The 57,671-nt window shown below is 43.2% G+C and carries 54 protein-coding genes, 1 riboswitch and 1 other annotated feature (2 of these 56 only partly in view); of the genes, 38 read left to right on the plus strand and 16 right to left on the minus strand.

What is annotated here, in order from left to right:
- The 6 genes in view from B1K71_RS07365 to B1K71_RS07390 are tightly spaced (at most 20 nt apart) and all read left to right on the plus strand, a layout consistent with a single transcriptional unit that may run on beyond the window.
- Window positions 1-1,066 carry the 3' portion of a carbohydrate ABC transporter permease gene (locus tag B1K71_RS07365; RefSeq protein ID WP_077325553.1) on the plus strand. 257 nt of this gene lie to the left of the window's left edge, so only the last 1,066 of its 1,323 coding nucleotides appear in the window; the start codon falls outside the window, past its left edge; the stop codon is at window positions 1,064-1,066.
- 11 nt (window positions 1,067-1,077) lie between these two features.
- Window positions 1,078-1,905, plus strand: a complete 828-nt coding sequence (locus B1K71_RS07370; protein WP_077325555.1) for a carbohydrate ABC transporter permease — start codon at window positions 1,078-1,080, stop codon at window positions 1,903-1,905.
- Between the two features lie 19 nt (window positions 1,906-1,924).
- Window positions 1,925-2,647 carry a ThuA domain-containing protein gene (locus B1K71_RS07375; RefSeq protein WP_077325557.1) on the plus strand — a complete coding sequence of 241 codons (723 nt, stop codon included), beginning with the start codon at window positions 1,925-1,927 and terminating at the stop codon, window positions 2,645-2,647.
- Window positions 2,648-2,666: 19 nt separating this feature from the next.
- Window positions 2,667-3,695: a Gfo/Idh/MocA family protein gene (locus tag B1K71_RS07380; protein ID WP_077325559.1), complete on the plus strand. Its 1,029-nt coding sequence runs from the start codon at window positions 2,667-2,669 to the stop codon at window positions 3,693-3,695.
- Between the two features lie 15 nt (window positions 3,696-3,710).
- The gene (locus B1K71_RS07385) at window positions 3,711-4,739 is read left to right on the plus strand and encodes a Gfo/Idh/MocA family protein (RefSeq protein ID WP_077325561.1); all 1,029 of its coding nucleotides are present in this window, start codon (window positions 3,711-3,713) and stop codon (window positions 4,737-4,739) included.
- A 20-nt stretch (window positions 4,740-4,759) separates the two neighbouring features.
- The gene (locus B1K71_RS07390; protein WP_077325563.1) at window positions 4,760-5,728 is read left to right on the plus strand and encodes a sugar phosphate isomerase/epimerase family protein; all 969 of its coding nucleotides are present in this window, start codon (window positions 4,760-4,762) and stop codon (window positions 5,726-5,728) included.
- Window positions 5,729-5,779: 51 nt separating this feature from the next.
- Here the strand turns inward: B1K71_RS07390 and B1K71_RS07395 are convergent, their stop codons facing one another.
- Window positions 5,780-6,592, minus strand: coding sequence for an SDR family oxidoreductase (locus B1K71_RS07395; RefSeq protein ID WP_077325565.1), 813 nt, complete (start codon window positions 6,590-6,592; stop codon window positions 5,780-5,782).
- A 261-nt stretch (window positions 6,593-6,853) separates the two neighbouring features.
- On the minus strand, window positions 6,854-7,708 hold the full coding sequence (locus B1K71_RS07400) for a MurR/RpiR family transcriptional regulator (protein WP_077325567.1): 855 nt from the start codon (window positions 7,706-7,708) through the stop codon (window positions 6,854-6,856).
- A gap of 134 nt (window positions 7,709-7,842) precedes the next feature.
- Between B1K71_RS07400 and gnd the strand changes: the two genes are divergently transcribed.
- The 6 genes from gnd to B1K71_RS07430 are packed head-to-tail and all read left to right on the plus strand — an operon-like array spanning window position 7,843 to window position 14,533.
- Entirely contained in the window at window positions 7,843-8,739 is an 897-nt protein-coding gene (gnd, locus tag B1K71_RS07405) for a phosphogluconate dehydrogenase (NAD(+)-dependent, decarboxylating) (RefSeq protein ID WP_077325569.1), read from the plus strand.
- 32 nt (window positions 8,740-8,771) lie between these two features.
- Window positions 8,772-10,322: a gluconokinase gene (gene gntK, locus B1K71_RS07410; RefSeq protein WP_077325571.1), complete on the plus strand. Its 1,551-nt coding sequence runs from the start codon at window positions 8,772-8,774 to the stop codon at window positions 10,320-10,322.
- A 51-nt stretch (window positions 10,323-10,373) separates the two neighbouring features.
- Window positions 10,374-11,327, plus strand: a complete 954-nt coding sequence (locus tag B1K71_RS07415; RefSeq protein WP_077325573.1) for a sugar kinase — start codon at window positions 10,374-10,376, stop codon at window positions 11,325-11,327.
- 11 nt (window positions 11,328-11,338) lie between these two features.
- Entirely contained in the window at window positions 11,339-11,971 is a 633-nt protein-coding gene (locus tag B1K71_RS07420) for a bifunctional 4-hydroxy-2-oxoglutarate aldolase/2-dehydro-3-deoxy-phosphogluconate aldolase (RefSeq protein ID WP_077325575.1), read from the plus strand.
- Between the two features lie 2 nt (window positions 11,972-11,973).
- Window positions 11,974-13,122: a galactonate dehydratase gene (gene dgoD / locus B1K71_RS07425; RefSeq protein ID WP_077325577.1), complete on the plus strand. Its 1,149-nt coding sequence runs from the start codon at window positions 11,974-11,976 to the stop codon at window positions 13,120-13,122.
- 52 nt (window positions 13,123-13,174) lie between these two features.
- Window positions 13,175-14,533, plus strand: coding sequence for a GntP family permease (locus B1K71_RS07430; RefSeq protein WP_077325579.1), 1,359 nt, complete (start codon window positions 13,175-13,177; stop codon window positions 14,531-14,533).
- Between the two features lie 217 nt (window positions 14,534-14,750).
- Here the strand turns inward: B1K71_RS07430 and B1K71_RS07435 are convergent, their stop codons facing one another.
- The 4 genes from B1K71_RS07435 to B1K71_RS07450 all read right to left on the minus strand — a co-directional run bounded on the left by B1K71_RS07435 (window position 14,751) and on the right by B1K71_RS07450 (window position 18,675).
- Entirely contained in the window at window positions 14,751-15,368 is a 618-nt protein-coding gene (locus B1K71_RS07435) for an NUDIX hydrolase (protein WP_077325581.1), read from the minus strand.
- Between the two features lie 37 nt (window positions 15,369-15,405).
- On the minus strand, window positions 15,406-16,266 hold the full coding sequence (locus B1K71_RS07440) for an SAM hydrolase/SAM-dependent halogenase family protein (RefSeq protein ID WP_077325583.1): 861 nt from the start codon (window positions 16,264-16,266) through the stop codon (window positions 15,406-15,408).
- 64 nt (window positions 16,267-16,330) lie between these two features.
- Window positions 16,331-16,604: a binding site (T-box leader), on the minus strand.
- Between the two features lie 93 nt (window positions 16,605-16,697).
- On the minus strand, window positions 16,698-17,438 hold the full coding sequence (locus B1K71_RS07445; RefSeq protein WP_077325584.1) for a ZIP family metal transporter: 741 nt from the start codon (window positions 17,436-17,438) through the stop codon (window positions 16,698-16,700).
- Window positions 17,439-17,694: 256 nt separating this feature from the next.
- On the minus strand, window positions 17,695-18,675 hold the full coding sequence (locus tag B1K71_RS07450; RefSeq protein ID WP_077325585.1) for a M28 family peptidase: 981 nt from the start codon (window positions 18,673-18,675) through the stop codon (window positions 17,695-17,697).
- A gap of 243 nt (window positions 18,676-18,918) precedes the next feature.
- On the opposite strand from B1K71_RS07450, the gene B1K71_RS07455 reads away from it, so the two are divergent.
- Window positions 18,919-19,458: a GNAT family N-acetyltransferase gene (locus tag B1K71_RS07455; protein WP_077325586.1), complete on the plus strand. Its 540-nt coding sequence runs from the start codon at window positions 18,919-18,921 to the stop codon at window positions 19,456-19,458.
- Between the two features lie 442 nt (window positions 19,459-19,900).
- Here B1K71_RS07455 and B1K71_RS07460 read toward each other — a convergent pair whose 3' ends face one another.
- Together B1K71_RS07460 and B1K71_RS07465 are read right to left on the minus strand one after the other, a co-directional pair.
- Window positions 19,901-20,593: an amino acid ABC transporter permease gene (locus tag B1K71_RS07460; protein WP_077325587.1), complete on the minus strand. Its 693-nt coding sequence runs from the start codon at window positions 20,591-20,593 to the stop codon at window positions 19,901-19,903.
- Window positions 20,594-20,600: 7 nt separating this feature from the next.
- Window positions 20,601-21,455, minus strand: coding sequence for a transporter substrate-binding domain-containing protein (locus tag B1K71_RS07465; protein WP_077325588.1), 855 nt, complete (start codon window positions 21,453-21,455; stop codon window positions 20,601-20,603).
- A 171-nt stretch (window positions 21,456-21,626) separates the two neighbouring features.
- On the opposite strand from B1K71_RS07465, the gene B1K71_RS07470 reads away from it, so the two are divergent.
- The 3 genes from B1K71_RS07470 to B1K71_RS07480 all read left to right on the plus strand — a co-directional run bounded on the left by B1K71_RS07470 (window position 21,627) and on the right by B1K71_RS07480 (window position 23,619).
- The gene (locus tag B1K71_RS07470) at window positions 21,627-22,151 is read left to right on the plus strand and encodes a hypothetical protein (RefSeq protein WP_077325589.1); all 525 of its coding nucleotides are present in this window, start codon (window positions 21,627-21,629) and stop codon (window positions 22,149-22,151) included.
- Between the two features lie 60 nt (window positions 22,152-22,211).
- On the plus strand, window positions 22,212-22,790 hold the full coding sequence (locus B1K71_RS07475) for a cupin domain-containing protein (RefSeq protein WP_077325590.1): 579 nt from the start codon (window positions 22,212-22,214) through the stop codon (window positions 22,788-22,790).
- Window positions 22,791-22,887: 97 nt separating this feature from the next.
- Window positions 22,888-23,619, plus strand: coding sequence for a class I SAM-dependent methyltransferase (locus tag B1K71_RS07480; RefSeq protein ID WP_077325591.1), 732 nt, complete (start codon window positions 22,888-22,890; stop codon window positions 23,617-23,619).
- A gap of 100 nt (window positions 23,620-23,719) precedes the next feature.
- Here B1K71_RS07480 and B1K71_RS07485 read toward each other — a convergent pair whose 3' ends face one another.
- Both B1K71_RS07485 and B1K71_RS07490 read right to left on the minus strand, forming a co-directional pair.
- Window positions 23,720-24,838, minus strand: coding sequence for an aminopeptidase (locus B1K71_RS07485; RefSeq protein WP_077325592.1), 1,119 nt, complete (start codon window positions 24,836-24,838; stop codon window positions 23,720-23,722).
- A 302-nt stretch (window positions 24,839-25,140) separates the two neighbouring features.
- Window positions 25,141-26,481 carry a Na+/H+ antiporter NhaC family protein gene (locus B1K71_RS07490; protein ID WP_077325593.1) on the minus strand — a complete coding sequence of 447 codons (1,341 nt, stop codon included), beginning with the start codon at window positions 26,479-26,481 and terminating at the stop codon, window positions 25,141-25,143.
- Between the two features lie 138 nt (window positions 26,482-26,619).
- Window positions 26,620-26,733, minus strand: a riboswitch (SAM riboswitch).
- Window positions 26,734-26,815: 82 nt separating this feature from the next.
- On the opposite strand from B1K71_RS07490, the gene B1K71_RS07495 reads away from it, so the two are divergent.
- The 7 genes from B1K71_RS07495 (at window position 26,816) to B1K71_RS07525 (ending at window position 31,264) form a co-directional block, all read left to right on the plus strand.
- On the plus strand, window positions 26,816-27,433 hold the full coding sequence (locus B1K71_RS07495; protein WP_077325594.1) for a DUF3267 domain-containing protein: 618 nt from the start codon (window positions 26,816-26,818) through the stop codon (window positions 27,431-27,433).
- Between the two features lie 189 nt (window positions 27,434-27,622).
- Entirely contained in the window at window positions 27,623-28,372 is a 750-nt protein-coding gene (locus B1K71_RS07500) for a GNAT family N-acetyltransferase (protein ID WP_077325595.1), read from the plus strand.
- Window positions 28,373-28,436: 64 nt separating this feature from the next.
- Window positions 28,437-28,682 carry a hypothetical protein gene (locus tag B1K71_RS07505; RefSeq protein WP_077325596.1) on the plus strand — a complete coding sequence of 82 codons (246 nt, stop codon included), beginning with the start codon at window positions 28,437-28,439 and terminating at the stop codon, window positions 28,680-28,682.
- An 87-nt stretch (window positions 28,683-28,769) separates the two neighbouring features.
- The gene (locus tag B1K71_RS07510) at window positions 28,770-29,918 is read left to right on the plus strand and encodes an FAD-dependent monooxygenase (RefSeq protein WP_175631862.1); all 1,149 of its coding nucleotides are present in this window, start codon (window positions 28,770-28,772) and stop codon (window positions 29,916-29,918) included.
- A 9-nt stretch (window positions 29,919-29,927) separates the two neighbouring features.
- On the plus strand, window positions 29,928-30,113 hold the full coding sequence (locus B1K71_RS07515) for a M23 family metallopeptidase (RefSeq protein ID WP_077325598.1): 186 nt from the start codon (window positions 29,928-29,930) through the stop codon (window positions 30,111-30,113).
- A gap of 75 nt (window positions 30,114-30,188) precedes the next feature.
- Window positions 30,189-30,785: a bifunctional transcriptional activator/DNA repair enzyme AdaA gene (locus tag B1K71_RS07520; protein ID WP_077325599.1), complete on the plus strand. Its 597-nt coding sequence runs from the start codon at window positions 30,189-30,191 to the stop codon at window positions 30,783-30,785.
- A complete protein-coding gene (locus tag B1K71_RS07525; RefSeq protein WP_217697235.1) occupies window positions 30,782-31,264 on the plus strand; it encodes a methylated-DNA--[protein]-cysteine S-methyltransferase in 483 nt (160 codons plus the stop codon). Before B1K71_RS07520 ends, B1K71_RS07525 begins: the two co-directional genes overlap by 4 nt.
- A gap of 33 nt (window positions 31,265-31,297) precedes the next feature.
- Here B1K71_RS07525 and B1K71_RS07530 read toward each other — a convergent pair whose 3' ends face one another.
- The 3 genes from B1K71_RS07530 to B1K71_RS07540 form a co-directional block, all read right to left on the minus strand.
- A complete protein-coding gene (locus B1K71_RS07530; RefSeq protein ID WP_245799203.1) occupies window positions 31,298-32,782 on the minus strand; it encodes an MFS transporter in 1,485 nt (494 codons plus the stop codon).
- 266 nt (window positions 32,783-33,048) lie between these two features.
- The gene (locus B1K71_RS07535) at window positions 33,049-34,968 is read right to left on the minus strand and encodes a vWA domain-containing protein (protein WP_077325601.1); all 1,920 of its coding nucleotides are present in this window, start codon (window positions 34,966-34,968) and stop codon (window positions 33,049-33,051) included.
- 34 nt (window positions 34,969-35,002) lie between these two features.
- Window positions 35,003-35,875, minus strand: coding sequence for an ATP-binding protein (locus B1K71_RS07540; protein ID WP_077325602.1), 873 nt, complete (start codon window positions 35,873-35,875; stop codon window positions 35,003-35,005).
- A gap of 179 nt (window positions 35,876-36,054) precedes the next feature.
- Here B1K71_RS07540 and B1K71_RS07545 point away from each other — a divergent pair, with 179 nt between their 5' ends.
- Both B1K71_RS07545 and B1K71_RS07550 read left to right on the plus strand, forming a co-directional pair.
- Window positions 36,055-36,510 (plus strand): SgcJ/EcaC family oxidoreductase, encoded by a 456-nt coding sequence (locus B1K71_RS07545; RefSeq protein WP_245799205.1) that lies wholly within the window; start codon window positions 36,055-36,057, stop codon window positions 36,508-36,510.
- 121 nt (window positions 36,511-36,631) lie between these two features.
- Entirely contained in the window at window positions 36,632-38,305 is a 1,674-nt protein-coding gene (locus tag B1K71_RS07550; protein ID WP_077330113.1) for an ABC1 kinase family protein, read from the plus strand.
- A gap of 557 nt (window positions 38,306-38,862) precedes the next feature.
- Here B1K71_RS07550 and B1K71_RS07560 read toward each other — a convergent pair.
- Window positions 38,863-40,008, minus strand: a complete 1,146-nt coding sequence (locus B1K71_RS07560) for an IscS subfamily cysteine desulfurase (protein ID WP_077325606.1) — start codon at window positions 40,006-40,008, stop codon at window positions 38,863-38,865.
- 110 nt (window positions 40,009-40,118) lie between these two features.
- On the opposite strand from B1K71_RS07560, the gene nadB reads away from it, so the two are divergent.
- The 7 genes from nadB (at window position 40,119) to B1K71_RS07595 (ending at window position 48,867) form a co-directional block, all read left to right on the plus strand.
- On the plus strand, window positions 40,119-41,669 hold the full coding sequence (nadB, locus tag B1K71_RS07565; RefSeq protein WP_077325608.1) for an L-aspartate oxidase: 1,551 nt from the start codon (window positions 40,119-40,121) through the stop codon (window positions 41,667-41,669).
- A 21-nt stretch (window positions 41,670-41,690) separates the two neighbouring features.
- The gene (gene nadA / locus B1K71_RS07570) at window positions 41,691-42,800 is read left to right on the plus strand and encodes a quinolinate synthase NadA (RefSeq protein ID WP_077325610.1); all 1,110 of its coding nucleotides are present in this window, start codon (window positions 41,691-41,693) and stop codon (window positions 42,798-42,800) included.
- Window positions 42,801-42,845: 45 nt separating this feature from the next.
- Window positions 42,846-43,679 carry a carboxylating nicotinate-nucleotide diphosphorylase gene (gene nadC / locus B1K71_RS07575; RefSeq protein WP_077325612.1) on the plus strand — a complete coding sequence of 278 codons (834 nt, stop codon included), beginning with the start codon at window positions 42,846-42,848 and terminating at the stop codon, window positions 43,677-43,679.
- Between the two features lie 84 nt (window positions 43,680-43,763).
- Window positions 43,764-44,546 carry an ABC transporter substrate-binding protein gene (locus B1K71_RS07580; RefSeq protein WP_077325614.1) on the plus strand — a complete coding sequence of 261 codons (783 nt, stop codon included), beginning with the start codon at window positions 43,764-43,766 and terminating at the stop codon, window positions 44,544-44,546.
- Window positions 44,547-44,943: 397 nt separating this feature from the next.
- A complete protein-coding gene (locus B1K71_RS07585; protein ID WP_077325616.1) occupies window positions 44,944-46,149 on the plus strand; it encodes an MFS transporter in 1,206 nt (401 codons plus the stop codon).
- A gap of 454 nt (window positions 46,150-46,603) precedes the next feature.
- Window positions 46,604-48,298 (plus strand): peptide ABC transporter substrate-binding protein, encoded by a 1,695-nt coding sequence (locus tag B1K71_RS07590; protein ID WP_077325618.1) that lies wholly within the window; start codon window positions 46,604-46,606, stop codon window positions 48,296-48,298.
- 143 nt (window positions 48,299-48,441) lie between these two features.
- Entirely contained in the window at window positions 48,442-48,867 is a 426-nt protein-coding gene (locus tag B1K71_RS07595; protein ID WP_139343314.1) for a VOC family protein, read from the plus strand.
- Between the two features lie 104 nt (window positions 48,868-48,971).
- Here the strand turns inward: B1K71_RS07595 and B1K71_RS07600 are convergent, their stop codons facing one another.
- The gene (locus B1K71_RS07600; protein ID WP_175631863.1) at window positions 48,972-49,349 is read right to left on the minus strand and encodes an SLAP domain-containing protein; all 378 of its coding nucleotides are present in this window, start codon (window positions 49,347-49,349) and stop codon (window positions 48,972-48,974) included.
- Between the two features lie 230 nt (window positions 49,350-49,579).
- Between B1K71_RS07600 and B1K71_RS07605 the strand changes: the two genes are divergently transcribed.
- The 5 genes from B1K71_RS07605 to B1K71_RS07625 all read left to right on the plus strand — a co-directional run bounded on the left by B1K71_RS07605 (window position 49,580) and on the right by B1K71_RS07625 (window position 53,387).
- The gene (locus B1K71_RS07605; protein ID WP_077330117.1) at window positions 49,580-49,855 is read left to right on the plus strand and encodes a hypothetical protein; all 276 of its coding nucleotides are present in this window, start codon (window positions 49,580-49,582) and stop codon (window positions 49,853-49,855) included.
- Window positions 49,856-50,003: 148 nt separating this feature from the next.
- On the plus strand, window positions 50,004-50,888 hold the full coding sequence (locus tag B1K71_RS07610) for a DUF4097 family beta strand repeat-containing protein (RefSeq protein ID WP_077325622.1): 885 nt from the start codon (window positions 50,004-50,006) through the stop codon (window positions 50,886-50,888).
- 131 nt (window positions 50,889-51,019) lie between these two features.
- Window positions 51,020-51,898: a cytochrome c oxidase assembly protein gene (locus B1K71_RS07615; protein ID WP_077325624.1), complete on the plus strand. Its 879-nt coding sequence runs from the start codon at window positions 51,020-51,022 to the stop codon at window positions 51,896-51,898.
- Window positions 51,899-52,021: 123 nt separating this feature from the next.
- Window positions 52,022-52,717, plus strand: coding sequence for an aspartate/glutamate racemase family protein (locus B1K71_RS07620; RefSeq protein WP_077325626.1), 696 nt, complete (start codon window positions 52,022-52,024; stop codon window positions 52,715-52,717).
- A gap of 58 nt (window positions 52,718-52,775) precedes the next feature.
- Complete coding sequence (locus B1K71_RS07625; RefSeq protein ID WP_077325627.1) at window positions 52,776-53,387, plus strand: YdcF family protein; 612 nt, start codon at window positions 52,776-52,778, stop codon at window positions 53,385-53,387.
- Window positions 53,388-53,480: 93 nt separating this feature from the next.
- Here the strand turns inward: B1K71_RS07625 and B1K71_RS07630 are convergent, their stop codons facing one another.
- Window positions 53,481-54,368: a TetR/AcrR family transcriptional regulator gene (locus B1K71_RS07630; RefSeq protein ID WP_077325628.1), complete on the minus strand. Its 888-nt coding sequence runs from the start codon at window positions 54,366-54,368 to the stop codon at window positions 53,481-53,483.
- Window positions 54,369-54,566: 198 nt separating this feature from the next.
- On the opposite strand from B1K71_RS07630, the gene B1K71_RS07635 reads away from it, so the two are divergent.
- A protein-coding gene (locus tag B1K71_RS07635; RefSeq protein WP_077325629.1) for an efflux RND transporter permease subunit crosses the window boundary here: on the plus strand, window positions 54,567-57,671 show its 5' portion. 21 nt of this gene lie beyond the right edge of the window; only the first 3,105 of its 3,126 coding nucleotides appear in the window; it begins with the start codon at window positions 54,567-54,569; its stop codon lies off the right edge, out of view.

The following is a 57,671-nucleotide window of genomic DNA, read 5'->3' on the forward strand; positions in this document are numbered from 1 at the left end:
AATACAACAAACGGATGGCGCCGCGAAAGAAAAACTGGCAGGCATTCACGAAAATTTACTGGAACTTGATTCAAAAATTCGCGACGATGCCGGGGATGTGTATGGCAAAGTCAACAAAATGCTGAATAACTTTAAAACACCGCCATCGGATTTAAGCATGGTGGAAATCAGTGATGATACTGCTAAAAAATTTAAAGGGACGATTCAAGAAGTTAATGAAGACCTAAAAGAACTTGATGAAAAAGGCGTGCTGTCAAATGGGAAGGAACTGACAGGGCTCGCATCCGGTATGACAGGGGTGATTATCGAACCGAATTTTATCGGATTTGATCACTATGCGGATCTGCTGCAAAACGGCCGAATGTGGGCATCTCTCGGGAACACATTTGTTTTTACCATTATTTCGGTATTTTTTGAGTTTGTGCTCGGCTTAGCTGTTGCGCTGCTTGTTAACAAAGCATTTTTCGGGCGCGGCCTGATACGGGCAACTGTTCTGATTCCATGGGCAATTCCGACTGCAGTATCTGCGATGATGTGGAAATTCCTGTACGACGGTCAGAATGGTGTGATTGCCAAATTTTTTACGGATATCGGTTTGGTAGATTCCATGGGTTCACTGCTGTCAACTGAAATTGGCGGGATGTTTTCTGTCATTCTGTCTGATGTGTGGAAAACAACGCCGTACATTGCACTGCTTCTGTTGGGCGGCTTACAGGTGATTCCAAAAACACTCTATGAAGCAGCATCCATTGACGGTGCGGGAAAATGGAAACAGTTTATTACGATCACGCTTCCAATGCTGAAACTGAGTATTTTAGTAGCACTGCTGTTCCGCACACTGGATGCGTTCCGGGTATTTGATTTGATTTACGTATTAACCGGTGGAGGACCGGCCAATGCTACTGAAACCATTTCCATTCTTGCGTATCAGGTGATGTTCTCTCAATTACAATTCGGAGCAGGTTCGGCAATCGCGGTTATCGTGTTTATCTGTGTAGCGATCATCTCAATGATCTTTGTGAAATTGCTCGGATCTGATTTACTGCCGGAAGGGTCTAAAAAGTAGGGGGGTTGAAGATGGAGAAAAAAGCAGGACCAGTATTTTATATCCTAATGGCAATCTTTGTTTTTGTTGTCATGTTTCCGTTTATATGGGTGTTTTTAAGCTCGATTAAACCTCCTTCAGCCTTGTTCGGTGAAAAAGCGTTTGATTGGTTTACAGATAATCCGTCGTTGAAAAGCTATAAATCTGTCTTTTTCGATCACCCATTTTTAACGTACATGAAAAACAGTTTCATTGTTTCATCGATAACGACTATTTATACGGTGTTTACTGCTTCATTTGCGGCATATGCGATTGCACGTCTGGAATTTCGGGGAAAAACTGTTATTCTCGGATTGGTGCTTTCGGTTTCTATGTTTCCGCAAATCGCAACATTGTCACCGATTTATATGATTTTAAAGAATCTGGGTCTGACGAACAGCTATCTGGGGTTGATTATCCCGTATACGACTATCACATTGCCCTTGTCTATTTGGATCATGGTTACGTTTTTCCGGAAAATCCCCCATGATTTGGAAGAGTCTGCGAAAATCGATGGTGCATCATTAATGCAGACGTATTGGCGGATTATTTTTCCGCTTGCAGTTCCGGGGATTTTTACGACCGCGATATTGGTGTTTGTGGCGGCATGGAATGAGTATTTGTTTGCACTGGCGATTAACACGTCAGAAGCATATAAAACGGTTCCGGTTGGGATTTCCATGTTCCAGGGGCAGTATTCAATCCCGTGGGCGGAAATTTGCGCTGCAACCGTTGTTGTAACCATTCCGCTCGTTGTGATGGTGCTTATTTTCCAAAAACGCATTGTATCCGGACTGACATCCGGTTCAGTAAAAGAATAGATGACAGGAGGAGTTGGACATGAACATAACGGTATGGAATGAAAATCGGCATGAACAGAAAAATCCCGATGTTCAAAAGGCATATCCGGATGGAATTCATGGGGCGATTGCCGGGATGCTGAAGCATTATGGTTTTGATGCAAAAACTGCCACACTTGATGAGCCGGAACATGGCTTGACAGATGACGTGCTGGAAAATACGGATGTGCTTATGTGGTGGGGTCATATTGCGCATGATGAAGTTGATGATGCGGTGGTTGAAAAAGTGAAACAGCGTGTACTGGATGGCATGGGGCTGATCGTCCTTCATTCCGGACACCTTTCTAAAATTTTCAGATCACTGATGGGGACATCATGTGACTTGAAATGGCGGGAAGCGGATGAACGGGAGCGGATTTGGGTTTGTAACCCGGGACACCCGATTGCAGAAGGTGTTGGCGAATATTTGGAGCTTTCCAAAGAGGAAATGTACGGGGAGCATTTTGATATTCCAGCTCCGGATGAACTGGTGTTTATCAGCTGGTTTGAAGGCGGGGAGGTTTTCCGCAGCGGGTGTACGTTCCGGCGCGGCAATGGAAAAATATTTTATTTCCGGCCGGGACATGAAACCTACCCGACATACCATAATCCGGAAATCCAGCGGGTACTGGTGAATGCGGTTAAATGGGCAGGACCATCGGAAAATCCGAAACCGGTGTATGGCAATGCCAAGCCGCTTGAAAAAATTTCAGTGAAAGAATGAAGGAAGGGAGACAGGAATAATGGGGAAGTTAAACATAGCAGTAGTTGGTTGTGGAAGTATCGCACGAAATCGTCATTTGCCGGAATATGCGGCAGAAAAAGATGTGGAAATCCGGGCGGTTTGTGATGTGGTGGAAGACCGTGCAAAAGAAATGGCAGCTTTGTACAACGCGACGCCGTATGTGGATTATCATGACATGTTTCGGGATGCAGAAATCGATGCGGTCAGTGTCTGTACACCAAATGCACTGCATGCGCCGATATCTGTTGCCGCGCTTAAGCAGGGGAAACATGTCCTTTGCGAAAAGCCAATGGCAACGTCCAGCGAAGAAGCGGCCGGTATGATTGAAGCTGCACAGGAAAATGGGAAAAAACTGATGATCGGGCATAATCAGCGCTTTGTTTCATCCCATCAGAAGGCAAAGGAACTGATTGCCAGTGGTAAAGCGGGAAAGATATACAGCTTTCGAACAACTTTTGGCCATGGCGGCCCGGAAGGCTGGAGTGCTGATGGGAAAGACAGCTGGTTTTTTAAGAAGGAATTAGCATTCATCGGTGCGATGGGGGACCTTGGTGTCCATAAGTCCGATCTGATCCGCTTTTTACTGGATGAGGAGATTGCGGAAGTTGGTGCACTGGTGGAAACAGCGGCGAAGGAAAATATCGATGTTGACGATAATGCCGTTTGTATATTAAAAACGAAAAGCGGTATTGTTGGCACATTGACGGCAAGCTGGTCATACGTTTCCGCGGAGGATAATTCCACAATTATTTACGGGGAAAATGCGATTCTGAGACTGGAAGATGACCCGGTGAACTCCCTGATTGTCCAGTATAAGAACGGGGAAACGGTCAAATATGAACTTGGCCAAATCCAGTCAAATGATGAAGGCGGACAAACGACATCACATGTCATTGACCAATTCGTTTCCGCCATTTTACAGGATAAGCCGGTGGCAGTCAGCGGTGAGGAAGGGAAAAAGTCGCTCGAAGTTATTTTGGCTGCCCTGCAATCGAGTGAGTCGAAACAGCTGGTCGAATTGAACTGAAGGTGGTAGCAGGCTATGGGAAAATTGCGAATCGGAATAATTGGTGCAGGCGGGATTGCTGAGGGAAGGCACCTGCCTGCTTTTCAGACAATGCAAGATAGGGTTACATTACAGGCTGTGCACGATATCAATGAAGTGCGGGCCAGGCAGGTTGCGGAGCTTTACTCGATTCCGGATGTTTTTGGAGACTACGGGGAAATGTTTCGGCATGTGGATGCGGTCGTTATTTGCACTCCGAACAAATTTCATTCGGAAATCGCGATTGCAGCACTGAAGCGTGGTGTTCATGTGTTTTGTGAAAAACCGATGGCGATAACCGCTGCTGAGTGTCGTGATATGATCGAAGCAGCTGACAAAGCAGGGAAGGTGCTGACAATCGGGTATCATTATCGGTTTATGCAGGAATCCCGCGCCGCAAAAGCAATTGTAGATGCTGGAGATATCGGTGAACCAATCGTTGCTCGGGTAAAAGCGTTACGAAGAAGAAAAGTACCTGGATGGGGAGTATTTACCAATAAGGAACTCCAGGGCGGCGGCAGTCTGATTGATTATGGCTGTCACTTTCTTGATTTGGCATTGTGGCTGATGGGCAATCCTGATCCAATTGAGATTTCAGGTACAACGTATAATCATTTAAGCAAAACACCGGGACTTGTGAATGAGTGGGGGAACGTTAATCATGCCACGTTTGATGTGGATGATCATGCAACAGCATATATCAAATTTGCCAATGGCAGTTCATTATTATTTGAAACGTCCTGGGCAGCTAATGTCAAGGAAGATATCGAATCGGTCAGCATTTCCGGAACAAGCGGCGGCCTTGATCTTTTTCCGCTTGAAGTAAACCAGGAAAAAAACGGGATGCTGTTAAACAGTGAACCCTACTGGCTTCCGGGCAAGGCCGACCCGGGAATTCCCCAGGCAAAGGCATTTGTAAACAGCTGTCTGGGACTTGATGATGTGCTTGTAAAACCGGAAGAAGCATTGCAAGTTTCCACTATAATCGAATCTATTTATGAAAGCAGTTTCGTGAAGAAAAAATAAAGGCAAGGGGATGTGAAACAATGAAATTAGGTGTATTTACAGTATTATTTTCAGATAAGTCATTTACCGAAATGCTGGACTATGTGCAGGAATCAGGGCTGGATGCGGTGGAAATCGGCACAGGCGGAAACCCGGGAAATGCACACTGTGATCTGAATGGGTTACTGGAAAGTGAAGATAAACGGCAGGAATACATGGATGAAGTGACAAGACGCGGATTATCCATCAGTGCGTTCAGTTGTCATGCTAACCCGATCTCACCGGATCCAGTCTACGCGAAAGAGTCTGATGAAACGTTCCGGAAAACGGTCCGACTCGCTGAAATGATGAATGTGCCTGTTGTGAATTGTTTTTCCGGAACCGCCGGGGATCATGAACACGCTAAATATCCCAACTGGCCTGTGGCACCATGGCCAACAGAGTACAGTAATATTTTTGAGTGGCAGTGGGAAGAAAAATTGATTCCGTATTGGAAAGATGCCGGAAAATATGCAGAAGAGCATGATGTGAAAATTGGCCTGGAATTGCATGGAGGCTTTCTTGTTCACACACCACACACAATGCTGAAACTTCGTGAGGCAACATCACCGGCCGTCGGTGCTAACTTGGACCCAAGCCATTTATGGTGGCAGGGGATTGATCCGGTTGGAGCTATTAAAATTTTAGGAAAAGCTGGTGCATTGCACCATTTCCATGCGAAAGATACGTATATTGACCAGGACAATGTGAATATGTACGGACTGCTGGATATGCAGCCATACAGCCAGGTACAAACCCGGGCATGGACATTCCGGTCTGTTGGATGCGGCCACGGTGTACAGGAGTGGACCGATATGATCAGCGCCCTACGCACGTATGGCTATGATCATGCAGTCAGTATTGAGCACGAAGATCCGTTAATGTCGGTTGAAGAGGGATTCCAAACGGCTGTTAAAAATTTGAAACCGATTATCATTCGGGACAAGCCTGTTGATATGTGGTGGGCGTAAAGAAAAGGAGTGCCAGCCTAGGCTGGCACTCCTTTTGATTTTTTAACTGTACTATGGACGCCATCTGGCGAATCCGCCTTCTGAATTAATGATTTGTCCGGTAATCCAGGATGCCTCGTCGGTCAGGAGCCACGTTATCAATTTTGCTGGATCTTCCGGTTTGCCGAATCGTCCAAAAGGAAATTGCGGCTCCATTTTCTTCCACGATTCGTTATCCAGATAACCTGTATTTACAGGGCCTGGATTGACTGCATTGACAGTAATATTTTGATCTGCAAGCTGATCAGCAATCGTCATCGTAATATCTGCTAGTGCCCCTTTTGATGCTGCATAAGCGACCTCACCCGGCATTGGACCTAATCGTTGCCCGGAAGTCATAAAAATAATTCTTCCTCTGCCTGTTGTAGAATCGTGCTGCCTAGCGAAATATTGTGCTAAAAGCAGTGTCGATCGGGTATTAATTGCCCAATGCTTATCCAATTTTTCTGCAGTCAGTTCCCCAAGTGTACCATCACTTCCGCTAAGCGCATGATTACAAATTAAAGCGTCAATATGGCCACATGCATTACTAACCTTTTCCATCAATTGTTGAGGTAACAAAGGGTCTGCGAAATCGCCGCTGATGTCATGCAAAAATGCGCCATCGATAAGTTCCGATTTAATGCCTTCGATTACAGATTGTAAATCATCTGCACCCCATGGCTGCTCCTTATCATGCGGCTGGTAATGGTGGATGACGATTGATGCGCCCCATGCTGCTGCCTGACGTGCAGTCGCATATCCAATTCCTTGCTTTCGACTGACACCTGTTATGAGTACAATTCTTCCTTCCAGTGGATACTGTTCACGTGATAATTTGTACATAAATGGACAGGACCTCCTTTTGTAAAACTTTCATCGCTTGTGAAGTGATACCGCATAGCACGTTTTCCACACGAGTTATCAACCTACCCCCAGTTGGAATCGACCATCACAGGTGGATTATCAACCAACAAGGGGAAGTTATCAACCTTCGAATGCCAGGAATCAACCTTCAAATGCGGGTAATCAACCATTCCGGAAAATGATCCGATACAAGCAGAAAGATTGCTTTGACTTTAACAGGGATATCTGCCTTTACAAACTTTAGAGCCGTTTTAAACTGATACCGCGGCGCATGTTTTGCAGTGCTTGCTGTCCAGCTTCATTGTTGGCAATCATGATGTTTGTGTAAAGTGCGTCAATGATGGTTAGCTGCCCAAGACGTGATGAAAGTGCTTCGGATCGGAAGTCGGTTTCTTCGGCGACAGTGTACAGGCTGATGTCCGCCTCTTTTGTAAGCGGTGATTTGGCAAAGTTGGTAACGGCAATTGTTTGGACATTGTTTTCTTTTAAAACTTGCAGGATATCCAGCAAATCCTTCGTTGATCCGCTGTGCGAGATCAGGATGGCCAGATCGTTGCTTGTCAGTTGGGATGCGGCCATTATCTGCATGTGCGAATCGATGTTGGCGTTGACGTTTATCCCGCTCCGGATAAATTTATGATAGGCATCCAGTGCAACAACAGCTGACCCGCCACTTCCGAAAAACTGCACCTGTCCAGCTTTGAGAATAGCTTCCACCGCATTCTCGATGACATCTTCGTCCTGAATATGGAGTGTGTCCTCGATAGTTTTAATGTTGGAGCGGAAAACTTTTTCCGTCACTGTTCCAATGCTGTCTTCTTCATTTATTTTCTCGTGAATATCTTTAATAGGAGTGACAACCTCCGCCGCCAATGCAATTTTCATTGCCTGGAATCCTTTGAATCCAATACGCTGACAGAAGCGAAAGACCGTTGATTCCGCCACACCCAAATGTTCCGATACCTGATTAATCGTATGGTGAATGATATTTTGGGGATTCTCTAAAATAAAGTCTGCAATCGCTTTTTCTTTATCACTGAACTTTCCGTAATTGCTTCGTATGCTGGCAAGGCAGTGTTCATTATTGTTTACCATAAGATATTCTCCTTATTTTTTGGCTCTTATTCTATTATAAAGGAATTTTATTTTTTTCAAAACATTGCATATGGAATTTTTTTTGATATAATGAACAAAACACGGAAAATCATTTCACGAATTAGGAGGACATCATGGAGATAGGAATGATAGGTCTAGGTAAAATGGGTCTTAATTTAACGTTAAATCTGCTGGATCATCAGCATAAGGTGGTTGGCTTTGATAAAGATAACGAAGCGGCCGCAAGCAGTGTTAATGAAAATTTCAAGTTTGCATCATCACTTTCGGAACTTGTAGAAAGTTTGCCCGTACCACGAAAAATCTGGCTGATGGTACCTGCCGGAGAAGTCACATCAGCAGTCATTGATGAAATTATGCCGTTGCTGGATAAAGGCGATATTCTGATTGACGGCGGAAATTCAAACTACAAAGACACAATGAAGCGGGCAGAAAAATTAGCTGAACAGGAAATTTATTTCTTTGATTGCGGTACAAGCGGCGGTGTTTCCGGTGCCAGGGAAGGTGCTTGTACGATGATCGGCGGCGATGCGGATAAATTTAAGGAAATTGAGCCGCTGTTCCGCGATGTCTCAATCGAAAATGGCTACTTATACACCGGAAAATGCGGGAGCGGTCACTTTCTCAAAATGGTCCATAATGGTATGGAATATGGCATGATGCAGGCAATTGCGGAAGGGTTCGACATCCTGGAGAAAAGTCAATTTGCGTATGACTATGAAAAGGTTGCCAAGGTGTTTAACCACGGTTCGGTTATTCGCTCATGGCTGATGGAACTGATGGAAATTGCCTTTTCGAAAGATGCTAATCTTGATGACATCCGTGGAGTGATGAATTCATCCGGTGAAGGCAAGTGGACGGTGGAAACGGCGCTGGATCTGGAGACGGCAGCACCGGTTATTGCGCTCTCACTTATGATGCGCTACCGCTCGCAGGAAGATGACACATTTTCCGGAAAAGTTGTTGCCGCACTGCGCAATGAATTCGGCGGCCATGACGTGGTGAAAAAATAAGTACTGGCAAGCAAAGTATAGGAGGAAGACCGATGAAGCAGCAAGACCTTTATCTCGGTGTGGATATTGGAACAACAAGTACAAAAGCAGTTATGTACCGGAAAAACGGGGAAGTGGAAGCAACACATACGATTAACTATCCGCTTTATACGCCGGATACGCTCGTTGCTGAACAGGATCCGGAAGAGATTTTCAATGCGGTGCTTGGCGTAATCAGAGAGACCGTCCGGAAAGGAAAGCTTTTGGATGGCAAGCTTCGGCTTATTTCATTCAGTTCGGCGATGCACAGCCTGATAGCTGTTGGGGAAAACGATGAACTGCTTACGAACAGCATCACCTGGGCGGATACACGGGCGGCTGATTATGCCCATAAAATTAAAGAGGAGCATGACGGACATCAAATTTATTTACGGACCGGCACCCCGATTCATCCGATGTCACCATTGGCAAAACTAGTCTGGATGAAGTCAGAGAAGCCGGAGATTTTTAACAAGACTCGGAAATTTATTTCGATAAAAGAATATGTTTTTCATAAACTTTTTGGTAACTATGTGGTCGACTTTTCCATTGCGTCTGCCACTGGATTGTTTAATCTTGAAACACTGGACTGGGACGAAGGAGCACTTGAACTTACTGCCATCAGCCGGGAACAGCTTTCAGATATTGTTCCGACGACAGAAAAATTGACTGGCGTGAAAGATGAACATCGTACATATATGGGTATTGATGCGGATGTTCCATTTATCATTGGTGCAAGCGATGGAGTTCTGTCAAACCTTGGCGTGAATGCGATTGACGAAGGTGTTATCGCTGTCACGATTGGAACCAGCGGCGCAATCCGGACCGTATACAATGAACCGAAAACTGATCCAAAGGGAAGAATCTTCTGCTATGCCCTTACGGAAAATCATTGGGTAATCGGAGGACCAGTAAATAATGGCGGCATTATTTTGAGATGGCTTCGGGATGAATTCGCTGCGTCCGAAGTGGAAACAGCCAAACGATTGTCGATTGATCCGTATGATGTGCTGACGAAAATCGCTTCCGGAGTCAATGCAGGATCAGACGGACTAATTTTTCATCCTTATCTAAAAGGAGAGCGTGCACCAATTTGGAATGCTAATGCCCGCGGGTCGTTTTTCGGACTAAGCATCCATCATAAGAAAGAGCATATGGTACGCGCGGTTCTGGAAGGTACACTTTACAACCTGTACTCGGTGCTGCTTGCACTTGAGGAACTGACAGGAGAGCCGAAGAGCATTCAGGCGACTGGCGGTTTTGCCCGGTCGGAAACGTGGCGGCAGATGATGGCGGATATTTTTGATAAACCCGTTATCGTTCCGGAAAGTTTTGAAAGTTCCTGCCTGGGTGCTGTTGTACTCGGTATGTATGCGACAGAAGAAATTGAAGACTTTCGTATTGTTTCAGAAATGGTCGGTGAGACAAACACACATTATCCGGAAGAAGAAACGACCACTGTATATCGTGAACTGCTGCCGATTTATATTCGGCTTTCCCGGATGCTTACCGATGAATATGAGAGCATTGCGGCATTTCAGCGGGAACATCTAAAGCAGGAATAATGATTTCTAACTTTGATTTAGGTTTTAAACCGGATGAAAGGGATGGTGTAAGTGGATGTTGTAACACTTGGTGAAACGATGGTGCTTTTCACACCGGAAACGCCTGGTCCAATGCGGTATACCAATCGTTATTCAATCCGCGTGGCGGGAGCTGAGTCAAATGTCGCGATTGGTCTTTCCCGGCTTGGGTTTCAGGCCGGGTGGATAAGCCGGCTTGGTGATGATGAGTTCGGCAAAAAAATCCAGTCGTTTATCCGTGGTGAAGGCGTTGATGTAAGTCAGACAATACTGGAAGCTGACGGAGACACCGGGCTTTTTTTCAAAGAAAAGCTCGCCCCGAATGAATGGCGGGTTAAATATTACCGGAAAAATTCTGCCGCAAGCATGATGAGACCGGAAGATGTGGATGAATCCTATATTGCCAGCGCAAAGTTTTTACACGTGACGGGGATTACACCGGCATTGAGTGAGGGCTGCTATGAAACCGTTTTAACTGCAATAGAATATGCGAAAAAGCATCATGTCATTGTGGTATTTGATCCGAATTTAAGGCGAAAACTTTGGCCGGAGGAAAAGGCAAGGAACGTATTGCTTGAACTCGCTTCGAAAGCGGATATCGTACTTCCGGGAATTGACGAAGCAAAATTTCTGTTTGGCAGCGGGACACCGGAACAATTGACGGAAAGGTTCCGGGATAACGGTGCAACCGTAGTCGTCATGAAACTGGGCAGTGAAGGCGCATATTTTTGGGACGATGACATGGGAGGCTATGTAGCGGGATTTAGCGTGCCGGAAGTGGTCGATCCTGTCGGTGCCGGGGATGGATTTTCGGCCGGTTTTTTATCAGGACTGCTGGATGGTTTGAATTTGCACGACTCTGTAGAGCGGGCCAATGCTGTCGGTGCGATGGTAACGCTGGTGCCCGGTGATGTTGAAGGATTGCCGGAGAAAGGTCGCCTAATGGACTTCATGCAGAGCCGTGAACAAGGAGATGTCGAACGATAAGGAGGATTTCGATGAATACATTGCAACAGATTTTAGATTATAAACTGGTGGCAGTTGTCCGGGGAGCATATCCCGATGATGTCATGCCGATTGCAGAAGCGCTTTATGATGGGGGCATACGCATCATGGAAATTACAATGGATACACCGCGTGTGGAGACTGTAATCGGTGAATTAAACAGCGCGTTTAATGGGGAAATGGTGGTTGGTGCAGGAACTGTATTGGATCCGGAATCTGCAAAAACTGCCATCATGGCGGGTGCTAAATTCATTTTTTCCCCGACGGTAAACAGCGAAACGATAAAAATGACGAAGCGGTATGGGGTTGTCAGTATTCCGGGAGCAATGACTCCGACGGAAATTTTAACGGCATATGAACATGGCGCAGATCTGATTAAAGTCTTTCCGGCTGGTGTGATGGGGCCGGGCTATCTCAAAGATGTACACGGGCCGATGCCGTATGTTCCGTTAATGCCGACAGGTGGCGTGAATGTATCAAATGTCCGGGAATATTTTGAAAAAGGTGCTGTTGCCGCTGGACTTGGAAGTGCACTTGTTAAAACAGCTTCACCGCTTGCAAATGATGATTTGCAGGCGATAACGGAAAAAGCGAAACAATTTATCGATGCGATTGAAGGTGTATAACAATGAAGATTACCGATTATAAATTGTACCAGATCGAACCGCGCTGGCTGTTTCTGAAAATTGAAACAGATGAAGGGATCAGTGGCTGGGGTGAGCCGATTGTGGAAGGTCGGGCACATACAGTTGGTGCCGGGGTGACAGAGCTTATGGAATATCTGATTGGAAAGGATCCGCGCAACATTGAGGATCATTTCCAGGTGTTGTATCGAGGTGGATTTTATCGGGGCGGCCCGATCTTGATGAGTGCTATTTCAGGAATTGAACAGGCGTTGTGGGATATAAAAGGCAAGTACTATAACATGCCGGTATATGAGATGCTTGGCGGAGCGGTCCGTGATAACATTCAGGTCTATTCGTGGATTGGCGGTGACCGGCCACAGGATGTCGGTGCTGCTGCAAAGGAAAAAGCGGATGCCGGTTTTACCGCCATCAAAATGAACGGCACTGAGGAAATGAATTATATCGACAGCTACTCCAAAGTCGATGCTGCCGTGGAAAGGGTGTCAGCGATTCGAGAGGCAGTCGGCAATGACTTTGGCATTGGGATTGATTTTCATGGCAGGGTGCATAAGGCAATGGCGAAAATTCTTGTAAAGGAATTGGAGCCATATCGTCCGATGTTCATCGAGGAACCGGTACTTGCGGAAAATCTGGAAGCATTTCGGGATATAGCGAGCCACACAACAACACCGATTGCAGCCGGGGAGCGCAATTATACACGCTGGGGTTTCAAACAAATGCTGACGGATGGTGTGGTTGATATCATCCAGCCGGATTTGTCACATACAGGCGGCATTTTGGAAGCAAAAAAAATTGCTGCCATGGCGGAAACATTTGATGTGGCAGTTGCGCCGCATGCACCGCTTGGCCCAATCAACCTTGCAGCATCACTTCAGGTTGATGCATGTACACCAAACTGTATCATTCAGGAACAAAGCCTTGGCATTCACTACAATCAGGGGAGCGATCTTTTGGATTACCTGGTGAATCCAACTATTTTTGAATATGAAAATGGATCTGTAATGAAACCTAAGGGGGTGGGACTTGGCATAGAAATTGATGAAGAACGGGTTATTGAAGCGTCCAGGAGAGGTCATCAATGGAAGAATCCGATTTGGCGGCATTCCGATGGCACGGTTGCCGAATGGTGATTACAGGAAGTGTTGGAAAAGAAAAATTAATTCATAAAGAGGGGGAGAAGACATGTCCACAACAGGACTGATTTTGCTCGCGGTATTTGGAGTTGCACTCTTGTTGTTCCTTGTTATAAGGACAAAATTGCAGGCATTTATTGCACTGCTTGTTGTCAGTTACATTATTGGGTTATTATCCGGTATGAGTCCGGAGAAAGTTTTGCAGGCAGTCAGTGATGGAATGGGGGGAACGGTCGCTGAAATCGCCGTTATTATCGGTGTCGGCGCGATGTTTGGTGAAGTATTAAAAGTATCCGGCGGTGCCGAGCGTCTGGCCATGACACTCATGGACAAATTTGGTGAAAAGCGCGTAAACTGGGCACTGATGCTGACCGGGTTTATCATTTCCATTCCGGTATTTCTGGATGTTGCATTTGTTATTTTAGTACCTATTTTATACAGTTTAGCACAGAAAACGAAAAAGTCATTGCTGTTCTTTGCCATTCCGCTATTGGCCGGTCTTGCAGTTACACACAGTTTTGTACCGCCGACTCCAGGACCAATTGCAGTGGCATCACTCTTGGATGCTAACCTCGGATGGGTGATCCTGTTTGGTTTGATTGCAGGTATTCCGGCTGCAATTATTGCCGGTCCGGTTTTTGGAACATACATTTCGAAAAAAGTTCATGTGGAAGTTCCGAAAGAAATGATGATGAATATGGCGGAAGAAGCACGCGGTAAAGAATATGAAAAAGAATTGCCGAGTTTCGGAATGATCGCATCACTGATTCTTTTGCCATTGTTCCTGATATTATTGAACACCTTTACAAGCGCGACATTGGCAGAAGGAAGTGCACTCCGGTCTGCGCTGACGTTTGTCGGTAATCCGGGCGTTGCGTTGACCATAACAGCTTTGCTGACATTTTATCTGCTTGGAACGCGGCGCGGTTATTCAAAGGAAGAAATTCAGGAGATTGCCACGAAATCACTGGAACCGGCTGGTATCATTATCTTAATTACCGGTGCTGGTGGTGTCTTCGGTCAGGTGCTCGTTGAAACCGGAATTGGGGATATTATTGCCGATACGATGACAAACCTGAACATCCCGATTCTCGTGTTTGCATTTCTTGTTGCGTCTGCTGTCCGTATTGCACAGGGCTCCGCAACCGTTGCAATGGTAACTGCAGCAAGTTTGATCACACCCGTTATCAACACACTGGGGCTTGAGGGTCCAATTCTCGCATTGCTAGTTATTACTGTCGCATCAGGTGCTACCATTGCATCACACGTAAACGATTCGGGTTTCTGGCTGGTGAACCGATTCCTTGGTTTGTCCGAGAAAGATACGCTGAAATCGTGGACTGTAATGGAAACAATCATTGCATTCGTCGGATTCGGCATGTCGCTGATTGTAAGTATGTTTATATAAATAAGTAAGGCAGGGTGCGGTCGCGGCATCCTGCCTTACTAGATAAAAGCGAGGTAAAATGGGAAGTGCCGGAAAGTTTAAAATTTGCCGGAATCTACGCGAAATGTGCCGGAAAAATTCTATAATCACCGGAAAAAGTCCAAAACTGCCGGATTATCCACTGAATTCACCGAAATAGCATTAGGGCAAATTTGTACGTCGGTGGCAAATTTCAAAATTAATCCAAATATCCAGGCTCATCCGTTTTATGCAAATGCCTGAATGCTAAATTGATTTGTGATTCCGTGTTTCTCCCTATCGACAACGGAGGGAGGTCATCTTCGCTGAAGAACCCGACCGCACTCGTTTCTATACTTTCAGATGCCTCGCCGCCGATGATTTCGCACTGAATCAAAATTTTGTACACATGATAAGGAGAAGGCGGATGGGGATGACATTTTTTATCAAGAACGCCGATTAATTTTACAGGCTGTACATCAAAACCTGCTTCTTCTTTTACCTCTTTTACAGCGACTTCACTTGGTGTTAGTCCGATATCCCCCCAGCCGCCGGGCAATGCCCAGGCGCCATCACTTTTTTCCTGCACCATTAAAAGTTTACCGTCACGAAATACAACCGATCGGATATCTGCTTTAGGGGTGGCATACCCGGTCTCATTTGCAAAAAGTTCCTTTATAATGGATTGATCGGTATATGTGTGATGCACCATTATTTCCACACTAAGCTGCTGCAGAGCTTCATATCTTTCCATGTCAAAATCATTATTGGCGTAGGCTTTTCCTGCTTGGGCAATTGATTGGATCTGTTTCGCCCATTCCAGCCATTTCGGCTCCATCTTTTCTCACCACCTAATCAAAATAGATAATTCTCCATCAATTGTACATGATTTTTGGTGCGCGGCGAATCGTTATTTTCCAGTTCATCCCTGCTTCGATATGATATGCTTTGGCAAATGAGCCTTGATTAATTGCAACCCCGAGCTTATCAAGTGAATTCACATAGATGAGCGGCTCGCCGAGATGACTGTCCGCAAACGAGCGGCCGAATGTCATGATATTTTTATAGACTTGGCGGGTGTTGTTGGCGATCGTAACTTCAAACGAATCACCATATTTAAAATTGGCTTCCTTAAATAAATCATGTTCAATATTTGTCCAGAGGTTGCCGAAGCGAACATCGTGGATATCAATGTTTCCGTGGACAATTCCATGTTCATCCAAAAAGGATTGGTAATGATCGATTTCAATGGTTTCATCAATGTTTAATTCCGGACCGACTTCCTCAAAACTGATAATGCCGCTTGCCAGCCGTGCACCGGTATATGCATAAACATCACGTCCATGGAATGTATAGGAATCGCCTGATTTTGGCAGGCGATTGACTTTTTCATCAATTTCCCGTATTGCTGTGATGCCAATGTTTTGTTTTATGTGTGTCAATGTGCCGTTGTCCGGTGTAACGATATATTTGTGATCAGCAGTTTTTACGACAACGCTTAATCGATTGGTCCCAACGCCTGGATCCACGACTGAAACAAATACGGTATCTTCCGGCCAATACGATATGGTCTGATACAGCCGGTAAGATCCTTCCCATATATTAAATTGCGGGATGTCATGTGTCAGATCGAATATTCGCAGCTCCGGAGCAACCGATAAAGCCACACCATACATGGCGCTTACCGCACCATCACTCAAGCCGAAATCTGTCTGCAGCACTAAATTTTTATTCATTGTCGATTCCTCCATATCAATAATTTTGTACATGAAAAACCACGCCCATATCGAAATTAAATTCGGCAAGGACGTGGTTGAATATACGCGGTACCACCTTACTTTACTGTATGCTCACACATACAGCCTCCATAAGTACGCCAGTCTTGTTTGACTTTGGATACTTTGGCAGTTATAACGAGTGCCAACACTCGCCGGAACCTATTAAGATCGGGATGATCTGTTCAGCACGAAACTCAGGGGCCATTGTTCAAACAGGTATTTTTGCTTCTTTTCAGCTACTGAAGCTCTCTGTGGAAAAATAGCCGTATTTTACTTTTCCCCGTCAACGTCTTTAATCATTATTTTCAAGCATTATATCCCAATAAAATGTAAAATGCAAGTGGATTTGTGAAATGGAAAAGACTTTGGACTGTAATTTGCGTCCATTGTTACAAACTGCCAATTAACAACGTAACAAATACACCAATTGCTGTAATGAAACCTACTGCCGGTCCACCTTCCTTAAATGCTTCCGGCATCATGGTGGAAGCGACCATAGCAATTATTCCACCGCCTGCAAAAGCACTGATGATTGCCTGAATACTGTCACTTGCATGGTCCAGAAGTGCATATCCTGCCAGAGAACTAAGTGCTGAAAATACGATTACAGCACCCCACATCGTAAAAACTTTTGCGCGGGAATAGCCGTCCTTCTTAAGACCGACAGTACTTGACAGACCTTCCGGAAAATTACTGATAAAGATTGCAGCAACAAGTGAGAAGCCAACCGCATGTCCGCCAATCAGGCTAACCCCGATCATAGCTGATTCAGGAATGGCATCCATGATCGTTCCAATGAAAATCGCGATTCCGGACCCGCCATTTCCGGATTCCTGTTCATTTCTGCCTTCTGAGTGCTTTCGCTTGTGGCCGCCGTTTGTTGATACGACAATATCAAAAATTGTAAAAATAAGCGCGCCTCCAATAAAACCGATTGCCGCTTCGGTAAAGCCTGCTTTTTCGACAGCCTCTCCAAGCAATTCATAGGTAGTCGCAGCTATTAATGCTCCTACACCAAGCGCCATTATGTAACCAATGATTCTTTTTTTTACATTAAAAAAAAGTACAGCTAACGCTCCAAGCAGCGAGGCTGAACCGGCAATTCCACCCCACATGATTGCAGTCCACACATGGATGACCTCCTTTGAAAACGAATTTTGCATCTATGTATGGTATACCCGATCTGGCTGAAATTAAAAGGCAGCGATATGAATTGCTGCAATGCCTACAATATTCTATCAGGAAAATCTGACGCTCTATCAGGAACTTTCATGGTTCTATCAGGAATTTTTAAGTTTCTATCAGAAATTATCGGCATTCTATCAGCAAACGCAAAAAAGCCTGAACACGCGTGCTGCAAGTTCACGTGTTCAGGTCTTGTCATGTTTACAGTTGTGGTTCTTCGTAATAGTAGTCAACCGGGACAGGTGCTACTTCAGATCGCTCCAATGCAGGTGTATCTTTTCGGGTGATTTGGAAGACTGCAGCACCAACTGTGTCAGCTACATCCTTCAATTTCTTCTTGCTGATATGCTCGATAACATCGTCTTCTGTATGGTACCACGGTTCCAATGGTGTATGAATGAACAATGCAGCTGGAATGCCCAGGTTATGGAATGGAACATGATCGCTTCGTCCCAGTTCGCTGTATGGGACTAGGTCAGCGACACGTGAACCTGCAGCAGCACCCAAATCTGTCACTGTATTTTTGTTTCCATCGGCAGTAAACATAACAAGATCTCCTGAATCCTTACTCCCGACCATATCCATTTGGAACATGGCTGCTGTTCGTTCAGCATCTTCCTCGGACATTGCTTCAGCATACTTTCGAGATCCCCATAAGCCGTACTCTTCTGCGCCAAATGCGATGAACTTGATTTCGGTGTCTGTTGGTGTATTGGCGTAAACACGGGCAAGTTCAAGTAATGTTCCTGTTCCGGATGCATCATCATTTGCGCCTTGTCCCCATGGAACGGAGTCATGGTGTGATCCAATTATGACCTGCTGGCCTGTATTATGGTTTTTCATCGGTTCCTTTACAGCTATAACATTGTGTGATGTTATTTCCTCACCGGAATATGTCTCAAATGTAAATTCCTGCACGCGAACATCATCATATCCATAGCTTTCAAATTGATCGACAAGATACGCAATTGTTTGCTGTTCACCCTCAGTACCAGCACCACGGGATCCGATTACCTCGGATAGATGGTATATGTGATTGTAAATATTATCCACTTTTATTCGCTTCGCAATCTGGTTATCAAACGCTTGATCCGATCCTCTGTTTTGCGGTGAAGCAAATACCGCAGTTGACATAAGTAATAGCATGATGGCTGCTAAACTGACTGCTCGTACAAATTGCATTGAATCCTCTCCTTTTTTGTTTACTTAACTATTCGTCAAATTGGATCACAATTCCTTTATATTTGACAAAAATAGGAATTTCGTAGGTGGTGAGGAGGTTCCTGACAAAAAATCCCGGCCAAAAGTTTCATAAGTGCAGTTTTTAATAGTTAAACATGCTATCATACAATAAATGAGGCGAATCGCATTTACAAAAGGAATCTGAAAAACAGATAGATTAATAGAATACGAAGGAGAGATTGGATGTTTACGATGAAAGTTAATGAAAATGTATCCGTTAAATTACTTGAAAAGGAGGATGCGAAAGCGTTATTTACACTTGTGGATGCGTCACGAAAATACTTAAGGGAATGGCTCCCATGGGTTGACAGTGTGGAGCGGGAGGAGGATTATGTTCCGATTATTGAAACATGGCTAAAACAATTTTCCGCCCATAACGGTTTTCAGGCGGGTGTTTTATACAAAGGGAATCTGGCCGGTATGGTTGGCTTTCATGCAATTGACTGGTCCAACAGAAAAACAACAATCGGTTATTGGCTGGCGGAGAATTACCAGGGATACGGAATTATGACAGTTGCAGTAAAAGCGCTCATTGACCAAGCTTTTAACGGGTATGGACTTAATCGTGTGGAAATTCACTGTGGCGTTGGAAATGAAAAAAGCAAAGCAATTCCTGAACGAATTGGCATGAAGCGGGAAGGGATTATGCGGGATGCCGAGTATTTGTACGATCATTTTCATGATTGTGTATTATACAGTATTCTTTCAAGCGAATGGGAATAATTTCGCCAGAGGAACGAAAGGCCCGTAAACGTTATATTGATGCCTGCACATCGAATTTAAGCAGCTTCCGGGAATGACGCATTTCCGGGAAGCTTTTTTTACACGCCAAGTTTTCTAATTTATATAAAAAATGTGTGTTAAGTACAAACAAAAGGGTTTACAAGTTGGTTTAGTTTTAGTACAATTCTAAAAATAACAAATTTGCCAATGCGGGGAGGTTTATGGAAATTAGTTTAAAATTTAGTACTGGAAGACATTAAAATTAATTCTAAGGAGAGTGAATATGAAAACAGCATTAATTTGGACAATATTCGCAGGAGTTGTATCAACCGTGGCATATAAGATGTTGCACGTTCAGGCAAAAGAGCGCTGGAGGTACACATCGTGGATATAAAAAGATGAAAAAAGCCTAAATCATGAATCGATTTAGGCTGAAAACTTCTTATGCATATTTGCTGTATCTTGCTTCCAGACGATCCTGCAAATGGGAAATAAGCATGCAAATCGGCCAGTAAATCAGTGCGACCAGAATATACATTGTCAATGAATCAAATGTACGGCCGGCGACAATTTGGGCTTTTTGGAATAGTTCCGGGACCGTGATAACAGCGGCCAGCGAGGTAGCTTTTACAATGTCCAAAAAAACATTTGCCAGTGGGGGAATTGCCGTTCTGACTGCCTGTGGCAAAATAATCTTGAACAATGTCTGCCAATAGCTCATATTTAATGCTTTTGCCGATTCCCATTGTCCGGATCCAATACTATTCAGTGATGAACGATTAATCTCAGCAATGTATGCAGCACTGTTTAGACCGAATGCCAGGATTGCAGCAAGGATCGCCGATAATTTTATTCCTACCATCGGCAATCCGGCATATAAAATAAATAAAAATACTAATATTGGTGTACCCCGCATGAATGATATGTACATTCGTGCCGGCCAGCGCCAAAAAATCTGTTCAGAACCTCTTGCCAAGGCAAGAAAAAATCCTATGGCAAGCCCTAACCCCATTCCAAAAAGGGAGACGATTAACGTTGCCGGTAATCCTTCCAGTACAAAAGGCAGGCTGCGCCAGGCAAGCTGCCAGTCAAATAAATTTCCCAGTTGTACTTCATCTATTTCTAAACCAAACATAATAGCCTTACTCTATTCCTTCGATTTCTCTAATTTTCGCATCTGGTTTTTTGGAAACATCCGCACCGGCGAAAAACTTTTTGGAAAGCTTTGTCAGTGTTCCATCCTTATGCATGTCAGCAAGAGCTTCATTGATTTTTTTCTCCAATGTTGGGGCATCTTTAGGCATTACAACATTTACCGTTGTTGGATGAAATTTTAAGTCTGGATGAATCTTGATATCCAATTCCGGAAATGCGGACAGGGCAAGCTTTTGCAAATAATAATCATTTATAATAACATCGGTTCGGCCATTTGCGACATCCCGCAAATAAACATCATTGGTTGCATTGCCGTATGTTTTAACTGTTGCACCAAATTTTCGGGCGATGTCACTGTATACAGTTGTTGCAGCACCACCTGCTTTTTTACCTTTTAGATCTTCCAATGTGTTAATACCGGATAAATTATTGGAACGCACAATCATTGTTGAATACGAATGTTTGAATGGTTCACTGAAGGTAAATTTCTTTCTGCTTTCTTCCCTTGGTCCTGCGGTAATGACGTCGATTCGCCCGGATTTTAGTGATGCAAGCATCGCATCAAAGGCCATCGTTTCGAATTTGATATCCAGGTTCAAACGTTTTGCAACTTCCCGCATCACTTCAACATTATATCCGGTTAGCTTGTCCGAACCTTCCGGATAATAGGAGGCTGGATATAGGGTTCCTGCAGTTCCATAGACAATTTCACCCGATTCCTGAATTTCTGCCCATTTCCCGTCCGCCTTTTTCGAATCACTGCTTTTTTCTGAATCTCCGCATGCACTTAACACTAGTAATAATGAGATAACCAATAATGATGCCAATATTTTTCGTTTCATCTGTGATGTACCCTCCAGTTCATATTGTTGTTATATGTAAAAACCTTTTATGATTGTAACAGAGGGGCTAATTAGTTTCAATTTTTCCGGGTTCTGTTATATAAAATTTATCGTAACTGTTTGACCGGTAAGATATGGATGCTCAAATCTGATAGCAGGGAGGGAAATCACTTGAAAAAGCGTTGGACAATAAGTGGAATTGGTTTCGTGATAATTCTTATGGTCGTTATCTATGTGAATTTCGGACTGCCATGGAATTATTTTGAAGCGAGGGAAGCCTTTCAGCAGCATTTATCGTCATATAAAGAAGAGATGGAAATTGATAAGGTACATTATGATTTTTTACATGGTGGATACCATGGGGAAGCACATCTGAAAAATAACCCCGATTTTCAATTTTACATTGGACAAAATCAGCGTACCGGTCAAATAGAAGATGGCTATGCATATCAGCGATTACGGGAGCGTGCCAACAAAATCGTTAATGCAATTGTGAATCGGTACCTCCCAACTCGTCTGAAGCCCGGACCGGAAGTTGAAATAACCAATTTTGAACAAAAAGCCCTCGAAATCAATATAGTTACCGAAGCAGCAGTTGATAATCAGGTTAAGAAAAAAATTAAACAGGCTATTATTCAAAGCGGTTTTAAGCCGGACCAGCTTATGTTTGCGGTGAAGAGGAGGGGAAGGGACTAAACACACTGCCCAGATATCATACATAGGATAATCTGATAAACCAGTGAAAGGAAGAGGTATATGTATTATTTTCCTGATATGCAGCCATATCATTATTCTCACCCGTATGCTATGCCGGTCTGTAACTGTGAAAGGCAGTATGCTTATTGGATGGATCCTTATTACGAGATGGAGGCAAGTTATTATGGTTACTTAAACCATCCTTCTGCAAACGATGAAGCGCGCATTCGCTTAAAGGATCATGGAAGAGAACCGTATGTAGTCGATATTGAGGAGGCCGCTAAGAAAAATAAAAACTTCCGTACGACACTGTGGACTGGGGATCATCTGCAGTTAACAGTGATGCGTATTGAAATTGGTGAAGATATCGGGCTGGAAATGCACCCGGATGTTGATCAGTTTTTGCGTATTGAAGAAGGGCAGGCTGTTGTTCGCATGGGGGATGCGCAAGATCATTTGTATTTGGAAGAAAAGATTGATGACGATAATGCAGTTGTTGTACCAGCCGGCACATGGCATAATATTATCAATATCGGTCGGCGGCCGCTAAAACTCTACACTATCTACGCTCCACCCGAGCATCCATTTGGCACCGTTCATAAAACCAAGGCCGATGCAATTGCGGCTGAGGAAGGATAGAAAGGACAGCGCGCTCTGAATAAAAGCGCGCTTTTACATATACAGGAACTTTGAAGCAATTATATAATGAACATATCGTGTAAGGGGATGAAAAAGGATGAAACAAAATAAATACGATGATGTGAGGTTTTTTTCCGCGTATGAGCGGATGCCGCGATCAATTGACGGGCTTGAAGGTGCGGGGGAGTGGCCGGTATTGAAATCACTACTGCCGGAATTTCGGAAAAAGCAGGTTCTGGATTTGGGATGCGGATTCGGCTGGCATTGCCGGTATGCCCGCGAGCAACAGGCAAGTTCTGTGACAGGAGTGGATATTTCGGAAAAGATGCTGGAGCGGGCGCGCGAAAAAACGAGGGATCCTGAGGTGCACTATATCCATTCTTCTATCGAGGACATCCGTTTTGATGCTGCAACGTTCGATATTGTGATAAGTTCATTGGCGTTTCACTATATCCAATCATTTAAGGGAATTGCCGATAAAGTCTACGGTTTGTTAAAGCCTGGCGGAGATTTTGTTTTTTCGGTGGAACATCCTATATTTACTTCACGAAACGAGCAGGATTGGTGTTATGATCAACAAGGTGATCGTCTGCACTGGCCGGTTGATCATTATCAGTCAGAAGGAATACGGCATACTTCATTTTTGTCGGAGAATGTTTTGAAGTATCATCGTACTTTTTCAAGCTATGTTAATGCGCTGATCAGTGCCGGGTTTGGAATTAAGTCTATAAAGGAACCTGCCCCAACGGAAGAAATGTTAAGGACAAACCCGAACATGAAAGATGAAGACCGGAGACCGATGTTTTTGATTATTGCGGCAAACAAATAAGGAGGCCGGGACATATTAGAATCGTGTGATCCAAAAGACGAACAATAGGGAATTTCAATGTAAAACACTTTTGTCCCAGCCTCTGTAAGATTGGAATAAACTAGTCATTTAATAGGTTTTCGGGATTCAATCCTTCAAGCTCCGGTAATACAAAGCGTCCGTCTTTTCTAATTAAAACATCATCAAAGTAAATTTCACCGCCGCCATATTCGGGTGTTTGGATTAATACCATATCCCAATGAATTTGGGATTCGTTGCCGTTATTTGCGTTATCATATGCTTTGCCGGGAGTGAAATGGATACTGCCGGCAATTTTTTCATCGAATAAAATATCTCCCATTGGTTTGGTGATTTTTGGGTTTAATCCGATTGCAAATTCACCAATGTAGAGAGCCCCTTCATCAGTATCAAAAATTTGTTTGATTTTATCTGGCTGATCGGAAGTTGCCTCAACAATCTTTCCATTTTCAAAGGTAAGCGTAACATCTTTATAAGTTGTGCCAAAATATGGGCAAGGTGTATTATAGCTGATTTTGCCGTTTACGGAATCTCGAACCGGTGCTGTATAAATTTCCCCGTCAGGCACATTCCTGTGACCTGCACATGGAACTGCCGGAATATCTTTTATTGAGAATGATAAATTCGTGCCGGGAGAAACAATTTTCACACGGTCGGTTTCTTCCATTAATTTAACAAGTGGGGTCATTTTTTCAGCCATCTTTTGATAATCGACGTTTGTTGTTACATCAAACAAATACGATTCAAATCCCTTTGTGCTCTTGCCTGCCTTTTGTGCATTAGCAGGGGTTGGATGCTTAAACAAAACCCAGCGAAGATTATTGGTCATATAATTATTGGAAGGTTTAAGCGCTTCCATTAAACTTCCGAGTTGCTCGGGAGGTATATCGGAGAATTCCGCATCATTATCCTCTCCTTCAATGGCAATTACGGCATCAATGTCCCGGTATCGTTGCATATGCCAGTCGTTCATGGTACTTATTTGTTCAACAGTTGCATTTTCGATCAGTGCCTTCATTACTTCGTTGTCATTTAGTTCCACATATGGATAAGCCCCCACACGATATGCCTCTTCCACCAGGGTAATGGCAAGATCTTTCGCACCAGCGTAAGCCGCGATAAGTACCTTTTCTTCTTTCTTAAGCCCCAATGAATGGTTGATTAATAGTTTTGCCGCTTTCCTTAAATTTTCCTCTTTCACAATATAAAACCTCCCAGTATTTGTATTTATAGTATAACAATAGCCTATTTGATGTCTTTACCAAATACCATGGAGGCTGATTTTATCTCCAACTTAAGGCTGAATTCCGATGAAATGTAAAAGGACCAGGTAATTAAGCCTGATTTGTTGTATTGAAGCGAATCTTCGGGAGAAAGAGGTGCAGTTTTGAAAAATATAGCCCAAATAAAGTTTCTTGAAACCTTAACAGGAAAAAATCGTAACTGTGTATACAGCTGTCATCAAAAACTAAAGGACCAAGCATACTAGCTTGGCCCGTCAATTTATGCTTCTTTTGTATTTTGATTTTTGCCTGTGTCTGTTTTGACGCCGGTGGAAAATCGCGGGTAACCAGCAACAATTGCAATTACACCGGCTATTCCGAGCAATACCGGATAGATGCAGTATGGCATGATGGAAACAGGGGAGATGGATGCAACACCGGCAACCGCGAGCAATTGTGCACCATACGGTAAAATCCCCTGAAATGCACTTGCAAAAATATCCAGAACACTAGCTGATCGTCGCGGGTCGACACCGAACCGTTCTGAAATCTGTTTGACTAGCGGACCAACACTGATAATAGAGATTGTGTTGTTGGCTGTTGATACATCAAAGGCGCTGACAAGTCCGGCAATTCCTGCTTCGGCACCTTTTCGTGTTTTAATTCGATTGCTGATAGCATGAAGCATGAAGTCAATTCCGCCGTTTACACGGATTAGTTCGACTAAACCTCCTAGTAAAATCGATAACAGGGATAGTTCCTGCATGCCGGCCATGCCGTCGCCAAGCAAGTTCAGGAATCCCATGCCGTCGAATTTACCGTAAAACAGTCCAATGATTCCGGCGAAAATGGTACCGCCGATTAAGACATAGATGACATTGACACCGGCAATCGCAAATACAAGTACGGCAAGATATGGCAATACTTTTATCAGGTCATATGGGTGATTTCCGCTGACCCCGCCGCTTGCATCAAGTGTCATTACTCCGAAAATTACAGCTGTTACAATTGCAGCGGGAAGTGCGATATAAACGTTCACCTTAAATTTATCACTCATTTTAACAGCCTGTGTTCGAACCGCCGCAATGGTCGTATCGGAAATCATCGACAAGTTATCACCGAACATGGCACCACTGATAATTGCACCCATAATCAAGGCAGTACTCATACCGGTCTGATCAGCAAGTCCGGCACCGATTGGGGCAAGCGCAACGACCGTGCCGACGGATGTCCCCATTGAAATGGATATAAAGCAGCCGATTATAAACAACCCGACAATTAACAGGTTTTCCGGTAAGAAAGTTAAACCGAGATTAACGGTTGATTCAACTGCTCCAACACCCTCAGCGACAGCAGCAAATGCACCGGCAAGCAGGTAAATTATGACCATCAGCATAATGTTGGGATGACCTGCACCTTTTGTCAGGTGGTCAAGTTTATCTTTAAACGCCATTTTCCGGTTCATAAACAGTGCGAATAAAACGGCAATGAATACTGCAACAAGTACGGGCAGTTTATAAAAGTCGCCATTTATAAGACCGGATCCGATAAATAACAGTAAAAAAATGATAAAAGGCAGTAACGCAAAAGGATTTCCTTTATTAATTTTTGTTGTGTTCATTCCAATCTCCCCCTTGATGAATGTAAGTGTGTTAGGAATTCTGGGGTTATTGCTATCATGTCGATTCAACATCTGGACTGTGCAATAAAACCTGTACAAAAACAAAAAACCTTCCGTCTTGGAAGGAGATTATAGAATATCTTATCTTCCAAAACGCATATATAGCGGTTTGCTGGAATTGGCACCTTGCAGTTATTTGCGCAGGTTGCCGGGCTTCACAGGGCCAGATCCCTCAGCCACTCTGGATAAGTGGTGTATTTAATTGGATGATAGTCAGTTTAGTACAATTCATGAAATGTGTCAATCGTAATATGTTGAAAATGGGGGGAGTGTCATGAAGGTACGGAATAAATTGCCGAAGATGAATGAAGCTGTACATGTGGAACTGATTCAAAATGGCTGGAAGGAAATGAAAGTACCCCAAAGTTTGACAGTGGCTATTCTTTTATCAATTCCGTTTATGATACTGAATGGAATTGCAGCCCTTTGGATGATAAATCTTTTTTCCGGTATTACATTAAATGAATTTGGTATGACAACGCAGCAGGATTCATTAACAATTACCGTTAACCTGGGAATTATACTCTTAATATTCTTATTGGTCTTCATCCATGAATTACTCCATTTGATTTTCATACCAAACTTTCTCAGATCCGAAAACACGACGATTGGACTCACACTATTTGGCGGGTATGTAGCAACGGAAGAAGTGATTACAAAATCGAGGTACATCATTATTACTGTTGCTCCTTTTATTATTATTTCCATGCTATTACCAATGGTGCTGGGAATAATTGGAGCACTAACACCATCCATGAAGCTTCTGATATTCGTTAACGCTATGGCATCGTCAGTTGATATCCTGAATCTCATGTTCATATTAATCAACATTCCAAGGAAAGCCATCATAACAAATAACGGGACAAAAACTTATTGGAAACGAAGTAATTAACTGTGATTTAAAGCCCGATAAAAGAAAAAATTGAAATTGATAGTTCAGATTAATGCCGGGGTGGTTATTTTTTCTGTGGATGTTATGCTTTATGTTAGATGAATTTTTAGAAAGCCGTGTTACTCTTCAAAGGCCAAGTAACGCGGCTGTACTGGTTTATATATGTGAAATTCAGGAGGAAAATAAAGTATGGATAATTATACGGTAAACACAGTTAAAGCACGTCCGGAATTAGTAGATGAATTCGATAAATTACATGGATTGGGCTGGGTAAAGTATATGAGCCAGGATCCCGTTGGTGTAACGTATTGGAGAAAATTATTTTCCTGCTTTCCCGAATTTCAATATCTTTTGTTCAATAAAGAATCACACCCTGTGGCGTGCGGTAATGCTATTCCATTTGATTGGGATGGTAGTGATGCGACTCTGCCGTCCGGTTGGGATGGTGTTTTTGAGAAAGGAATGACAGATTACAAATATCATAAATCCCCAAATTCGCTTTCAGCTCTGGCGATTGTCATTCACCCGGATTTCAGGGGGAAGGGGCTGAGTGGATTGATGGTCAGGGAAATGAAGGCTTTGGCTGTTGAACATAATCTGGATAAAATGGTCGCCCCTGTCAGGCCATCCTCAAAATCCAAGTATCCGCTAATACCTATGGATGAATACATTACTTGGTTGAGGGAAGATGCTACACCGTTTGATCCCTGGATTAGGACGCATTATAAATCCGGCGCTTCGATTATTAAAGTGGCGGAAAGGTCGATGGTTATTCCTGCTTCTGTTAAAAAATGGGAAGATTGGACAGGTTTGAAACTGCCCGCTTCAGGAAGATATGTCATAAAAGATGGCTTAGTACCGTTGAATGTCGATATTGCGGCTGATAAAGGTGTTTATATTGAGCCAAATGTTTGGATGCGACATTATTTGGATTACTAGCATAGATTACATCCCTTGAAACGTTTGCTGCTGTAATTCGTATCAATAATAAGAGGTGAAAGGTTTGAAAAAGTATTTCGTGTTTATCGTAAACTTTATCGTGTTGTATGGTTTGTTTCAAATTGTATCAGGCTTGGTTTTGACGTCATTATATAACCCTATGATTGGTACTCATCAGGAAACAGATTTTGGCAAATCCTTCATTCCATTCTTGTCCATGCTGCTTATCGCAACACTTTCTTACCTTGTATCGCAAAAAATAGGTCGAAATGTTTTTCAAAATGATACCGAACCGCATCCCGATAAATGAAACGGAGATGTGGTTTTTTAAAATTATAAGTTTGCAGTTTCCGTTATAGGTTATATGCTGTAAGAGAGAATGAAGGGCGGAGTGGTTATGAAATATGATTTTATAATTGCAGGCGGCGGGATCGCCGGGCTGACAGCGGCAATCATGTTGCAGCGGGAAGGTTTTCTGGTGACGGTTCTGGAGAAGACGGACGTATTAAAGGAAGTGGGTGCAGGACTCGGTTTAGGTGCTAATGCGTGGACAGTACTAAACCGGTTGGGAGTGATGGATGATCTTGAATCTGCGTCCCATTTATTGAATAAGATTGAATTTCTGGATCACAACGGAGATAAACTGAATACCATCGATATTTCAAAGCTCAATGAGCAATATGGGGTTGCTTATTTCACTGTTCACCGGGCAAAGCTGCAAATAGCGCTCGCTCATCATTTGAACGAAGGTACACTTCAACTTGGTAAACGAATTGTGAATGTGTCACAAAACATGGACACGATTACTGTGTTTTTGGACGATGGGTCGACTATGCAGGGGAATGGACTGATTGCAGCAGACGGAATTCATTCAACAGTGCGAAAAAGTCTGGTTCATAATGTGAAGCTGCGGTATGCCGGATATACGTGCTGGCGTGCAGTAGTTGATGCTCCTGCAGATATGTACAAACCGGGGATTTTCACCGAAACATGGGGTGCTAACGGACGAATGGGCATTGTACCGCTCGCAAATCAAAAACTGTATTGGTTTGCCTGTGTGAACAGTTCATTTCAAAATAATGAAATGGCTCGTTTTACAACTGCAGATTTGGCCCATCGTTTTCATAACTATCATTTTCCGGTTTCAGAACTTATGAGCATAACAAAAAATGAAAACGTGATCCAGAATGATGTTTTGGATGTGAAACCGCTAAGTCGATTTGCTTACCATCTTGTTCTGCTGATTGGGGATGCTGCGCATGCAACGACACCGAATATGGGACAGGGGGCAAGTCAGGGAATTGAGGATGTATTTGCATTACGGCGGGCGCTGAAAAATGAACCAACCGTCCAAAAAGCCTTTGTCTCCTTTGAGCGGAACCGTCTTCAAAAAACAGCTGCAATGGTTCACCGTTCATGGCGGGTTGGAAAGGCTGCACAAATGGATAGGAATCCGTATATTTCCATTCGAAACACAGTCATGCGCATGACTCCTGCCGCAATGCTGGAAGGGTCATTGAAATATCCATTTCGTATGTATTATTGATTTGTTAACATGCAAAAAGGAAGTGTTATGGTCGACAAAGGAGACAAAGTCCAAACAGGAAAGCGAATCGGACTTGTTGGTAATTCAGGCAATACATCGGAACCGCATGTACATATACATGCAGAAAAAGACGGAAAAGGTGTACCAATTGAATTTAATGGAAGCTTTCCTGTCCGGAACAGTTTGATTTGGTGAAAATTAAACCGCAACAACGAAGAAGAAATTTTTACAACAGGATGATATCGTAACCGTAAAAGGAGGTTGTCGGATATGAAAACGATTAACGGTATGTTTGCAGATGAGTTATGGAATGCATTGGTTTCTTGCAACCCGGATTATGATGGAACGTTCCTCTATGCCATTCATACAACAGGGATATTTTGCCGGCCATCTTGCAGATCCAAGACACCCAATTCTGAAAATGTATCCTTTTACGCAACAGCCTGGGAAGCTATGGAAGCGGGATATCGTACATGTAAAAGGTGTCGGCCAGATTTAAACAGCTATGACCCATGTGAAAAGATTATTAACGAAACAAAGGGAATTATGGAGCAGGAATATTCACATCGCCTCGTTTTAACTGAAATCGCGCAAAAGGCAGGAGTAAGCAAGTTTCATTTACATCGCTTATTTCAAAACAGCACTGGGGAAACACCACATAAGTATCTGGAGAGAGTTAGAGTACGAAAGGCGAAGGAATTGCTTGTGAACACAAAAAGATCGGTTGCAGCAATCGCCTTCCAAGCGGGCTTTCAAAGTATTTCCGGGTTTTACAATGCTTTCAGAAGAGAGACTGGAACCGCACCAAATCGCTATCGTTCTGAACGTCAATCAGATTACCCGGATAAGAAGGGTGACAGAATATGATATACGATGAATGTGAAACAAAAATTGGCATGCTGCGGTTTGTTTTTGATGAAAAGAATGGTGTGCTGCAGCGAATTGTATTGACGAATGGGCATTGGGCTTCTCTTTGTACGGGATGTACCATGAAACAAAGTCGTGATGCTGGAGAAACAGTGCGTGAACAGATGAACGAATATTTGAATGGACAGCGTCAACAATTCGACATCGGTTTTGAATTAAATGGTACGCCGTTTCAAAGGAAAGCATGGCAGGCACTTCAGGAAATTCCGTATGGGAAAACAGAATCTTATTCGGCTATAGCTAAGGCAATTGGTTGCCCAAAAGCAGTACGGGCGGTAGGACATGCTAATGCTGTCAACCCTCTGCCGATTATCATTCCGTGTCACCGGGTTATTGGCAAAAACAATAAACTGACAGGTTATGCCGGCGGGATGAAGATGAAGAGCGAACTGCTTGGAATTGAAGGTGCAATGGTATAAAGCCGGGACGAGGAGATAATCCTCGTCCCGGCTTTATTCATCTTCTTTTCGTTGTTCAATTTTATCTTTTTCCTCATGCCACCATAAAGTTTCATCCGTTTCTTCAAGGACCTCGTCAATATGTTCTTCTTCTTCAACGACCGGTGGAGATCCACGGAGCGGTTTCCCGGATGTATCCTTGACGTATTTTGATACAACGAAGATGCCGATCAGGCAGGCAAACATCATGTAATAAGCTGGAATCATGTTGTTCGATGTCTGTGCAATGAGCCAGGAAACAAGAAGAGGAGCTGTCCCGCCAAAGACGGAAGTTGAAATGTTGTACGTAATGGCAAGTGCTCCATATCTGACTTCCGTAAAAAAGAGGGAAGGTAATTGAGATGGCATTGTTCCCTGCATCGATGACAAAAATATTGCTAAGATCAGTAAACCGGCAAAAACCATCCAATTTGTTCCACTGCCAATGAGCAGAAATGCCGGGATTGCTAAGAGAATTATCCCAATCAGTCCGCCTTGAATGACTTTCTTATTGCCAAGACGGTCACCAAGATGCCCCATCAGGATGACAATTGGTATCATTACAATCATAACAATTAAAATGATCAGCAGTGCTGTAGTTTCCTTGTATCCAAGCACAGCTGTTAAATGGGATGGCATATAAGTCAGCAAGGTATATATAACGATATTATAAAAGAAAACCAGAATGAGGCCGATGATCAGCGGCCTGCGGTGGTATTTGAAAATATCTTTCATCGTTACATGGTTTTCATTTTCCCGTCCTTCTTTTTTATTTTCCATTTCTTCAAATGCAGGCGTTTCTTCCAGATGGGTACGTAAATAAAGACCGATGATTCCAATTGGCCCGGCAATGAAAAACGGAATTCGCCAGCCCCAATCCAACATTGTTTCAGAACCCAGTATAAATGTTAACAATGTTACGATTCCTGACCCAAAAATATAACCGACCAATGTCCCGACTTCGAGTCCGCTTGACATGACTCCGCGTTTTCGGTCAGCAGTGGATTCTGCGATAAAAGTCATGGCACCCGAATATTCCCCGCCGGTTGAAAAACCTTGTACAAGACGGGCCAGTAATAACAAAATAGGTGCAGTCACCCCAATGGACGCATATGTGGGAATGAAACCAATGCTTACGGTTGCTACTGCCATCATAATAAGGGTAATCGCCAGTATTTTCTTTCGTCCAAGACGATCTCCGAGCATACCGAAAAACATTCCGCCAAACGGACGAACCAAAAATGCTACTGCAAACGTGGCAAAACTGAAAACGAGCTGCAGCGGACCGGAAAATTCGGGAAAAAATAGCTTGCCGATCGTAGCAGCCAGGTAGGAATAAATGCTGAAATCAAACCATTCCATAGCATTTCCCATACCAGTGGCGAACACTGCCTTTTTGGCATTGTCTGCATCGACAACGTTAATATCATCTTTCCGCAGTTTTTGTCTGTTTTTTCGTTGGTTGGAAAGTCGTTTTTTCTTATCATTCTTATCAGCCAATTGATGTTCCTCCTTGCCGCAAACTGTTCGCTTAGTATAACCGAACTTATTATGCAGCATTCAATTGGCTGTAAAGATGAGCTTTGTTGGAATAAGCCACGTCCAGCTCCAGCGCTCAGAAGGGCATTTATATTAATCCTCGCTGGAAAACGCGAGGAAACTGACAGTTCAAGCCCGATTGGTTCAACTAATATTCAGTGGGGAACCACCATTGAATTAAGTTCACAATATACGCTGCTAAACGGGCGCTTACGCTTTCGTTCATGTTAAATTGTCCGCAGTAATAAACGCTTTAAAAGTGGTGCAAAATGTTCCGGAAGCTGATTAACTCCCGGTATCATTAAGTGTTCTTTTCCATAAATATTTTGCATGGTTGAATCCTCGCGTTCATCGATTTCACCTTCCGAAAGAAACATTCCGATTACATCGATTCCGCGTTTGCGTGCCTCAGAAACAGCAACATTTGTGTCGATGATCCCATTTTGGTCGTAATTGACGGCGGCAGGCTCCCCGTCTGAAAACACAAGCAGAAATTTATGTTTCTCACGGCGTTCTGCCAGTTGTTCCGCCGCAATCCGGATACTGAAGCCGTCACGATTATCCTCCTGTGGCTTCAGCTGCATGATGGCAGCGCCGTTTTTTTTGTAGAATGAATCCTTGAATTGATGCACATGATGGAAGTAATTCGGATAATAACCTTCCCGCACATCGTTTGCTTCCTCCCAGAAACCGATAACTGAATGCGGAATCTTCAGCTGGTTCAGCACCTCATGAAACAGGGTGATACCAAGTTTCGTTTCATCCATCTTATTATGCATCGAAGCAGAGCAGTCTACGAGCAGGGTAAAGGCGGCGTCGATTGCTTGCGATTCTTCATTTTTTTTATAAAAAATACGCGGGTTTTCGTCTGTTGCAACTGGCAGCAGATTTTTCGATAATCTGCCGAACAGCAAATTTTTTCGTGGCGCATTCATTTTATGTTCCAGTACCTTTTCAATGGTCGTGGCCAAACGGCGCTTATGGTCTTCAATTGCTCCGGCTGCTTCTTCGTATGCTTGATTTTCCTCCGGTGTTGGCACAGTTGCGTACTTGTCAATGGCAACTGCATATTGGTTGTCCTCACCATAGCCGGAACCATTTGTTCCACGTTCTTCAGTCGTGTTTTCTTTATCCAGTGATTCTGTATCCGGAAAGTCATTTTTTTCACTTTTTCCAGATGATCCTTGAATTTCTGCCATTGCCTGGTCGCCGTCTTCTGTTTCCCTCGCACTGCCGCCTTTTATGCTCGTTTTTGTTCCGGATTCCAATTCAAACTGCAAAAAGGTCTGCTTGCGGTCACTGTTTTGGTTTTCCCGGTGCCAGGTTGGGAATGTTTCATCAATGTACTCACTATCTTCCTGGTCAGCATCTTCCCGGGTGTTGTTTTCCAATGGATCCGTGCGGGTGAGCTCATCAAATAACGTATTTTGTTCTGTCTGTTCATGATGTGTGATCGGAAAAGCGAAATATGTGTTGAACATGTCTTTGTAATTTTCTTCCAGCATTATTGTAACCCGTTCTGTGATTCCGGTAACGTCCTTTGTGCTGATGACATCAAACGCACTGTACAAAAGCGGCTTTAGGGTTTCCAGTTGATCGAGTTGCCTATCCGAAGCTCGCGGATAGCTCGGATCCGGCTGATCAGCCTGCAATAGTAAATAAATCAGGCAAAATAACTCGTCAAGCGGATAACCCCGGGTTACATTGGTCAACCGCTGCGTCTCGAAGTAATGGTTCAGGTAATTGTGTCTAATGGTAAAATCACGCTTTGTACCCGGACGTTGGTTGATGATAATGTTTTCCAGTCTAAGATCCTCCAGTAATGTGAAAAGCTGCACAGAAAACTTAGGAAGCTTTGTTTCGGAAGTGTCTTTTGTTAACGTTCGAATGGCGTGAAGATCCGAATGATATAGTGTACCCAGCGCCCGAAGAAACACATCCGACTTATAGCCGGATTTCTTAATGGTTCTTTCGTTCACATCCCAATGGTGACTTCCTGTTGCAATATGTTCTGCGAAGTCGATAAACGATCCGTGCCTATATTCAAACGTAAGGTCCGCCTGATTGGACAGCACTGTCGTTAAATCCTGGAGCTGCATATATAGATCGGTATCAATTTTCGAATCATCCCAACGGTTAAATTTCATGTGCTGTCCTCCTGTCTGAAATCAGTTGTTTTGGTTAAAAAAGGGTGTCGGTCAGGTTTTTAACAAATTCCTTTTCACGTTCTTCATCCAGCTTTTCTGTAATTGCCCGTTGAATCGCGCGTTTTGGCGGGATGATGGAACATAAATCACACGCATCCAGCAATGCGCGGATGGAGGCAGCATCCTCGGACACCTTTCCCTGAAATGCAGCGTTAATCAGGTCTTCAGACAGTGTTACAAATAATTTGATCAGTTTCTTATCGGTCAATCGTGTCTGGGATTGGATCAGTTCTTCCAACTGTTCGCCCTGAAGGTATGGAATGTCGATAACAATGAAACGGTTTTTCAGTGCCTCATTCAACGGGACGGTTCCTATATAACCTTCATTAATGGCAGCGATAACGTTGAATCCGTTTTGCGCTGTGATAATTTCATTGGTAAATGGATTGGTCACAGTCCGCCTGTAATCAAGAACCCCGTTTAGAAGCGGCAATGTTTCCGGTTTTGCCATATTGATTTCATCTATATACAGGAATGTGCCAGCATTCATTGCACTTGTAACCGGTCCCGGAACAAACTCAATAACTTGCTTATCACCCTCATAGGCAATTGTTTTGAATCCCATCAGACTCTCTGCATCAAGGTCGACTGAGCAGTTAATGCTGAACATTGGCTGTCGGAAAAGATGTGACAATGTCTCGGCAAATCTTGTTTTTCCTGTGCCGGTAGGACCTTTGAGCAGAATGTTTTTGCCCATACTGAGCGCAGTGATTGCATCAATCAGCAAATTCTGGTTGGGCGGGACATAACCGCCTTCCTTGATTAGTTCCTGAAGGTTGTTATCAGTACGTGTATTTTCGATTAATAGATCATTGATTTTTTCGGGTAAATTGTAATTCGTTATCATCTATAAACTCCTCTCAGGCATATTGTAAACCTTCAGGAAGCAGTTTACAAAATAAGTGCAAAATGTGGCGATGGTGTGTCAATAGAGACATGCATTTGATGGGAATGGAGTCCAGGGACATGCACGCAAAAAAGGATAAGTGATACAATTGGTGCAACATATTTTCAGGAGGTTATTTGATGAATGATACTATGCGGGAAGAAGTAATTGCATTATATAATAGACTGATTAAGTCGTGGAATAGCCGTGATGCGGAAGGGATGGCGGCGGATTTTTCGGAAGATGGGATTCAGATTGGGTTTGATGGCAGCAAAGTAGTTGGACAGGCGGAAATTCAAGCACACGTGGCGCCGATTTTTGATACACATCCAACACCGCCTTTTATAACGAAAATAAAAGGTGTCCGGCAGTTGGGATCTGATGCTGCGGTGATTGATGCGATTGCTGGAATGGTGCCCCCGGGAAAATCAGATATTGACCCGTCGGTGAACGCGCAACAGACTATGACTGCTGTAAAACATGAGGGTGTGTGGCGGATTGCGCTTTTTCAAAATACCCCTGCACAGTTTCATGGCCGGCAGGGGCTAGTTGATGAAATGACAGAGGAACTGCGGGAAGTGTATCAAAACAGCTGAGGTTCGTTATACTGGCTAAGCTGAATGCATACAAATGGTAAAACAGCCTGTCAGGTGTTTAGGCGGTTTGTATAAGAGGAACAAAGCAAGTATGTGAACGATGAAGCAGGAGCTGGTTGAAATGTTCGGGCAACGAATCAGGCATACGAAACGGTATCAGGAAATTGTCAATGTGTTTATGAAGAACGGATTCAGTCATTTTTTATTTCGGGTTGGACTTGCTGATCGCGGTCTGGCGAAAGGAATGGTTCCTGGGGAAATTGACCGGAATATGAAAAGTGTGGGAAAACGGCTGCGACATGCACTGCAGGATTTGGGGCCGTCATTCATCAAACTCGGGCAGATTGCCAGTACGCGGTATGATGCACTTCCACCGGAAATTACGGAAGAATTGGAAAAGTTACAGGACCATGCTGTTGTCATTCCTTTTGAACAGGTTAGGCAAACAATTGAAACTGAACTGGATGATACCCTTGAAAATATATTTGATCAGTTTGATTCGGAACCGCATGCGACAGCCTCAATCGGGCAAGTACATATTGCCCGGCTGCATAGCGGGGAAGAAGTAGTTGTTAAAGTACAGCGACCGGGTTTACGATCCAAAATTGATACGGATTTGGAAATTCTTCAGGGCATTGGCAACGTATTGGAGGAGCGGACTGCCTGGGCCCAGCGTTATCGGCTCAGTGCAATTATTGAAGAATTATCCGCTTCATTGAGGAATGAGCTGGATTACTTAATGGAGGCCCGTGGATCCGAGCGGGTAGCCAAGCAGTTTGATGGCCGGTCATTTGTAAAAATACCGCTTATGCATTGGGATTTTTCCACGAAACGTGTTTTAACGATGGAGAAACTTGATGGCATAAAGGTGTCCAAAATTGAGGAATTGGATGCCAAAGGTTATGATCGAAAAATAATCGCCCGACGTCTTGCAGATGCGATGCTGCACCAGTTGCTCGACAATGGTTTTTTCCATGCAGATCCACACTCCGGAAATATTTATGTTTTACCGAATAATACGATTGCATTTCTTGATTTTGGGGAGACCGGCCTGATCAACGAAAAATTGAAACAGCATTTTGCTTCGATCATTGTCAACCTTCATCAGGGCAATACGAAATCTATGATTAAAACATTTACGAGAATGGATATTATCGGGGATAAGACTAAGCTTGAGGTGCTGCAGCGGGATCTGGATGACCTTCATGCCCGTTATGAAAATATAAAAATGAAGGATTTAAGCCTTGGCCGGATTATACTGGAAATATTCAGTGTGGCGTATCATAACTATATTAGAATTCCTGCTGAACTGGCGCTGATCAGCAAAGTAATCTTGACACTCGAGGGTGTTCTGCGCCGGCTTGATCCGGATTTCAGTTTAATGCGGGCGACAGAACCTTTCGCGCAAAAATTGATGTGGAAGAAGTATCGGCCAAAAGAAGTCATCCGCAATTCAATCGGAGAACTTGCAGAAGATATTGGCATTATTTCCGAACTGCCGCAGGATTTGAAAGATGTCATGGACGTTGTCAAAAAAGGTAAAATCGGTCTTGATATCAACGTGAAACAGAGCGACCGCATCATGCGCCGGCTTGATAAACTCAGTAACCGGCTGGCATTTAGTATTCTGATGCTCGCGTTCAGTATCCTGATGGCAAGCCTGATCATCGGGTTCGCGATTGTCGGGAAAGACACTTTCATCTGGGAACTGCCCATTATTGAATTTGGCGCGGTCATAGCATTTCTTATGTTTGTATTGCTGGTCATCACGATTATACGCTCAGGCAGGATGTAGCAATAATTCAACAGATTTGACAGGCAGGGACATATCAAAAAGTTTCTTTAAAGTGTAAGTGTTTTCCACGCTGAATGCAGGAGCGGGATGTAAAGGGATTTTGTATTTCGGAATTATAATTGTGAACATTATCATTTCGATTGTGAACTTTAGCATTTTGACCATGAACTTTATCATTTCAGCTGTCAACTATAGCGAAAACGCCTTCCGCTTTATCATTTCGGTGCGGCCCGCAAAAAAACTGCCCGCTCCCCACTCAGGAAGCAGACAGTCACACAATTGCCGAACAAATTATATTCCTCTTTTTCAGCGACTTGAAGGAAAGGCATAGGTGAAACCCCGCAGTGCGACGAGCATTACTCCCGCCGAATATGCTTCGGGTTGCGGGGAGTGCTGCTTCATGAAACACTTGCAACACGACGAGCACCAAGCACAGGGAGGCTCAGCAGCCGCCCGCGGTAACGAAGACACTGCAAACGTTTGCTTGAGCAGATGTCGCACTTATGCTTGAAAGTGAAAGCGTAGTTTATTCGCTCATCCCCCAACACCAGCTTTTCCTAATTTGACAAAGTTGAGGTGGTGCCTGGCACTGTTGACCGTAATGCCGTAATGACCGTGTCAATGTGTTGTTCGTTTGTTCCTGTGCCAAAGGAGAGGCGGATCAGCTGTTTTGCTTCATCGGTGGATTTCCCCATTGCCAATAGGGTGCGGGCTGTGTTTTGTTCCCCTGTATTACATGCGCTTCCGGTCGAGATAGCGATGCCGAGCCGATTGCACTCAAGCATGATGAAGTGACCTTGTGCGCCTTCCGCGGAAAGCCCGACAATCTGCGGAAGCTGGTCAATCGGATTTTCAATCACCCGGATCTGATTTTCAACCGCAGTCAGCCCCCTTATCAGTCGTTTCCTCAGTGACAAAAATTTTGTCTGCTGCATATTCATCCGTTCGTTACTGATTTGTGCTGCTGTTGTGAATGCCGCAATCCCCGGGACATTAACTGTACCAGGACGGAAACCTTTTTCGTGAGTGGTTCCCGGAAGCTGCATTCGCCATGTGATCGCTGGATTTATATAGCATGCGCCAACACCTTTTGGCCCGTAAATTTTATGGCTTGATACGGATAAACTGTCAATGTGATAAGCTTCGATATTGATTGGTATTTTACCAAATGTTTGTACACAGTCGGAATGAAAAATAATACCGTTGCTGTGAAGCAGCTTGCCAATTACATGGATTGGTTGAATGCTGCCGATTTCAGGATTGCCATGCTGGATTGATGCCAGAATGGTTTCAGGTGTAATGGCTTTTTTTAAATCTGCCAGCTCAATCTGGCCATATTCATTAAGCGGTAAAAACGTTACGGTAAACCCTTCATCTTCAAATTGCTTAAACAAATGAAAGACTGATGAATGTTCCGCTGCAGTTGTAATCAGATGTTTCCCATTTTGCTTGTGTGCATACACAAGTGACCGGATCCCAAGCAGGTTGGCTTCTGAGCCGCTGCCTGTAAAATAAACTCCCTCTTTTTTTCCATTTAGGATACCGGAAATTTCGCTCCGGCACATTTCCAGGACTTCCCCTGCCGCAGATCCTATATCATGCAAACTGCTCGGGTTTCCAAAGAAAGTCTTTGATGCTTCATGGAAGGTGTCCAATGCTTCCTGACACATTGGCGTTGTTGCTGCATAATCCAAATAAATCATCGTATCCCAATCTCCTCATTAGTTTTTCCATCTTGTCTTTTATTTAAATATATGTAAATATAGGTGTCAAGACATATAAAAAGACGGTTGGATTTAAGGGAGGTAAGGTGATGCCGGACTATGATGTCATTGTAATCGGATGCGGGATAGCTGCACTGACCATTGCGAACCGCCTAGTTCCGGATAAAAATGTTGCAATCATTACAAAAGAAAAACGGGACAACAGTAACTCCGTGCTGGCACAAGGCGGGATAGCGGCTGCACTTACCAATGAAGATACGTGTGATGCGCATTTCACCGATACAGTGGTTGCTGGCTGTCGGCATAACGACGCGGATGCAGTATGGAAACTTGCTGCAGAGGCACCCGGTCGTATTCGCAGACTGATTAATCAAGGCATGGCATTCGATCGAGACAACGATGGCCACCTTATTTTTGGAAAAGAAGGAGCGCATTCATGCCGTCGAATTATCCATGTTGGTGGTGATGCGACTGGAAAACACCTGATTAATCACCTGCTTGAACAAGTATCAGACCGTGTAACGCTAATCGAAGACGAAACAGCAGTTGATTTGATCACATCCGGCAAGCATTGCACAGGAGTTACAACTGCCGCTCAACATGGTGATAGAAAACGATATACTGCTTCTCATGTTGTGTTGGCAACGGGTGGCTGTGGTGGCCTATATACGTACACGTCTAATGCCCCCTCGATAACAGGTGATGGTGTTGCCATGGCCTATCGGGCTGGAGCTGAACTTGCCGATATGGAATTTATCCAGTTCCATCCAACATTGCTTTATCACGATGGACAGGGAAAAGGACTGATTTCGGAAGCGGTGCGTGGCGAGGGTGCTGTACTGATTAATAATCAAGGCGAGCGAATTATGAAGCATGTCCATTTACTTAAGGATTTGGCCCCCCGTGATGTGGTTGCCCGGACTATTTTTTCCCGTATGTTATCCGGAGAGCAAATCTTTCTTGATATTTCGATGATCGAAGCCTTTGATCAAAAATTTCCAACGATAACCGGAAAGCTTCATTCAAACGGGATAGATCCGGAAAAAGGGCTGATTCCAGTTATTCCTGGCGCGCATTTTTCCATGGGTGGGGTCCGGACTGATTTAGTGGGACAGACTTCCATCAATGGACTTTTCGCTGCCGGTGAAACTGCTTGTACCGGAGCCCACGGTGCAAATCGACTGGCAAGCAATTCACTCCTGGAAGGTATTGTGTACGGAAATCGTATCGCAGAGAAAATAAAGGGATGTCATGGTGAAGATAGTTGTTCACTCACAGCAGATTTGAAAACGGCATTACCTGTTTCTCTGTCATTACCGGAAAAAACAACGATTCGGCAAATGATGCTGGAGCATGTGGGAATCACCCGGTCTGAAGCAGGATTACATAAAGTTATCAGATGGCTTGAAACGTATAAACAGCAGATAGACGGATGTGATTTGAGCGAACTGACAACAGATCAGCTTACAAAGGTAAATATGATCACTGCCGGGTGGCTGATTGCAACATCGGCACTGATGCGTACTGAAAGCAGGGGCGCGCATTTCCGGGAGGATTTTCCGGTTGCTGATGATTTGAACTGGTATCAGCGGCCGATTATACGAAAATATGAAACAACAGAACAACTGCACACAGTTTAGAAACAGGAGGGGAAGTTTGCAATGAATGTTTTAGAAGCAATGAAAAAAAATTCAGAGGTAATAATGCCGGAATCCTACCGGGAGCTTGAACGGGCGGAGCTTGAAGATCGTGTCCGGGCAATTAAAAAACGAATGGGGGACAGGCTGTTTATACCGTGCCATCACTATCAAAAAGATGAAGTAGTACAATTTGCCGATGCGATTGGAGATTCGCTGAAACTTGCGCAGATTTCGGCACAAAATCAGGTAGCGGAAGTTATCGCATTTTGCGGGGTACACTTTATGGCGGAAACGGCGGATATTTTAACGACCGATCAACAAACTGTTATGCTTCCGGATATGCGTGCAGGCTGCTCGATGGCGGATATGGCTGACCTCAATCAGACGGAGAGGTGCTGGGATGTGCTGCAGAATACATTCGGCGATACTGTTCTGCCGCTCACATATGTCAATTCAACAGCCGCCATTAAAGCATTTGTCGGAAAACATGGCGGGGCAACAGTGACTTCATCGAATGCTAAAAACATGATTCAATGGGCACTTCAGAAAAAAGAACGTATCCTGTTTTTACCTGATCAGCATCTTGGCAGAAACATCTCACATGAGCTTGGCATTCCACTTGAAAAAATGGCTGTCTGGGATCCGATCCATCACACTTTTGAATTTGACGGGGACATCAGAGATGCCATAATTATTCTTTGGAAAGGTCATTGTTCGGTCCATGAAAACTTCCGTGCGGATCATGTCCATCAGCTGCGCGAAAAAGATGCGGAAATCAATATCCTGGTGCATCCGGAATGTCCGTATGAAACGGTATCCATATCGGATTACGCCGGATCGACCAGTTATATCATTGAAACGATTGAAAATGCATCAGCCGGCAGCAAATGGGCAATCGGTACGGAAATGAATCTTGTACAGCGCCTGATCAATCAGCATCCTGATAAGGATATTGTATCGTTAAATCCATATATGTGTCCGTGTCTGACCATGAATCGGATTGACCTTCCGCATCTGGTATGGGCGCTCGAATCGATTGAAAAAAACGAAACCGCTAAACATCAGGTGAAAGTGCCGAAAGAAATTTCGGGCGATGCGATGCTTGCGTTGAACCGGATGATGGAACAGTGAAAACCAAATTTGTTTATGCATAAAGATACAGCAGGAGGAAACTAGATGAACCAGATAAAATTGAAAAAAATGCTACAGGATTTTTTGCTGGAGGATATCGGGGATGGAGATCTGACTAGTGAATTAATTTTTCCGTCTGAACAATTGGGAAGTGGTATGTTTATGGTTAAACAAACGGGAATTATTTCCGGATTGGATATCATTCCGGCTGTATATTCCCTGCTGGATCCGCAAATTACCACGCAAATGTTTTGCGCCGATGGAAACAGGGTTACTGCCGGCAGTAGAATTGCACAAGTAAAAGGACCAATGGGAGCGCTTTTAACTGGAGAACGGCTCATTTTAAATCTCATGCAGCGGATGAGTGGTATTGCAACAATGACCAGACACTGTGCAGACCTGCTGGATGACGATACAATTCGTATTTGTGATACACGAAAAACGGTTCCCGGGCTCAGGATGCTGGATAAATATGCGGTCATAACAGGCGGTGGCAAAAATCATCGGCTTGGACTTTATGACGGTGTTATGATAAAAGATAACCATATTGCATTTTGCGGATCAATAACTGAAGCAATAAGAAAAGTGCGAAATCACGCCGGTCATATGGTGAAAGTAGAGGTTGAAACCGAATCAGCTGACCAAGTACGGGAGGCAGTTTCTTCAGCAGCGGACGTGATCATGTTTGATAACCGCAGCCCGGCAGAAGTACGCCGATTAGCTGAACTTGTGCCGGAACATATAACAACAGAAGCATCCGGTGGAATCAACCAGGATACAATCCGTGCATACAAAGGCACCGGTGTTGATTACATATCGCTTGGGCTGTTAACACATTCAGCGGAAGCGCTGGACATTAGTTTCCAGGTTGAAGCCTAACAACTTACAGCAGGCACAAACACATGACATCTGCCTTCTAATCTACTACACTATCATTAGTGTATATGATTGGGGGCAAATTCCATGCGAACTATAACAGATCATCTCGGCCGTAAGGTGACCTATTCTTTTCCGCCAAAAAGGATTGTATCGTTTGCACCGGCAATTACAGAAACAATGTATTGTTTGAAACTGGATGAAGAATTAGTTGGCAGAACAGGTTTTTGCATCCACCCGAAAGACAGGGTGGAGCAGGCGGCGAAAGTTGGCGGAACCAAGCAGGTTAAACTTGACCGCGTACATGACCTCCACCCCGATTTAATCATCGTGGAGAAAGAGGAAAATACAAAGGAAATGGTTGAACAGCTGGAAGAGCATTACCCTGTGTATTGCTTTGAGGTGCAGACGGTTGAAAATGCATACCGGATGATACGCGATCTTGGAGAAATCACCGATCGCGAAAAGGTAGCGGGAAAACTTGAAAATGACATTCAATCAGCGTTCCAGCAGCTGCCGAATATTGATGGAACACGTGTGGCGTATGTTATTTGGAAAAATCCTTATATGGTAGCCGGCGGGGATACGTATATTAATTCGCTTCTTCAAAAAATCGGGTTTACCAATGCATTCGAAACATTTGGGGGCAGGTATCCATCGGTAACAGAGGAAGATCTCCAGCAGGCTAATCTGGATTATGTTTTTTTGGCTACCGAACCATATCCATATAAAGAAAAACATTTGGACGAATTTCAGGCTATGATGCCCGAGACAATACCGGATATTATCGATGGTGAAATGTTCTGGTACGGCGGCAGAATGTTGAACGCTGTATCATATTTCAATAAAAAATTAATGGGAATGAAATGAGGTGCTTTCTTCACAAAGCACCTTGTTTTTTATTCGCAGATATAATAGTTTTCCCAGATATCATTTCGTGAGGCGGGGGGATTTTTGTGTATGGAAGGTTGATATGTTTTCCTGGTGGTTGATATATCCTGCTGGAGATTGATAGCTCATTCTGAAGGTTGATTTCAGGTTCATGAAGGTTGAAAAACTAGCTTTGAAGGTTGATTTCAGCCCGCATTCAGGCATTTCTTTTTGAATTCGCCTGCATACAAACATTTCAAACACAATATGTTGATTCAGCCTATGAGACAAATAAACAGGTGAATTATCGTTGGTTAAAAAAGCAATTACAACACGATATCGCCACGCATTATGTTATCCTATTAAACATATCATCTGACAGAAATGGAGGATACATATGGTTTCTAAAAATGGCAATCAAACAGTTTACTCCATTTTATTCATTATCGGTATATGCCACATGCTTAATGACACATTACAGGCGGTTATACCCGCGATGTTTCCTATTTTGGAAGAGTCGTTAGGATTAACGTTTACACAGCTCGGGCTTATTACATTCACGTTGAATATGACGGCTTCTGTGATGCAGCCTTTGGTTGGAATTTACACAGATAAAAAACCGATGCCTTATGCGTTACCTATTGGGCTGGCAAGCAGTATGTTCGGAATCATGGGCCTCGCATTTGCTTCCGGTTTTTGGATGATTCTTTTGAGCGTGTTGTTTATCGGGCTTGGATCGGCTGTTTTTCATCCGGAAGGTTCACGTGTTGCATACCTTGCCGCAGGTCCCCGCCGAAGCACGGCACAGTCCATTTATCAGGTGGGCGGAAACTCCGGACAGGCTTTGGCTCCTGTCATTACCGCGTTAGTGCTTGTTCCGCTGGGACAGTTTGGTGTCATTTGGTTTACTGCTGTTGCAGGTCTTGCAGTCATTTTCCTGAGCTATATAGCAAGATGGTATGCATCAATGACGCCGACCGTTGTTACGAAAACGAAATCGGCCGGAAAAAAATCCGCAGATAAAAGATTTGCGAGGGGCATTCGAAATGCACTGATTGTCCTTATATTCATTATCTTTGCCCGCACATGGTATGCAAAGGCAATTTCCAATTTTTATGCGTTCTATGCGATTGAAAAATATGACATGTCGATTGCACAATCACAATTTTATATTTTCACCTTTCTATTGATGGGGGCAATTGGCACATTTGTCGGCGGCCCGCTGGCAGATCACTTCGGAAAAAAGAATGTTATTTTATTTTCCCTGTTGGCTGCAGCTCCATTGGCATTGCTTCTTCCTTATGCAGGTCCGGTTATTGCTGTTATATTACTCGGTTTGATCGGGTTAATTGTAATGTCGAGCTTTTCGGTTACCGTTGTTTACGCACAGGAATTGGTCCCCGGTAAAATTGGCACAATGTCCGGTCTCACGATTGGACTTGCTTTTGGCATGGGAGCCATCGGGTCAGTTGCTTTAGGTTCATTAATTGATTTTATCGGACTGACACCGACTATGGTTACTATATCCTTATTGCCGTTACTTGGCCTGGTAACCTTTTTGCTGCCATCTGATCAAAAAGTTAGTGAATGGTATTCGGATTAATAGCAGGCTTTTTCCGCAAATGTAGACAAATGATAAACGATATGTTTATAATTAATTACGCTAAGTAATCTATATGGTTAAATTTCATAATAAATTAAATAATCAGAAAAATGGTTGCAATCAGTAAATTACTGCTCCTCCGCATGGCGTCAGATATATGATGCTGCTTTTAAAGCGCGAGGCGCATCTTTTTGCTGTTGATCTGATGAAAATTACCCATTGGTTATTTGGCAATCTGTAAAAAGTCATGATACATATGCTGATTTGGTGTAGTTCTAATTACATAGTAGCGGTAATTCAGCCGAATAAACAGAGAAGGCATGTGTGTTTTAATTTAGGGGGAAGTGGTAAACCGTAAGAATTCTGACAAAGGATGCTAAATGTTTCCTATTTTTTGAAAACTGGAACAAAAACTTTGGCAGGCATCAGCCTGTAAATTTTGGAGGGTTATGGAATGAAAAAGGGAAAATTGAAATGGTCTCTTGCAGCTGCGCTAATCCTGTTCCTGGGGATGTTTCTTGCAGCATGTGGCGGTGGCTCCGAAGATAAACAATCTTCCGGTGACACGAAAGCGTCAAAAAATACCGAGCTGGCCGACAAACAGGAATTGAATTTTGTCCGCAGCTCTGATTTGCCTACAGTTGATTTATCAATGGCTACAGATACAACATCATCAGAAGTTATTCAACGTACTCACCCGGGTCTTATCACATTCAAAAACAATAAAATGGTCCCGGAAATGGCCGCAGAAATGCCGGAAGTAAATGAAGATGGAACAGTTTATACTTTCAAGCTGCGTAAAGACGCTAAATGGTCAAACGGCGATCCCTTGACTGCTAAAGATTTTGTGTTTGCTTGGCGTCGTCTGGTTGATCCGGACACTGCTTCACAATATGCCTATATTATGGGTGTAGCGAATGTTAAAAATGCTGAAAAAATCCTGAACGATAAAAGTCCGATGTACGGCAAAGTGGAAAAACTGGGAGTGAAAGCAGTAGATAAGCACACGCTGCAAGTTACCCTGGAATCACCAATTCCTTATTTCACGAGTTTAATGGCTTTTAACAAATTTGGTCCATTAAATGAGGAATTCGTTAAAAAACAAGGTGATAAATATGCCAAGGAACCGGAAAATCTGTTGACGGTTGGTCCATATAAACTAACCAAATGGGAGCATGGTGTCGGCTGGACATTGGAGAAAAACAAAGATTACTATGCGGCAGATGAAGTGAATATCACTAAAGCAACTTTTAAAGTGGTAAAAGAAAAGAACACGCAATTGAGCCTGTATAAATCCGATGACATTCAAGTAAATGGTTTGTCTGCTGAACAGGTAAATGCATATAAAGAGAAACCTGATTTTCATAATGTTCCCGGAAATTGTATGTTCTGGTGGGAGCTAAATGCTGAGAAAGTGCCGGAATTCAAGTATAAAAAAGTTCGTAAAGCAATGTCCCTGGTAATAAACCGCAAAGGACTTACAAGCGTATTATTAAACAACGGTTCCATTCCTGCAACACACGTGGTTCCGAAAGACTTTACACAAGGACCGGCCGGAAAAGGATTCCACGAAGGACAGGATGAATTCCTGACTGGTGGTGTAGAAGAAGCGAAAAAGCTTTGGAAAGAAGCGAAAAAAGAACACGGCTTCGATAAATTGGAAATTACTTTCTTATCGACAGATGGAGATCTTGCCGGGCAGGCTGCTGAATTCATGGCAAATCAGCTGGAACAATTGGATGGCATGAAAGTAAACATCAAAAAATTGCCATGGAACGCATACCTGGAGCATGTTAACTCAGGTAGCCACGAGCTTGATGGTTCATCCGGATGGTGCCCGGACTACAAAGATCCAATGACTTTCTTAGGCTATTGGCACAGTGATGGCCCGAACGATGCAAATGGTATTGAGCGTGAGAAATATGATAAATTGATTGAAAAAGCACGAAATCTTGCTAAACAGCAGAAAGAAAAAGAACGCTGGGAAGTACTGCAAAAAGCTGAAAAGGTATTGATCGAGAATGCAATTGCTATTCCAACCTATCAAAAAGGCAGCGCAATGCTTGTCAAACCGTATGTAGAGGGAATTGCTTTCCAAAACTTCGGTCTTGATACCTATTTCAGAGAAGCAAAAGTTTATAAGCATTAATTATTGAAGATAAACGGGCATTCATGTGAAATCACATGAGTGCCCGTTTTTTCTTGCAGGATAAATTGGATATATGTCGAAAAGGTAATGTGGCTGATGGTTTACAAGACAATAATGTAATCTTTCAATTGGGAGGAAATCTAATGAAGGAAATATTAAAAAGAGTGGGGACAACATATCTTCCGGTATCAGATGTGGAAGAATCTGCAAAATGGTATACGAGCAAGCTGGGGGCGGAAGTGAATTATCAGGATACAGATAAGGCGATTTTAAATTTTGCTGATCAAAGCTTTTTTCTAGTTCGAGCAAAAACGGGAGAGAATGCGAATTTTTATGATGTTCATGGAACAGAGTGTTTTTCCATTACCTTTGAAGTGGATGGTGCGGAGGCTTTGAAAATGTTGCGAAATGATTTATTTACGAAAGGTGTGCGAGTCGGTGAAATCGAGGATCGCGGTCATTCCGGCAATAATTTTGTGTTTTACGACTCGGATGGAAATAAGTTTGATGTATGGAGTGAGTTGAGTCCAACGTTCAAAAGGATTTACCGGCTGGAGCATGAATCGTAAGGGTAGTAATTCAAAAAAGGGAATGTTCGGAGCGATGCTGCGTCAAATGGGACAGGCCGGTGCATCATCCGATTATATTTATTACTTGTACGATATGAGATGATTCAGTTTTTCAAGAATAATTCACCGTTGGGGATTTCGTAATCTCCTTCATAATGGCCTTGCGGAAAAATAAACGTCCAGGGTGTGCTGGTCTTTGATTTACACGTGAAAGGCAACGAAAACCTGTGTTCAGCCATTTTTGAGCTATTTGTGTATAAGACAATTTTTTCCTTATTCCATGTTACTTCCGCTTCGCCGATGTTGTGGATCAGTACTGTTACCAGCAGGTTCCCGCGGTGATTTTTTGCCTGCCATAGCGGTGTGAACTGTATAATCTTGTCCGGTTTCAGGGTTGCAAGCTCAAATGATTGTTTTATGGTATGCCGATCCTTTTCGGAAAGTGTACTATCCCATGCAGGATGAAATTGGAGAGTTTGCAAAAGGTTACCTCCTTTAATTTAAATAATCACAGTTTTAGTCGAAACTTTCCTTAATGGCAACAGATTAGCTTATTCTTTAATTATAGTGCATAAGCTTGGCAGGGGAAAGGATGATGGATTTGCCTGCCAATGATTGCTTATTACTGAGAATAAGCCGTTCGAACTTGGACAGAAATAAAGTAAGCATACAACTTATAAATAATGCAATGTTCGAATGGGAGGTCATTGATATGACACATCAATCCCTGCATGCGCAGCTGCAGCAGGCGAGCCGGCAGATACAGGAAGCACAAGAAGCTGCACGTCAGGCGCAAGGTTCCAATGAACAACTCCTGAATCAGGCAGGTCAGCTGTTGGATCAGGCTCAGCATGATTTGGAGCATGCGCAAAATCAAGCTGGAACAGAGGCAACAGAGAACGCACAATTCCAGCAGGCGTATGAACAACTTCATGATACGCGTCAGCAGGTACAGGAAGCACAGCAAAATAATCGAGATGTTTTATGACTAAAAAGCACAAGCCTTCCTATAAGGGTCTTGTGCTTTTTAGTTGAAAATCATACCAGCGTATGGTGCATCTCCGTCTCCAGACAGAGTAAACCGTTCGTGATCCATGATAAAATAGAGACAAATAACAGAGACGGGGTGGAGATGAATGCATTTATTAGGTTCAAAGATGAAAATGGTGCACGAAACGAAAGTGATTGCTGGAGGGGGAGTAGAAGCCATCAGAATTCAGGCAAATCCGGCAGATATAAATGTGTCAGTCGGAACCGGGGATGATATTCACGTATTGCTGGAAGGTAAAATCAGTGAAAGTATTGCAAATAAGCTTGAATTTAGTGTGCAGCAAAATGGTGGTATCCTTGATATCGATATTATTAAACATCAGGGAAAGTTTTTTGGAGTAATGGCGACAAATCTTAGTCTGCACGTTACGGTTCCTCCCAAGATCTATGATGATTTCCATGTGACGTCATCTTCAGGTGATTGTGTGGTCAATAATATCGAAACAAAATCATATACCGGCATTGCTTCATCCGGCAACCATATTGCTGCCCGTCTTCGCGTTACAGGAAGACTGATGCTGAAAGCTTCGAGTGGGGATATGCTTGTCAAAAACTGTCATGCTGATTCAGTTATGGCTTGGGTAAGCAGCGGGTCTGTCCATATAAGAGACCTTACCAGCAAGCAAGCGAAATATGAGGCATCATCCGGTGAAATTGTTCTTCACACGGATCAGCTGGAAGGAAGCACAGAATGTAAAGTATCAAGCGGGAACATACGTATTCGCGGCAAATCGTTCAGTGGTGATCTGGATTGCCGGGCAACAAGCGGTAATGTGAATATTGACAGTGATGCATACCCGGAAAATTTGCGTGTTGACTGCCGGGTTACATCCGGCAGCAGAAAGGTTCGGATCGGAGGATTAACGGCTACGGAAAAACAGAAAAACAGTTTCTCCGGGGTAAGAGGAGATGCGAAAGCCAACTCGATATGTGCTGTCACCACCTCAGGGAATATTTCAATTATGGACTGATGTAATACAGCATGGTAAACGGAACTTGGCAAACATCGGGAAAGTTAGCCGCCCTCTATCTATTTGCAGTATATTTTGTTAAAATAAAAGAAATTAATGGTCGCGAACATGCGGAATGGTGGTGATTTACGATGAGTGCTCTATTCTCCAATTATGCTTGGTATGAACTGATCGGACCTGTCAGTCTTGTGACAGCAGCTCTGCTTTGTTATTGGTATATACATTCCATCATTAAGTCGTCACAGTTCAACGCGACAACGACACAGAAGACGTATTTCTTTACGGCAGTTATACTTTTTTATCTTGTCGAAGGAACGCCGTTTGCCGTTATTGCGGATGAATTTCTGTTCAGTGCATTGTCCCTGCAAATTTCCTTGTTGTGTTTTGTTGCGGTCCCACTGTTTATTCTAAGCCTGCCGAAGCAGTATTTGTCTGTTTATTTCTGGCATCACAAACGGTCCAAAATTGCTAAACTGGTGTTTGCGCATCCTTGGCCCCTGGCAGTAGCATTTAATGGGCTTGTAACAATATTTTTTATTCCATCATTTTTTAATATCATTCATGATGTTATGTTTTTACAATTTTTCTGTGAAATACTATTGATAACACTTGCCTTTCTTACATGGTGGATCATTATTCAGCCATCAGGCGAAATATCTGACCACAGTTATTTCATGCGGGCTGCTTACGTTTTTTTTACAGCGTTGTTTCTGATGCCGATTGGGATTTTCCTGCTTGTTGTACAGGATCCACACTACACATCTTACACAGCAGTTTCCGGTGAATTGATACCCGCGTTGACGGCTGTTTACGATCAGCAGCTTGCAGGCGGTCTGCTGAAATTTCTGCAGCTGACAAGTTATTCCATTGCGTTGTTCTATCTTTTAAAAATGTGGGGCCTTCGGGAAGAAGAAAATGAGGGCAAGGTTGACGAAGACAGACGGGTTGTTCAAGGCATTGTTATTAAGCTGAATGATCGTAACCGGCGAAATAAAGGGAAAAAAAGATAATATGTCACCAAACTCTTTTCGAACTTTGTGATTCGGAAGGGGGTTGGTGGCATTTTTTCTGCCATGTGATAAACTGAAAACATAAGTTAATAGATTGGAATACTTGAAAAAGGAAGGGATAGAATGAAACGTGCAGGAATCGTAGGCGGCCTGGGTCCGGAATCCACAGTAGATTATTACCAGTCTTTCATTCGCAAGTATCAGGACCGGATGGGAACTAAGCAGACATTGCCGGAGCTTTTTATTAACAGTATCAATATGTATAATATCTTTCAGTATATTAGTGAGGATCGATTTGGTGATCTTGTTGAATATGTTGCAAGTGCAGCTGTGAAGCTGGAGGACATTGGCGCTGATTTTGTTGTTGTGTCCGCCAATACGCCGCATATCGTATTTGATGAAGTGCGGGAAAAAGTCAATATACCGATGATCAGTATTGTGGAAGCAACGTTTGATAAATCTGAAGAACTGGGCTTGAAGAATGTTGGATTACTGGGAACGAAGTTTACGATGGAACATGAGTTTTTCAAAAAACCGTTTCAAACGGGCGACAAAAAAATTGTTGTGCCAAGTAAGACAGATCAGCAGTTTATCCACCAGCGTATTGTGGAGGAACTGGAAAATGGCATTGTCAATCCTGATACAAAGCAGGACTTCTTGAATATTGTTGGTAAAATGATTACTGATGAGAACCTGGATGGGTTGATTCTGGGATGTACAGAACTTCCGATGATTTTGAAAGATGAAGATGTGGAAATACCATTATTGAATACTACCGAAATTCATGTTGATAAAATGGTGGAACAATTATTTAACTAGCATACTAAAGGGTGTGAATCGGGATTGGTTTACACCTTTTAAAGGTGAGGATGTGCGCATGTTAATCTCCAGCTTGGATAGTGAAAAGCTGACCGATCAACAGGTTAGCCGTTTGTTATATGATGGAGTGGAAGATGACGGAAGAAATGGTGAATGTATTTTTGTTGCGGGGAGCAGTAAAGCTGCACAGTATCGTTTACCGAAAGCTGTCGAACTCTATAAAAATGGCAGGGCCGCCAAAATGCTGTTTTCCGGTGGTGTCAGATGGGAAGGACAGGATTATCCGGAAGCGTTGATGCTGAAGCATGAAGCGTTAAAGTATGGGGTAGCTGACGGAGATATATTACTTGAAGATATCTCGATGCATACCAAAGAAAATGTGCTTGCGTCATTGCTGGTAATGGATCGGGCTTTTTATCTGCACAATATAAACAGGCTTCTTATAGTTACCGGTTCGTATCACATGCGCAGGCTGCACTTGACGATGAAAACCTATATGCCGGAATGGATTGATTATTCCTTATGCCCGGTTAATGACAAATGGACCCGGCAAGATAACTGGTATAAAACTAAAATTGGCAGAAAACGGGCGAAAACAGAGTGTGAAAAGCTGCTCCATTATGTGAAAATGGGTGTTCTCGTTGATGAAAACATACGGTTTAATGATTAAACATGACAAAGAGGCTGGGGCAAAAGTGTCTTATCCAAAGAAAAACCTCTTTAATTGCACGTTTTTGGTTGTCCCAGCCATTTGGCTTTTATATTACAACAAACGTATCTGCATCTTTTCAGAAATTTGCTCACGGTACCGATCAAATTGGCTGATTCCCTTAAAGTTTGCCAGCAGCCCCTGGATGACAAATTCTTTTGCATCTGTCTTCTTGACTTCCTGTAGCAGATAATCAATCACTTCTTGCAATTCACTTTTCTTTTCCGCTTCAAGATCGAATTCATGCAGCATAGCCTGCATTTCCAGCAAATTGTCAATTACAACCTCTTTTTTTGTTTCTTCGGGTAAACAGATATCTGCAAAGGCTGCCTTCATTTTTTGATCCGTTATTATTGCTGGCCGCTTGCTATCCAGCAGGTTTTTGGCCGTTTCATCAATACGTTCCACGATAAACACTGCCAGTTCTGTGATATCCACTTCGACATTACCACTAAGCAAAATCTGAAAGTAACGATTCTTGATTCCTTCATAAATGATCCCCAGGTCGTGAACATATGGTGTAATTGCTTCACCATATATAGCGGCAAAATTGTTTTTATGCCATTGGGAAATTTCATATTCTTTAGCCTTTACGAGTTCAAAAAGTTCTTTATTAAGTGTGAAAGCCTGTTCTTTCAATTGTGTCAATATAAAATTACGGTGTTTCATTATGATATGGAACTGCACTTCCACCTGACGTATAAAATTATCCCTTGGACTTGATTGCTCATCGATAACATCCCGGACTTTATCCTGTATCAGATTATGATAATATTTAAAGATTTCAATGAAAAGCTCATCCTTTGATCGAAAATGCAGGTAAAAAGCGCCTTTGGATAATTCACTTTTTTTGGCTATTTCTTCTATAGAGGTGGCATAAAATCCTTTATCAGCAAAAAGTTCAATAGCTGTTTCAATAATATTTTTCTTCTTTTCGTTCATCGTTTCACGACCTTTTTACGGTGATGACTGATTGGTCATAAGCAAGATAACCATTCAATATAAGCATCATCTTATCAAAAATTTAACAGCCATACAAGTTGTTTAAATTACAAATATAGCTTGCATTGACGTAAGAAAAAGGGTATATTGGATAATGTTCTGACCAGTCAGTCAAAGAGTAACGAGGGAGTGGATTTTTTGAAGAAGATTATTAACTTTTCCCTGCATAATAAATTCGCAATATGGATTTTGACCATATTGGTTATCGCTTCGGGTTTATATTCGGGTTTTAAAATGAATGAGGAGACGATGCCAGATATTACGATGCCGAATGTTTCGGTTATGACAACTTATCCAGGTGCGGCACCGGATGAAGTTGCTCAAGAAATAACGGTACCAATTGAAAAAAGTGTAGAAAACATTGAAGGTGTTGACCTTGTCAGTTCATCATCATTTGCAAATGCATCGTCCGTTCAAATACAATTTGATTTTGAAAAAGATATGGATAAAGCAACAACGGAGGTAAAGAGTGCTCTGTCTGATCTTGGGCTTCCGGAGGGTGCTGAAGAGCCTGAAGTTTCAAGGATAAGTCTTAATGCATTTCCAGTTATAGCACTAAGTGTGAGTGATGGGGATAAATCTCTTTCCAAGCTTACAGATACGGTGGAACAGGATATTGTACCGGAATTGGAAGGACTTCAGGGTGTCTCTGATGTACAGGTCAGTGGACAGCAAATTCAAAAGGTGTCCATTGATTTCAATGAAGAAAAGATGGCACAATTCGGTTTAACCACAAAAAAGGTGGAAGATTTAATTAAGGGATCTGACGTTTCTTTTCCCCTTGGTTTAACCAATTTTGATGGAGAAGTTAAAAATGTCGTTATTGATGGTAACGTCACAACTGCTGAGGACTTGAAAAATCTGTCATTGCCTGCTGTTCCGGCAGGTGCTGGATCATCTTTACAGAGTTCACAAAATCAAGCAGCACAGCAGGGTATTAAACAACAAATGCAGCAAGGAACGACGGAAATTCCGACGATTCAATTAAAAGAGCTTGCTGACATTAACGTAACCGGTGAAGTTAAATCCATTTCCAGAACAAATGGTGAAGATTCAATAGGGATACAGATTGTAAAAGCATCTGATGCCAATACCGTAGAAGTTGTTAATCGTGTCAAAGATCAAATCAATGATTTGGAAGATGAACTTGGAATTTCGATTACAACCACCTTTGATCAAGGCGAACCGATCGAGGAATCGGTTAACACAATGCTGAGTAAAGCGTTATTTGGCGCGTTGTTCGCCGTTGTGATCATACTTCTTTTCTTAAGAAGTATTAAAACTACATTAATATCCATTGTTTCAATTCCTTTGTCATTGCTGATGGCAGTGTTCCTGCTGCATCAAATGGATATAACCTTAAATATAATGACACTTGGTGCACTGACAGTCGCAATTGGACGGGTTATTGATGATTCAATCGTAGTTATTGAAAATATTTACAGAAGGATGGAATTACCCGGAGAACAGCTTACCGGGAAGGAATTGATTCGTGAAGCAACAAGACAAATGTTTATACCGATTGCTTCATCGACTATTGTAACAATAGCGGTGTTTTTACCGCTGGGACTTGTCAACGGACAGGTCGGTGAAATGTTTATGCCATTTGCGCTTGCAGTTGTGTTTGCACTATCAGCTTCACTAATTGTGGCAATAACGATTGTCCCAATGCTTGCTCATTCGCTGTTTGCGAAAAAAATGAAAAGATCTGCTTCCGTGCAAAGCAGTACAAGTCATCGGAAATCAAGCAGGCTTGCCGGTGGTTATAAACGCATCCTTAACTGGGCATTGGATCACAAATTTATCACATTTGGCGGTGCAACTTTGCTGTTAGTTGCAAGTTTGTTCCTGGTACCTGTAATCGGGGTAAGCTTTCTTCCAAGTGATCAGGAAAAAATGATTATGGCAACATACAGCCCGGAACCAGGGCAGACCAAAGAGGAAGCTGAAGACGTTGCGCTTAATGCGGAAGAATTCTTCCATAATCGTGAAGGTGTAACATCATATCAATTTTCTTTGGGCGGCGGTGGTCCAATGGGAATGGGCGGTGAAAATTCCGCACTGTTCTTTGTTGAGTATGATAAGGACTTTGAAAATTTCAGTGATGAAAGTTCAAACGTTATTAAAGCATTAAATAAACAGACGAAGCAGGGTGAATGGGGAACCATAGATTTTGCCCCAACCGGCGGCGGAATGGAACTGTTTATTTATGGAGACAACTTGGAAGATATTCAAGCTGCCGAGGACAAAATTATGCCGGCATTGAAAAACAACAATGATTTGGAAAAAGTGGAATCCAGTTTGTCAGAGGCATATGATCAATATACTCTTGTGGCTAATCCAGAGAAATTAAGCCAAAATGGATTAACAGCAGCACAGGTTGGTTTGAATTTAAGCAACTCCGGGGCAAAGCCTGTTCTTACAACGGTAAAACATGATGGTGAAGAGGTAGATGTCTTTGTTAAAACGGATGAGGTTGCTTACAGTAGTCTTAAAGACTTGAAAGACACTGAAATACAGACACCGCTTGGAACAGTTGTCCGACTTGGTGATGTAATGGATGTGAAAAAAGGAAAAGCTCCTGACACAATTAAGCGCAGGGATGGTAAAATGTACGCCTCCATCAGTGCGGATGTTAAAACGGATGATGCAGCAGCAGTATCTGCTGACGTGAAGAATGCTATCCATGATCAAAAACTTCCTGATGGAGTTCAAGTCGAATTCGGCGGTGTAACGGAACAAATTAATGAGTCCTTTACACAACTTGGCTTAGCAATGCTTGCTGCAATTGTGATTGTTTATTTCATCCTTGTCGTAACATTCGGGGGAGCACTTGCACCATTTGCTATATTGTTCTCACTGCCATTTACGATTATTGGCGGATTGGCTGCATTATGGATGGCGGATGAACCGCTCAGTGTTTCAGCGATGATTGGTGCATTGATGTTAATTGGAATTGTTGTAACCAATGCGATTGTATTGATTGACAGGGTGATTCACAAGGAAAAAGAAGGCTTTACAACGAGGGAAGCCCTTCTGGAAGCAGGTTCAACCCGCCTGAGACCGATTTTAATGACCGCCCTTGCGACAATCGGCGCTCTTATTCCACTTGCAATCGGAATGGAAGGTGGAGGACTGATTTCGAAAGGCCTTGGTGTTACTGTAATAGGTGGTTTGGCAAGTTCAACACTGCTTACACTTGTTATTGTCCCAATCGTATACGAAATCACGGCCAAATTCCGC

It is taken from the genome of Virgibacillus siamensis (assembly GCF_900162695.1).
Lineage (GTDB): Bacteria > Bacillota > Bacilli > Bacillales > Amphibacillaceae > Lentibacillus > Lentibacillus siamensis_A.

Bases quoted from the DNA above. Each gene is read 5' to 3' on its own strand.
- B1K71_RS07370 (WP_077325555.1), top strand. From the start codon at position 1,078: ATGGAGAAAAAAGCAGGACCAGTATTTTATATCCTAATGGCAATCTTT.
- B1K71_RS07375 (WP_077325557.1), top strand. From the start codon at position 1,925: ATGAACATAACGGTATGGAATGAAAATCGGCATGAACAGAAAAATCCC.
- B1K71_RS07380 (WP_077325559.1), top strand. From the start codon at position 2,667: ATGGGGAAGTTAAACATAGCAGTAGTTGGTTGTGGAAGTATCGCACGA.
- B1K71_RS07385 (WP_077325561.1), top strand. From the start codon at position 3,711: ATGGGAAAATTGCGAATCGGAATAATTGGTGCAGGCGGGATTGCTGAG.
- B1K71_RS07390 (WP_077325563.1), top strand. From the start codon at position 4,760: ATGAAATTAGGTGTATTTACAGTATTATTTTCAGATAAGTCATTTACC.
- B1K71_RS07395 (WP_077325565.1), bottom strand. From the start codon at position 6,592: ATGTACAAATTATCACGTGAACAGTATCCACTGGAAGGAAGAATTGTA.
- B1K71_RS07400 (WP_077325567.1), bottom strand. From the start codon at position 7,708: ATGGTAAACAATAATGAACACTGCCTTGCCAGCATACGAAGCAATTAC.
- gnd (WP_077325569.1), top strand. From the start codon at position 7,843: ATGGAGATAGGAATGATAGGTCTAGGTAAAATGGGTCTTAATTTAACG.
- gntK (WP_077325571.1), top strand. From the start codon at position 8,772: ATGAAGCAGCAAGACCTTTATCTCGGTGTGGATATTGGAACAACAAGT.
- B1K71_RS07420 (WP_077325575.1), top strand. From the start codon at position 11,339: ATGAATACATTGCAACAGATTTTAGATTATAAACTGGTGGCAGTTGTC.
- dgoD (WP_077325577.1), top strand. From the start codon at position 11,974: ATGAAGATTACCGATTATAAATTGTACCAGATCGAACCGCGCTGGCTG.
- B1K71_RS07430 (WP_077325579.1), top strand. From the start codon at position 13,175: ATGTCCACAACAGGACTGATTTTGCTCGCGGTATTTGGAGTTGCACTC.
- B1K71_RS07435 (WP_077325581.1), bottom strand. From the start codon at position 15,368: ATGGAGCCGAAATGGCTGGAATGGGCGAAACAGATCCAATCAATTGCC.
- B1K71_RS07440 (WP_077325583.1), bottom strand. From the start codon at position 16,266: ATGAATAAAAATTTAGTGCTGCAGACAGATTTCGGCTTGAGTGATGGT.
- B1K71_RS07450 (WP_077325585.1), bottom strand. From the start codon at position 18,675: ATGCAATTTGTACGAGCAGTCAGTTTAGCAGCCATCATGCTATTACTT.
- B1K71_RS07455 (WP_077325586.1), top strand. From the start codon at position 18,919: ATGTTTACGATGAAAGTTAATGAAAATGTATCCGTTAAATTACTTGAA.
- B1K71_RS07460 (WP_077325587.1), bottom strand. From the start codon at position 20,593: ATGTTTGGTTTAGAAATAGATGAAGTACAACTGGGAAATTTATTTGAC.
- B1K71_RS07465 (WP_077325588.1), bottom strand. From the start codon at position 21,455: ATGAAACGAAAAATATTGGCATCATTATTGGTTATCTCATTATTACTA.
- B1K71_RS07475 (WP_077325590.1), top strand. From the start codon at position 22,212: ATGTATTATTTTCCTGATATGCAGCCATATCATTATTCTCACCCGTAT.
- B1K71_RS07480 (WP_077325591.1), top strand. From the start codon at position 22,888: ATGAAACAAAATAAATACGATGATGTGAGGTTTTTTTCCGCGTATGAG.
- B1K71_RS07490 (WP_077325593.1), bottom strand. From the start codon at position 26,481: ATGAACACAACAAAAATTAATAAAGGAAATCCTTTTGCGTTACTGCCT.
- B1K71_RS07495 (WP_077325594.1), top strand. From the start codon at position 26,816: ATGAAGGTACGGAATAAATTGCCGAAGATGAATGAAGCTGTACATGTG.
- B1K71_RS07500 (WP_077325595.1), top strand. From the start codon at position 27,623: ATGGATAATTATACGGTAAACACAGTTAAAGCACGTCCGGAATTAGTA.
- B1K71_RS07510 (WP_175631862.1), top strand. From the start codon at position 28,770: ATGAAATATGATTTTATAATTGCAGGCGGCGGGATCGCCGGGCTGACA.
- B1K71_RS07515 (WP_077325598.1), top strand. From the start codon at position 29,928: ATGCAAAAAGGAAGTGTTATGGTCGACAAAGGAGACAAAGTCCAAACA.
- B1K71_RS07520 (WP_077325599.1), top strand. From the start codon at position 30,189: ATGAAAACGATTAACGGTATGTTTGCAGATGAGTTATGGAATGCATTG.
- B1K71_RS07525 (WP_217697235.1), top strand. From the start codon at position 30,782: ATGATATACGATGAATGTGAAACAAAAATTGGCATGCTGCGGTTTGTT.
- B1K71_RS07535 (WP_077325601.1), bottom strand. From the start codon at position 34,968: ATGAAATTTAACCGTTGGGATGATTCGAAAATTGATACCGATCTATAT.
- B1K71_RS07540 (WP_077325602.1), bottom strand. From the start codon at position 35,875: ATGATAACGAATTACAATTTACCCGAAAAAATCAATGATCTATTAATC.
- B1K71_RS07545 (WP_245799205.1), top strand. From the start codon at position 36,055: ATGAATGATACTATGCGGGAAGAAGTAATTGCATTATATAATAGACTG.
- B1K71_RS07550 (WP_077330113.1), top strand. From the start codon at position 36,632: ATGTTCGGGCAACGAATCAGGCATACGAAACGGTATCAGGAAATTGTC.
- B1K71_RS07560 (WP_077325606.1), bottom strand. From the start codon at position 40,008: ATGATTTATTTGGATTATGCAGCAACAACGCCAATGTGTCAGGAAGCA.
- nadB (WP_077325608.1), top strand. From the start codon at position 40,119: ATGCCGGACTATGATGTCATTGTAATCGGATGCGGGATAGCTGCACTG.
- nadA (WP_077325610.1), top strand. From the start codon at position 41,691: ATGAATGTTTTAGAAGCAATGAAAAAAAATTCAGAGGTAATAATGCCG.
- nadC (WP_077325612.1), top strand. From the start codon at position 42,846: ATGAACCAGATAAAATTGAAAAAAATGCTACAGGATTTTTTGCTGGAG.
- B1K71_RS07580 (WP_077325614.1), top strand. From the start codon at position 43,764: ATGCGAACTATAACAGATCATCTCGGCCGTAAGGTGACCTATTCTTTT.
- B1K71_RS07585 (WP_077325616.1), top strand. From the start codon at position 44,944: ATGGTTTCTAAAAATGGCAATCAAACAGTTTACTCCATTTTATTCATT.
- B1K71_RS07590 (WP_077325618.1), top strand. From the start codon at position 46,604: ATGAAAAAGGGAAAATTGAAATGGTCTCTTGCAGCTGCGCTAATCCTG.
- B1K71_RS07595 (WP_139343314.1), top strand. From the start codon at position 48,442: ATGAAGGAAATATTAAAAAGAGTGGGGACAACATATCTTCCGGTATCA.
- B1K71_RS07605 (WP_077330117.1), top strand. From the start codon at position 49,580: ATGACACATCAATCCCTGCATGCGCAGCTGCAGCAGGCGAGCCGGCAG.
- B1K71_RS07610 (WP_077325622.1), top strand. From the start codon at position 50,004: ATGCATTTATTAGGTTCAAAGATGAAAATGGTGCACGAAACGAAAGTG.
- B1K71_RS07615 (WP_077325624.1), top strand. From the start codon at position 51,020: ATGAGTGCTCTATTCTCCAATTATGCTTGGTATGAACTGATCGGACCT.
- B1K71_RS07620 (WP_077325626.1), top strand. From the start codon at position 52,022: ATGAAACGTGCAGGAATCGTAGGCGGCCTGGGTCCGGAATCCACAGTA.
- B1K71_RS07625 (WP_077325627.1), top strand. From the start codon at position 52,776: ATGTTAATCTCCAGCTTGGATAGTGAAAAGCTGACCGATCAACAGGTT.
- B1K71_RS07630 (WP_077325628.1), bottom strand. From the start codon at position 54,368: ATGAACGAAAAGAAGAAAAATATTATTGAAACAGCTATTGAACTTTTT.